The organism is Paraburkholderia sp. BGA-UO-ETr-F21 (assembly GCF_059567925.1).
In genome coordinates this window covers 1-56,422 of the sequence record NZ_JCAQOY010000023.1, presented here as the reverse complement: position 1 = coordinate 56,422, position 56,422 = coordinate 1, and the positions used below count along the sequence as shown (strand labels likewise).

The following is a 56,422-nucleotide window of genomic DNA, read 5'->3' as shown; positions in this document are numbered from 1 at the left end:
AGCCGCTCACCCGTGGTCAGCGTTACGGATTTATCCGCTTCGGTTCGCGCGTCGACGTGTATCTGCCGGTGGGCAGCCGTCCGCGCGTGTCGATTGGCGAAAAGGTTTCCGCGTCGTCCACGATCCTCGCTGAACTATAAAGCGGCACCAAGGAGGTTTTCCGAATGGCCGCATTCAAACCGCGTCGACCCCGTAACAGCGGACCGCTTCCGCGTCCGTTCCGCCGTAACAAGCCGATGGTGACGGAGTCGGCGGTCGACAGCCGGCGCGCGCAGCGCCAGCAGTTCCTGAGAAAGCGCGGCATTTATCTGCTGCCGAACGCCTTTACCACGGCGGCGCTGTTCTGCGGCTTCTTTGCCGTGGTGCAGGCCATGAATGTGCGCTTCGAGGTCGCGGCCATCGCGATCTTCGTGGCCATGGTGCTCGACGGCATGGACGGCCGCGTCGCCCGCATGACGCATACGCAAAGCGCGTTCGGCGAGCAGTTCGACAGCCTCTCCGACATGGTGTCGTTCGGCGTGGCGCCGGCGCTCGTGATGTACGAGTGGATTCTGAAGGACCTCGGCCGCTGGGGCTGGCTTGCGGCGTTCGTCTACTGTTCGGGTGCGGCATTGCGTCTCGCGCGCTTCAACACGAACATCGGCGTGGTCGACAAGCGTTTCTTCCAGGGCATGCCGAGCCCGGCCGCGGCGGCGCTGATCGCCGGTTTCGTGTGGCTCGCCACGGACAACCGCGTACCGCTCAAGCTGGTCTGGCTGCCTTGGGTCGCCTTCGTGCTGACCATCTACGCCGGCGTGACGATGGTGTCGAACGCGCCGTTCTATAGCGGCAAGGCGCTCGACGTGCGGCATCGCGTGCCATTCGGCGTGATTCTGCTGGTGGTGGTCGCGTTCGTGCTGGTGTCCTCCGACCCGCCGCTGATGCTGTTCGGCCTGTTCGTGCTTTACGGCCTGTCCGGCTACGTGTTCTGGGGTTATCAGGCGTTACGCGGCAGGGCCAACCCGGCTCGGTCGGTGGCGCGCGACAGGTAATCGGTCGCTAGCGCAACGGGTTGAAACACACGATCAAACGGCGGCCTTCGGGCTGCCGTTTTTCGTTTGGCGAGCCCGTCTGGCGGCGCCGGCAAGCGGGTCCGGCGCCAATTGCGTGGCGGCGGGAATGCCGCTATAGTCGTTGGATGACTGCGTTCACGTTCCTCGTGGAGTCGCACTACGCGCCTTGACGGGTCATTGAACATGCCAGTGCCAGGGCGTCTGCCGCGCTGTTAGCAGAGAGCAGGGCCTTTTTGCCGCGCTGACCGTTTTTGCCCTCCGTCTGTCTCGTCTGTGATCGAGTATTGCCAGCGCTAGCGCAGACAACCGAATTCCACTATCCCATCCCCACCATTGAACGACTCCGCAGGAGACTCGACATGTCCGACAAACTGATCATATTCGACACCACGTTGCGAGACGGCGAACAATCGCCCGGCGCGTCGATGACGAAAGAAGAAAAAATCCGTATCGCGAAGCAGTTGGAACGGATGAAGGTGGACGTGATCGAAGCAGGCTTCGCGGCAAGCTCGAATGGCGACTTCGACGCGATCCAAACAATCGCGGGCCTGATCAAGGACAGCACGATCTGTTCGCTTGCCCGCGCGAACGACAAAGACATTCAGCGCGCGGCCGACGCGCTCAAACCCGCCGATCACTTCCGCATCCACACGTTCATTGCAACCTCGCCGTTGCACATGGAAAAGAAGCTGCGCATGACGCCGGACCAGGTGTTCGAGCAGGCAAAGCTGGCGGTGCGCTTCGCCCGCAAATTCACCGACGACGTCGAGTTCTCCCCTGAAGATGGCAGCCGCTCGGACATGGACTTTCTGTGCCGCGTGCTGGAAGCGGTGATTGCCGAAGGCGCGACCACCATCAACATCGCGGATACGGTCGGTTACGGCGTGCCGGAGTTGTACGGTCAGCTCGTGAAAACGCTGCGCGAGCGCATTCCGAACTCGCATAGGGCCGTATTCTCGGTGCATTGCCATAACGACCTCGGCATGGCGGTGGCGAATTCGTTGGCCGGCGTGCAGATCGGCGGTGCGCGTCAGGTCGAGTGCACGATCAACGGCCTTGGCGAGCGCGCGGGCAACACGTCGCTCGAAGAAATCGTGATGGCCGTGAAGACCCGCAAGGATTATTTCGGCCTCGATATCGGTCTCGATACCACGCAGATCGTGCCGGCTTCGAAGCTGGTGTCGCAGATCACCGGTTTCGTCGTGCAGCCGAACAAGGCGGTGGTTGGCGCGAATGCGTTCGCGCACGCGTCAGGCATCCACCAGGACGGCGTGCTGAAGGCGCGCGACACCTACGAAATCATGCGCGCCGAAGACGTGGGCTGGAGCGCGAACAAGATCGTGCTCGGCAAGCTGTCGGGTCGTAATGCATTCAAGCAGCGTCTGCAGGAATTGGGCATCGCGCTGGATAGCGAAGCGGAACTGAACACGGCGTTTGCGCGCTTCAAGGAACTGGCCGACCGCAAGTCGGAAATCTTCGACGAAGACATTATCGCGATCGTCACGGAAGAATCCGCCGAGGCGCAGGAGAAGGAGCACTACAAGTTCCTGTCGCTGTCGCAACATTCGGAAACCGGCGAGCAGCCGCACGCGAAGATCGTGTTTTCGGTGGAAGGCAAGGAAGTGACCGGCGAAGCGCGCGGCAACGGCCCGGTCGACGCCACGTTGAACGCGATCGAAACGGAAGTGGGCAGCGGCTCGGAATTGCTGCTGTACTCGGTGAATGCGATCACCACCGGCACGCAGGCGCAAGGCGAAGTGACCGTGCGTTTGTCGAAGAGCGGGCGCATCGTCAACGGCGTGGGCACCGATCCGGATATCGTCGCGGCTTCCGCGAAAGCGTATATCTCGGCGCTCAACAAGCTGTACTCGAACGTGGACAAGTTGAATCCGCAGCGTTCGGAGTGAGTGAACTGAAGGCAGCGCGCTGACGGCGCGACGCCGGTTCGTCGTTTGAATCGCAGAAGCCCCGTGCCTTGAATGGCATGGGGCTTTTGCATTGTGGCGTTACTCCGTCGCCGTGCTCCGCATCGACCAGCCGCGTGACGCGCGCGCCTGGGCCTGCACCTGATGCCGCACTTCGACGGCGATGCCGCGTTCCGGTGCATCGGCCACGAACGTGTCGAGCAGTTCGCGCACGTCGTGGTCGACGAAATCGGCGCGCGTCGCATCGACGATCACCGTGGCGCCGTCGGGAATCTGCTGCAGGTAATGCTTGAGCGGCACTTTGCCGAGAAACGACACGTCCTTGCGAAACGACAGCAGATAGTGATCGCCGTGTTGTGCTAGCACGATCGGGCTGCGCAGATTCGCATACAGCGCGAGCAGCACGCTGCACAGAATGCCGAGCACGATGCCGATCAGCAGATCGGTTGCGAGCACACCGACCAGGGTCACGATAAACGGCGCGAACGGTGCGAAGCCCTGTTTCGCCACGGCAACGAACAGCGACGGCTTGGCGAGCTTCACCCCGGTGAAGATCAGAATCGCCGCGAGGCAGGCGAGCGGAATCAGGTTGATCACGCTAGTGAGCGCAAACACGCTGACGAGCAGCAGCACGCCGTGAATGATCGCCGAGAGCCGGCTTTGCGCGCCCGCATGCACGTTGGCCGAACTGCGCACGATCACCGACGTGATCGGCAATCCGCCGATCGCACCCGCAATCAGGTTGCCGACGCCTTGTGCCTTCAGCTCGCGATCCGGCGGCGCGGGGCGTCGTTCGGGATCGATCTGCTCGACCGCTTCGAGGCTCAGCAACGTTTCCAGACTCGCGACGATCGCCAGCGTGATGGCCACGCGCCAGACATCGGGATTGACGAGTTGTGCGAAGTGCGGCCCAAAGTCGGCCCACTCGAGCGCGAGTCGCAGCGCGGCGAACGACTCCAGCGGCGGCAGTGCGACCCGATGTTCGGCGGGCGGTGCGAGCGACGGCGTCAGCACGCTGAGCAACAATGTCGCGCCGATTCCGAGCAGGACGACCGCGAGCGGTGCCGGTACCCGGCGCACCAGCGCGAAGCGGCGCAGGGCGCGCGTTTCCCAGCCGACCAGAATCGCCAGAGAGAGCAAGGTGATTACGCAGGCCGCGAGAGAAATCGAACCGAACGGCGTGACGATCGCGCCCGCGGCTTGCGCAACGGGTTGCGCGCCGGACGCTGCGTTCACGCCGGACAGCCCGAGCGCGAGCGGGAACTGCTTGACGATCAACAGCACGCCGATAGCCGCGAGCATGCCCTTGATCACCGGCGATGGCACGTAGGCGGCAAAGCGGCCGGCTTTGAGCATGCCGAAGCCGAACTGGATCGTCCCGGACAGCAGCACGGCCAGCAGGAAGGCAGAGAAGCTGCCGAGTTGCGCGATCCCGTCGACGACGATCACGACGAGGCCCGCGGCCGGACCGCTCACGCTCAGACGCGAGCCGCTCAGCACGGCCACCACCAGCCCGCCGACAATGCCGGAAACGAGCCCGGCAAAAGGCTCGACGCCCGATGCATTGGCAATGCCGAGACAGAGCGGCAGCGCCACCAGAAAAACGACCGTGCCCGCAAGCAGGTCGCGCTGAAACGTGGAGAAAAAAGCTCGAAGGTTCATGGTGTCGGTGCGGTGAGGTATAGGGCCTGGTATGCGGCGAAAGCCGAACCGGATCGGATCCGCATGAGGTGTCGCGCTAAGCGGCGGCGCTGTGGGCGGCGGTGGTGCAGGTCATCGCGTCGTCGGCTTCGTAGCCGGACGTGAGGACCTTGATGCGCCCATCTTCGAGCGCGAAGATCCAGCCGTGCACGAGGGGCGCCGGATCGGCGTCCTGCACGATAGGGTGCGCGCGTAAGCCGCGTACCTGTTCGAGCACGTTCAGTTCGGCGAGGCGATCGACGCGCTGCCGCTCGTTTGCGTGGCCATCCAGTTCTTCGTGGTGTGCTCTCGCGAGTGCGCAAAGCGGCGCGATCCGGCGATTCACATGCGGCAGGCTCGGCTCCGGTGGCAGCAGCGCGGCGCGCACGCCACCGCATCCATAGTGGCCGCAGACGATCACATGGCCGACCTTCAACACCTTCACCGCATATTCGAGCACGCTCGCCGAGTTGTCGTCGCCGGCTTGGAAGAGGTTGGCAATATTGCGGTGGACGAACAGGTCTCCCGGCTCGCAATGTGTGATGGTCTCGGCGGGCACGCGGCTGTCCGAGCAGCCGATCCACAACACGTGCGGATTCTGGCCGCGCACGAGGTGGCGAAAAAATGCGGGGTTGCGCACGGCGGTTTCATGCGCCCACGCTACGTTGGCGACCAACAGGCGTTTGGGACGGTTCATCGATAACGGCTCCGTAAGTGGTGCGCATTCATTCGGCGCCGAATTCACGGCTACGCTCGTGCGGCCTCATGGGAGACCAGCGCTGAATCAATGCTTACGAAAGCCTTTCTATCAAAAAATAAATCCGCTGTGCGCGAAATAAAATTCGCCGCCATGCGTAATAAATAAAAAAAAGCCGCCTGCAGAGGCGGCTTTGGTAGATGCGCGGCGCATTGCGCGTCATTTGCGCATCGCTCAGAACAGGCTGCGGCGATCCGGGTCGTGCAACGGATCAGGCGTTTTCTGCGTGAGCCGGACGATGCCCTGGTCGTCGAAATAAAAGCTGTACATCATGTACCAGACGTTGTCTTCCAGATAGCGATAGGTCCAGACTTCACGCTTCATCAACGGGAAGTAGGCCGTTTCGACCGGGCGGCCGAAATTCACCAGCACGTCGCTCTTGGTCCACTTGCCGATTTCCGCGCGGTAGAACTCGTTGGGTTGCAGCACCTGGCGCACGTTGACGATCTTGCCGGCCGCGTCGATGTCGGCCGCGGTGGTGGTTTCGCCCATCGGCTGGGTCGGCCACATCAACCGCTTGCCGCCGTTGGGCAGGTCATAGCTTTCGCGCGGCGGCCCGAGACGCGCGACGATGGTGGATTCATCCGCGCCCTGGGTGTATTGCTGCCAGGGCTGCACGCAGCCGGCAAGCGTCAAGGCGCTCAGGCAGACGAGCGCCGCGCGGCGCAGGCGCTTAGCGGCCGGCGCTCCGATCGAGGCCGCCGTGACGTGGTGGCGGTTGAACATGTATTCCTCCGATGGCGTGTGAGTAGCGGTTTTTATCATCGAGACGCATTATTTTGACACGCGCTGCGGCAAAAGATTTGCGCTTCGTGAGGGGCCGCCCGGATAGTGCGGTAACGCTTGGCCCGGCTTGCTTATTCCGTCCCGAACCCCCTATGATCCGCGCTTTCACCAATCAGGCGGGGCGATGACGATGGCGAAGTGGCAACGAACGGCCGTGGCGCTGACAGCGCTTTTGATGACAGCGGCGCACGCGGCGGGCGAGCCGGCGACAAACCCCACGGCCGGCGCCGCAGCCAGCCCCGCAGTGAGTCCGGCAGCGAAGCCGACGGCTAACGCCGCAGCAATACCGGCAGCTAACGCCGCAGCGAAGCCCGCGAGCAAACCCACCGGTACACCGATCCAGCTGGCGTTGATCGAAGGCATGTCCGGCCCGTTCGCCAACGCGGGCGCGGCGGTGGAGCGCAATCTGCGCTTCGGCGTCGAGCAGGTGAATGCGCATGGCGGCGTGAAGCTCGCCGACGGCGCGCATCCGTTCGAACTGGTCGTGCTGGACAGCAAGGGCGGCACAGAGGAGGCGCTCACGCAACTGCGCGCGGCCGCCGACCGCCATATCGGCTACATCCTGCAAGGCAACAGCTCGGCGGTCGCCGCCGCGCTGATCGGCGCGATCGACAAGCAGAACAGCCGCGAACCGGGCAATCGCGAACTGTTCCTCAACTATTCCGCCGACGACCCTGCCCTGACCAACGCCAACTGCAGTTTCTGGCATTTCCGCTTCGACGCTCACGCGGGCATGCGCATGGATGCGCTGGCCGACGTGATCCAGCGCGACAAGGCGGTGAAGAAGGTCTATCTGCTGAACCAGGATTACAGTTTCGGACACGACGTCAGCAGCCTCGCACGCTCGACGCTGGCGACGAAGCGGCCGGACATTTCGGTCGTCGGCGACGAATTTCATCCGATCGGCCGCGTGAAGGACTTCGCGCCGTACGTGGCGAAGATCCGCGCGAGCGGGGCGGATGCCGTGATCACGGGCAACTGGGGCAACGACCTGACGCTGCTCGTCAAGGCCGCGCGCGAACAGGGGCTGGACACGAAGTTCTACACGTTCTACGGCAACAGCCTCGGCGCGCCGGCCGCGTTGGGCGACGCCGGCGTCGGCCACGTGATCGCGGTGGCGGACTGGCATCCGAACGCCGGCGGCGCGGCGTCCGATGCCTGGTACGCCGCCTTCCGGACCCGTTTCCCGGCCGCGCAGGACGATTACCCGGTGCTGCGCATGCCGCTGATGATCGAAACCCTCGCTGCGGCGATGAACCGCGCCGGCAGCGCCGATCCGACCACCGTGGCGAAAGCGCTGGAAGGCATCAAGTTCGACAACGGCTTTCACGCCTCGTGGATGCGCGTCGACGACCACCAATTGATCCAGCCCCTTTACGTGATGGAAATGGACAAAGCCGGCACACCGGGCGTGCATTTCGACAACGAGGGCTCCGGCTATGGCTTTCGCACGGTGCTCGCGCTGCCAGGCGAGCGCACTGTCTTGCCGAGCGTTTGCAAGATGAAGCGGCCATGACGCGGGAAAGGCGTGCCATCGCCCGTCACAGCGGTGTTCGCGGCCCGATTGGGCTGTGCTACAATACGCGTCCCGTTGTGAGGCAGGCCTGTATCCAAGGCATGTCAGCAATATTGAAAGCACACGGGTAACCCACGGCACGGCCTTTCTTCCGTGACCGCCTGTCTAGTTCTTAAGGAAATCGACATGTCCGCAGTTGAAACAAGCAAGAAGTCCGAAGTCGTCGCGCAATTCGCACGCGCAGCTAACGACACCGGCTCCCCCGAAGTTCAGGTCGCGCTGCTCACGACCCGCATCAACGAACTGACCGTTCACTTCAAGGCTCACACGAAAGATCACCACAGCCGCCGCGGTCTGCTGCGCATGGTGAGCCGCCGTCGTAAGCTGCTCGACTACCTGAAGGGTAAGGACGCGGATCGTTACCGCGCACTGATCGAGAAGCTGGGTCTGCGTAAGTAATCGGCCAGTCGTTCAGCAAGATGCCTGTGTCAGTTCCACTGATACAGGCATTTTGTTTTTGCACGGTGCGCTTCATGTGATGCGCGCCGGCTGTTCTCCGCAGTAGCGTGCAAGTTCACGCGGCGGGCGCAGCGAGGTGGTAATCAAGCAGTAGAGCAAGCAGTAAAGAAGGAAATCATGGCCGGGCTTCAGGGCGGAGCTTTGTGTCATTCCAGCGGTTCGCGCGCGTACTCAACGTCAAGCGTGGCTCTCTGGAATGGCATAACACTACTCTTCCCATGCGGCGCCGGTCCTGGCGTTGCCGCGCCGCTTCTGGTTCGCGCGGCATTACGAAGAGGAAAAGCAATGACTATGTTCAATAAGATCGTCAAAGAATTTCAGTGGGGACAACATAAGGTTCGCCTCGAAACCGGCGAGATCGCTCGTCAGGCGAGCGGTGCCGTGTTCGTCGACGTCGAAGATACCGTGGTGCTGGCTACCGTGGTCGGCGCCAAGACGGCCAAGCCGGGCCAGGACTTTTTCCCGCTGACCGTCGACTACCTCGAAAAGACCTACGCCGCCGGTAAGATCCCGGGCGGCTTCTTCCGCCGCGAAGGCCGTCCGTCGGAAGGCGAAACGCTGATCTCGCGCCTGATCGACCGTCCGCTGCGTCCGCTGTTCCCGGAAGGCTTCTACAACGAAGTCCAGGTCGTGATCCACGTCCTGTCGCTGAACCCGGAAATCCCCGCCGACATTCCCGCGCTGATCGGCGCGTCGGCGGCGCTCGCGGTGTCCGGTCTGCCGTTCAACGGCCCGGTCGGCGCAGCACGCGTGGCCTATATCAACAACGAATACGTGTTGAACCCGACGCGTCCGCAAATGAAGGAATCGGCGCTCGACCTGATCGTCGCCGGTACGGAACGCGCAGTGCTGATGGTGGAATCGGAAGCGCAGCAACTGAGCGAAGAAGTGATGCTCGGCGGCGTGGTGTTCGGTCATGAGCAAATGCAGATCGCGATCGACGCGATTCACGAACTGGTCCGCGAAGGCGGCAAGCCGGAATGGGATTGGCAGCCGGCGGCGAAGAACGAGCCGCTGATCGCACGCGTGACGGAACTGGCGCAAGCCGACCTGCTCGCCGCCTACCAACTGCGCGACAAGCAAGCCCGTTCGACCAAGCTGAAGGAAGTCTACGCAGCCACGTCGAAGAAGCTGGAAGAAGACGCGGCAGCAAGCGGCACGGTGGCGGCCGACAAGGCAACCGTCGGCAACGTGCTGTTCGATATCGAAGCGAAGATCGTCCGTACGCAAATCCTGAACGGCGAACCGCGTATCGACGGCCGCGACACGCGCACTGTGCGCCCGATCGAAATCCGTACCGGCGTGCTGCCGCGTACCCACGGCTCGGCACTGTTCACGCGCGGTGAAACGCAAGCGCTGGTGGTGGCAACGCTGGGCACGAAGGGCGACGAGCAGAACATCGACGCGCTCGAAGGCGAGTACCGCGAACGCTTCATGCTCCACTACAACATGCCTCCGTTCGCGACCGGCGAAACGGGCCGCGTCGGTTCGCCGAAGCGCCGTGAAATCGGTCACGGCCGTCTGGCCAAGCGCGCGCTGGCTGCATGCCTGCCGAGCGCCGACGAATTCGGCTACTCGATTCGCGTCGTGTCGGAAATCACGGAGTCGAATGGTTCGTCGTCGATGGCTTCGGTGTGCGGCGGCTGCCTCGCGCTGATGGACGCTGGCGTGCCGATGAAGGCGCACGTCGCGGGCATCGCGATGGGCCTGATCCTGGAAGGCAACAAGTTTGCCGTGCTGACCGACATCCTCGGCGACGAAGATCACCTCGGCGACATGGACTTCAAGGTGGCGGGCACGGAACAAGGCGTGACCGCGCTGCAAATGGACATCAAGATCCAGGGCATCACCAAGGAAATCATGCAGGTCGCCCTCGCGCAAGCGAAGGAAGGCCGTCTGCATATCCTCGGCAAGATGACCTCGGCGGTGTCGGGCGCGAACACGGTGCTGTCAGACTACGCACCGCGCATGATCACCATCAAGATCAATCCGGAAAAAATCCGCGACGTGATCGGCAAGGGTGGTTCGGTGATCCGCGCGCTGACCGAAGAAACCGGCACGACGATCGATATTTCGGACGACGGCGTCGTCACCATCGCCAGCACGAGCAGCGAAGGCATGGCCGAAGCGAAGAAGCGTATCGAGAACATCACGCTGGAAGTCGAAGTGGGCCAGGTGTACGAAGGCACCGTGCTCAAGCTGCTCGATTTCGGCGCGATCGTGAACATCCTGCCGGGCAAGGACGGTCTGCTGCACATCTCCGAAATCGCCAACGAGCGTATCAAGGACATCAACGACTACCTGAAGGATGGCCAGCAAGTGAAGGTCAAGGTCATCCAGACGGACGAAAAGGGCCGCGTGCGTTTGTCGGCCAAGGCGTTGCTGAACGAAGGCGCGAATGGCGCAAGCGGCGCGCCGCAAGGCGAGCCGACGCCGCAGCAGTAATGCGGTAGCGGGGCAACGGCCGGCAGCGCGAATGCGCGCCGGCCGTTTTTCATGAAGGGCGCAGGGTGGATTGCGTTGCAGGTAATGAGAAACGGGTACTCTAGCCGTTCATCCCGGCATGCAACGCAATCCAATCTTGGAGTTGACGCAGATGAAAGCGATCGAAATCACCGAATTCGGTGCACCGGATGTTCTGAAACTGGCGGAGCGGCCCACGCCGCAACCGGCCGCGGGCGAGGTGCTGATCAAGGTGGCCGCATCCGGCATCAACCGTCCGGACGTGTTCCAGCGCAAGGGCGGCTATGCGCCGCCGCCGGGCGCGTCGGATCTGCCGGGGCTGGAAGTGGCGGGCGAAATCGTCGGCGGTACGATCGACGAGAAGAACAATCCGTTTGGCCTGAAGGTGGGTGATCGCGTGTGTGCGTTGCTGGCTGGTGGCGGCTACGCGGAATACGCGGTCGCGCCGTTGCTGCAGTGCCTGCCGGTGCCGGCCGGTTTGTCTGACGTCGAGGCGGCTTCGCTGCCGGAAACGTTTTTCACGGTGTGGAGCAATGTGTTCGACCGTGCGCAACTCGGTAAGGGCGAAGGCGCGCCGAACGAAACGCTGCTGGTGCAGGGCGGTTCCAGTGGCATCGGCGTGACGGCGATCCAGATTGCGCATGCGCTGGGTTTCCGCGTGTTCGCGACCGCTGGTTCGGACGAAAAGTGCCGTGCGTGTGAAGCGTTGGGCGCCGAACGGGCGATCAACTACAAGACCGAAGATTTCGTCGAAGTGATCAAGTCGTTGACCAACGACCGCGGCGTCGACGTGGTGCTCGACATGGTGGCGGGCAGTTACGTGTCGCGCGAGTTGACGGCCTTGGCCGACGGCGGACGCATCGTGCTGATCGCGTTGCTGGGTGGCGCGAAGGCGGAACTGAATCTGAACGAAGTGCTGCGCCGCCGTTTGACGTTGACCGGTTCGACGCTGCGTCCGCGGTCGATCGAATTCAAGGCGAAGATTGCCGCGCAACTCAAAGAGCGCGTGTGGCCGCATCTCGAAGACGGGCGCATCAAGCCCGTGGTGCATCGCGTGTTTCCGGCCTCGCAGGCCGCCGACGCGCACACGCTGATGGAAAGCAGCACGCACGTCGGCAAGATCGTACTGTCTTGGGGTCAGGACGCTTGACACGGTCGGTTTGACCCGATCCACCCCACGCAGTAAAATTGCGCGTTTTGCGCACGCCGCATGAATCCGAAAGGCGGACTGTAAGCGCAAACGAAGTCCGCCGCCAAGACAAGACGAGACGATGTCGAAACAACGAGCCAAACTGGTAGTCGGTAACTGGAAGATGCACGGGCGCCTCGCTGAGAATGCCACGCTGTTGCAGGCGGTGGCGCAAGGCGCGGGCGAATTGCCGGCCGGCGTGCGCGTCGGCGTCTGCGTGCCGAGTCCGTATCTCGCGCAGTCTCAATCGTTGCTGGAAGGCAGCCGGGTCGTGTGGGGCGTGCAGGACGTGTCAGCGTTCACGCATGGCGCCTATACCGGCGAAGTGGCCGCGCCGATGGTGGTGGAGTTCGGCGCCACGCTCGCGATCGTCGGGCACTCGGAGCGCCGTGCCTATCACCGCGAAAGCGCTGAGCTGGTCGCCGTGAAAACGCAGCGCGCGCTGGAGGCCGGTTTGACGCCGATCGTCTGCGTTGGTGAAACGCTTGAAGAGCGCGAAGCCGGTTCGACCGAGCAGGTGGTCGGCATGCAACTGGACGAAGTGCTGGCGAAATTGTCGCTGCAAGAGGCCGCGCGGATCGTCGTTGCTTATGAGCCGGTCTGGGCGATCGGCACCGGCAAGAGCGCGAGTTCGGAGCAGGCGCAGGCGGTTCATGCGTTCCTGCGTGCGCGTCTGGCGGCAAAGGGTGCGGCGGTGGCGGATGTGCCGCTGCTGTACGGTGGCAGTGTGAAGCCGGAAAACGCGGAAGAATTGTTCCGCCAGCCGGATATCGACGGTGGCCTGATCGGCGGCGCGTCGTTGAAAGACCAGGATTTCCTGGCGATCTGCAAGGCGGCAGCCGCAACGAGCGTCGCCGGTTGAGCAGGGCGCCTTGGCGAGGATGACCCCATCCCGTGTAACACGTAGTGTGTCGCGCGGTTAAATAAAGACTCAGGTGAGTGTGATGCTGTATTTGAAAACATTGATTATCGTCGTTCAGCTGTTGTCGGCACTCGGGGTGATTGGCCTCGTCTTGCTGCAACACGGCAAAGGCGCCGATATGGGCGCGGCTTTTGGTAGCGGAGCATCGGGCAGTCTGTTCGGTGCGACCGGTTCGGCAAACTTTTTGTCACGTACAACGGCGGTTCTCGCCGCGGTGTTTTTTGTCACCACGCTGACGCTCACGTACCTTGGTGCATATCGGGCGAAACCTTCCGCAGGCTTGCTGGGCGCGGCGGTGACTGCGCCGGTCGCTGCTTCGGCTGCTTCGGCACCGGCAGGTGGCTCGGCTGTTTTGCCGGCATCGGCTGCATCCGTTCCCGCGACTGATGTGCCGAAATAAATTTTCGTTCAAAGTGCTTTTGTGCGTTGAACAAACTGTTTAGACCAGTTATAATTCAAGTCTTGAAGCGATTCGCGGGTTTTATAAGTTGTTTTCCCGGATTGCATGCAGTGCCGACGTGGTGAAATTGGTAGACACGCTATCTTGAGGGGGTAGTGGCGAAAGCTGTGCGAGTTCGAGTCTCGCCGTCGGCACCAAAATGTTATCTAAATGCCAGCCGCTTGCTTCGCTTCGGCTGGCATTTTCACTTCTGGCGTGCGGCTTGCGTTGGGCTTGCGGCATGTGCGTTTCGGAAGTGATTTCGCGTCAGGAGTGCTATGCTCCTGACGGCACTCAGAACCCAACCGATTGAGGACTGTCTTGAACCTCGCAGCCTATTTCCCCGTCTTGTTGTTCCTCGTTGTGGGCACTGGTTTAGGCGTAGCGCTGGTCAGTATCGGCAAGATCCTCGGTCCCAATAAGCCTGATACCGAGAAAAACGCACCGTACGAGTGCGGCTTCGAAGCATTCGAAGATGCGCGCATGAAGTTCGATGTGCGCTATTACCTCGTCGCCATTCTGTTCATCATTTTCGATCTTGAAACCGCGTTCTTGTTCCCGTGGGGCGTTGCCTTGCGCGACATCGGCTGGCCGGGCTTCATGGCGATGATGATTTTCCTGCTCGAATTCCTGCTGGGCTTCGCCTACATCTGGAAAAAAGGCGGCCTCGACTGGGAATGATGGATTAATCGCCGGTTTGCGCGGGTGGCCAAGGCTTGCCACCCCGTCTGGAGTGGAAAGCAAATGAGTATCGAAGGGGTCTTGAAGGAAGGGTTTGTCACCACCACAGCTGACAAACTGATCAACTGGACGCGCACCGGCTCGCTGTGGCCGATGACGTTTGGTCTTGCGTGCTGTGCGGTCGAGATGATGCATGCGGGTGCCGCCCGTTATGACCTCGACCGTTTTGGCGTGGTGTTTCGTCCGAGTCCGCGTCAGTCGGACGTGATGATCGTCGCCGGCACGCTGTGCAACAAGATGGCGCCGGCTCTGCGCAAGGTCTACGACCAGATGGCCGAGCCGCGCTGGGTGATTTCGATGGGTTCGTGCGCGAACGGTGGTGGCTATTACCACTACTCGTATTCGGTGGTGCGCGGCTGCGATCGGATCGTGCCGGTCGACGTCTATGTGCCCGGTTGCCCGCCCACGGCGGAAGCGCTGGTTTACGGCGTGATCCAGTTGCAGGCCAAGATTCGCCGCACCAACACAATCGCCCGTCAATAAGGCCAACGCCTCCCCCACAATATGGCAAGCAAACTCGAGACCCTGAAAGCGAACCTCGAGGCGGCCTTTGGCGGCCTCCTGCAGAGCACTACCGAGGCAATCGGTGAATTGACGATCGTCGTGAAGGCTGGCGACTACGTCAATGTGGCAACCCGTCTGCGCGACGACCGCTCGCTCGGTTTCGAGCAATGCGTGGATCTGTGCGGCGTCGACTATCAGACCTACGCCGAAGGCGCTTATGACGGCCCGCGTTTCGCGGCCGTTCTGCATTTGTTGTCGGTGCAGAACAACTGGCGTTTGCGTCTGCGCGTGTTCGCACCGGACGACGAAGTGCCGATCCTGCCGTCCGTCGTCGAAATCTGGAATTCGGTCAACTGGTACGAGCGCGAGGCATTCGACCTGTACGGCATCGTCTTCGAAGGCCACCCGGACCTGCGCCGTATCCTTACCGATTACGGTTTCATCGGTCACCCGTTCCGTAAAGATTTTCCTGTCTCCGGTTACGTCGAAATGCGTTACGACCCGGAAGAAAAGCGAGTCGTCTATCAGCCTGTGACGATCGAGCCGCGGGAAATCACGCCGCGCGTGATCCGCGAAGATCGCTATGGCGGTCTGAAACACTAAGAGAACGCCATGGCAGAGATCAAGAACTACACGCTCAACTTCGGCCCTCAGCACCCGGCAGCGCACGGTGTGCTGCGCCTCGTGCTCGAACTCGACGGCGAAGTCATCCAGCGCGCCGATCCGCACATCGGCCTGCTGCATCGCGCGACTGAAAAGCTCGCCGAAACCAAAACATTCATTCAGTCGGTGCCGTACATGGACCGTCTCGACTACGTGTCGATGATGGTCAACGAGCACGGCTACGTGATGGCGATCGAAAAGCTGCTCGGCATCGAGGTGCCGGTCCGCGCGCAATACATTCGCGTCATGTTCGACGAAGTCACGCGAGTGCTGAACCACCTGATGTGGATCGGCGCGCACGCACTCGACGTTGGCGCCATGGCGGTGTTCCTGTATGCATTCCGCGAACGTGAAGACCTGATGGACGTGTATGAAGCGGTGTCCGGCGCACGGATGCACGCGGCTTACTATCGCCCGGGCGGCGTCTATCGCGATCTGCCTGACGCAATGCCGCAATACAAGGCATCGAAAATTCGCAATGCGAAGGCATTGTCGAAGATGAACGAGAACCGCCAGGGTTCGCTGCTCGACTTCATCGACGATTTCTTCACGCGTTTCCCGAAGTGCGTCGACGAATACGAAACGCTGCTCACCGACAACCGGATCTGGAAGCAACGTCTGGTCGGTATCGGCGTGGTGAGTCCGGAGCGCGCGTTGAACCTCGGTATGACCGGCGCCATGTTGCGCGGCTCGGGTATCGAGTGGGATCTGCGCAAGAAGCAGCCGTACGAAGTCTACGACAAGCTCGATTTCGACATTCCGGTCGGTGTGAATGGCGATTGCTACGACCGCTATCTGGTTCGCGTCGAAGAAATGCGCCAATCCACGCGCATCGTGAAACAGTGCATTGAGTGGCTGCGTAAGAATCCCGGCCCCGTGATGATCGACAATCACAAGGTTGCGCCGCCGTCGCGCGTCGGCATGAAGTCGAACATGGAAGAGCTGATTCACCATTTCAAGCTCTTCACGGAAGGCTTCCACGTACCGGAAGGCGAGGCGTATGCCGCTGTCGAGCATCCGAAGGGCGAGTTCGGCATCTACCTGATCTCGGACGGCGCCAACAAGCCGTATCGCCTGAAGATCCGCGCGCCGGGCTATGCCCACCTGTCCACGCTCGATGAAATGGCGCGCGGTCACATGATCGCCGACGCCGTGACGATCATCGGCACGCAGGACATCGTGTTCGGCGAAGTGGATCGCTAGGACGTATTCATCGGCGCGCGTCTTCAGATTGCACTGAAGCGCGCGTCAAGCAAGGAACGCCGGGTCTGTCGCAGCATGATGTGAGCGACGGGTTTTCGTTCGGTAGGAATTGAAAGAGTCGTGTCTGAAAATGATCTCAGCTGAAGGCCTGAAAGAAATCGATCGTGCGATCGCGAAGTATCCCGCCGATCAGAAACAGTCCGCCGTGATGTCGGCGTTGGCCACTGCTCAGGAAGAGCATGGCTGGCTGTCGCCCGAACTCATGCAGTTCGTCGCGGACTATCTCGGCATGCCGGCAGTCGCCGTGCAGGAGGTGGCTACCTTCTACACGATGTACGAGACCTCGCCAGTCGGCAAGTACAAGATCACGCTCTGCACGAACCTGCCGTGTCAGCTTGGCCCGGACGGCGGCTCGGACAGCGCGGCTGAATATCTGAAGCAGAAGCTCGGCATCGACTTCGGCGAAACCACGCCCGACGGCAAATTCACCCTGAAAGAAGGTGAATGTATGGGCTCGTGCGGCGACGCGCCGGTGATGCTGGTGAACAACCATCGCATGTGCAGCTTCATGAGCCGCGCGAAGATCGACCAGCTGCTCGAGGAACTTTCGAAATGACGTGTTTACACGATCGTCACATCAAACCGCTGATTCTCGCCGGCCTGAACGGCGATAACTGGCATCTCGAAGACTATGTGGCGCGCGGCGGTTACGCCCAGCTGCGCCGTATTCTGGAAGAGAAGATTCCGCCCGAGCAGGTGATTGCCGACGTCAAGGCGTCGGGTCTGCGTGGCCGAGGCGGTGCAGGCTTCCCGACCGGCCTGAAGTGGAGCTTCATGCCGCGTCAGTTCCCCGGCCAGAAGTACCTCGTCTGCAATTCGGATGAAGGCGAACCGGGTACGTTCAAAGACCGCGACATCCTGCGCTTCAATCCGCATGCGCTGATCGAAGGCATGGCCATCGGCGCGTACGCGATGGGCATTACGGTCGGCTACAACTATATCCACGGCGAAATCTGGGAAGTCTACAAACGCTTTGAACAAGCGTTGGACGAAGCGCGCCGCGCCGGGTTCCTCGGCGAAAACATCATGGGTTCGGGTTTCTCGTTCGAACTGCATGCGCACCACGGTTACGGCGCCTATATCTGCGGCGAAGAAACCGCGCTGCTCGAATCGCTGGAAGGCAAGAAAGGCCAGCCGCGCTTCAAGCCGCCGTTCCCGGCGAGCTTCGGCGTGTATGGCAAGCCGACCACGATCAACAACACCGAGACGTTTGCCGCAGTGCCGTTCCTGCTCGCAATCGGTCCGCAGAATTACCTCGAGATCGGCAAGCCGAATAACGGCGGCACGAAGATTTTTTCGATCGCGGGCGACGTCGAGCGTCCGGGCAACTATGAAATTCCGCTCGGCACGCCGTTCTCCACACTGATGGAACTGGCCGGCGGCATGCGCGGCGGCAAGAAGATCAAAGCCGTGATTCCTGGCGGCTCGTCGGCACCGGTCATTCCTGGCGACATCATGATGCAGACCGACATGGACTACGACTCGATCGCCAAGCAGGGATCGATGCTGGGTTCCGGCGCGGTCATCGTCATGGACGAGACGCGTTGCATGGTGCGCTCGCTGTTGCGCCTGTCTTATTTCTACTACGAAGAGTCGTGCGGTCAATGCACGCCTTGCCGCGAAGGAACGGGCTGGCTGTATCGCGTCGTGCATCGTATCGAGCATGGGCTTGGCCGTCCGGAAGATCTGGATCTGCTGAACTCAGTCGCCGAAAACATCATGGGCCGCACGATTTGCGCGCTCGGCGATGCGGCGGCCATGCCGGTTCGCGGCATGCTCAAGCACTACTGGAACGAGTTCGAATATCACGTCGCCCACAAGCATTGCCTCGTCGGCGGTCACGCCGGCGCTGCAGCGGCGTCGGAAACAGTGGCGGCTTGAGCGCAGACAAGCACACGTACGTGCGCTGAACAGGTACGCACCAGAACACGTCAACCGCGGGATTCATCGCCTGAAACGGGCGATGAACAGGCGAACGATTGAGCGGTAACAGGTTAAGGAAGATTGACCATCATGGTTGAACTTGAAATAGACGGCAAGAAAGTAGAGGTGCCTGAAGGCAGCATGGTGATCCAGGCTGCGCATAAGGTGGACACGTACATTCCTCACTTCTGCTATCACAAGAAGCTGTCGATTGCGGCCAACTGCCGGATGTGTCTGGTCGATGTCGAAAAGATGCCAAAGGCGGTGCCTGCATGCGCCACGCCGGTATCGGCCGGCATGATCGTGCGCACCAAGTCGGACAAGGCGGTGAAGGGTCAGCAAGCCGTGATGGAATTCCTGCTGATCAACCACCCGCTGGATTGCCCGATTTGCGACCAGGGTGGCGAGTGTCAGTTGCAGGATCTGGCCGTGGGTTACGGCAAGTCGGCATCGCGCTATAGCGAAGAAAAGCGCGTGGTGTTCCACAAGAACGTCGGCCCGCTGATCTCCATGGAAGAAATGTCGCGTTGCATCCACTGCACGCGTTGCGTCCGTTTCGGCCAGGAAGTGGCCGGCGTGATGGAACTCGGCATGCTGGGCCGCGGCGAGCATTCGGAAATCACGTCGTTTGTCGGCAAGACGGTGGATTCCGAGCTGTCGGGCAACATGATCGATCTGTGCCCGGTCGGCGCGCTCACCAGCAAGCCGTTCCGTTACAGCGCCCGCACGTGGGAACTGTCGCGCCGCAAGTCGGTGAGCCCGCACGATTCCGTCGGCGCGAACCTCGTGGTGCAGGTGAAGAACAATCGCGTGATGCGCGTGCTGCCGTTCGAAAACGAATCCATCAACGAATGCTGGATTTCGGACAAGGACCGCTTCTCCTACGAAGGACTGAACAGCCCCGAGCGTCTGACGCAGCCGATGCTCAAGCAAGGCGGCAAGTGGGTCGAGACCGACTGGCAAACCGCGCTCGAATACGTGGTGAAGGGTTTGAAGGGTATCAAGGGCGACCACGGCGCGAACGCGCTGGCCGCACTCGGCAGCGCCCACAGCACGGTCGAAGAACTCTTTCTGTTGAAGCAACTGGCGCAAGCGGTCGGCACGCCTAACGTCGACTTCCGTCTGCGTCAGTCGGATTTCTCCGCGCCGGTCAATGGCGCGCCGTGGCTCGGCACCGCCATCGCCGATCTGTCGAACGTCGACGCCGCGCTGGTGATCGGCTCGGATCTGCGCCGCGACCATCCGCTGTTCGCCGCGCGTTTACGTCAAGCTGCCAAGGGCGGCGCGAAGCTCACGCTCGTGCAGTCCACGAATGACGACGCGCTGATTCCGCAAGCGGAGCGCGTGGTTGCCGCGCCGTCCGCATGGCTCGACGCGCTGGCTGGCATTGCCGGCGCAGTGTCGGAAGCCAATGGCGTCGCGCTGCCGGAAGCTTTCGCCGGCACGCAGCCTACGGATGCGAACAAGCAGGTTGCCAAGTCGCTCGCTTCGGGCGAACGCCGCCTCGTGTTGCTGGGCAACGGTGCGGTCCGTCATCCGGATTTCACGCTGATCCACGCCGCAGCGCAATGGATCGCGGACGCGACCGGCGCGACGCTGGGCTTCCTCACGGAAGCGGCCAACACGGTTGGTGCGCATCTGGTGAACGCTTTGCCGGGCGAGGGCGGTCTGAACGCTCGCGAAGTGTTCGAGCAGCCGCGCAAGGGTTATGTGTTGCTGAACGTCGAGCCGGAATTCGACACGGCCAATCCGGCGCAGGCTTTGGCCGCGCTGAAGCAGGCTGAAATGGTGGTCGTGCTGTCGCCGTTCCAGACCGGCGCTGAATACGCCGACGTGCTGCTGCCGATCGCGCCGTTCACGGAAACGGCCGGTACGTTCGTCAATGCCGAAGGTACGGTGCAGACGTTCAACGGCGTGGTGCGCCCGCTCGGCGACACGCGTCCGGCATGGAAGGTGTTGCGTGTGCTGGGTAGCCTGCTGGGCGTGCCGGGCTTCGAATTCGACACGTCGGAAGAAGTGCGTACGGCCGCTCTCGGCGACGGCGAACTGAACTCGCGTCTGTCGAACAAGACGGGCGTCGCAGTTGCGCGCGGCAAGGCGGCTAAGGCGGCGGAAGGCAAGTTCGAGCGCATTGCGAACGTGCCGATCTATCACGCCGACGCGCTGGTGCGTCGCGCGGAGTCGCTGCATCTGACCGCGGCGGCACGCGCAGCGAACACGGTCGGCCTGCCGGCTGCGCTGTTCGACAAACTGGGTTTGAAGGAAGGCGACGCAGTGCGCGTGCGCCAGGGCGAGCAATCGGTGCAGTTGCCGGCCGTGCGCGACGCGAATCTTGCGGAGACGGTCGTCCGCGTATCGGCGGCTACGCCGGCCGGTGCAGCGCTGGGCAGCCTGTTCGGTGAACTGGTGGTGGAGAAGGCGTAAATGAGCTTGTTCGATACGATCAACTCGGGCGGCACCCAGCTTCTCGGTGTGGCATGGCCCACGGTGTGGGCACTGGTGCGCATCCTGGTGGTGGCCGTCGTGATCCTGCTGTGCGTGGCTTACCTGATTCTGTGGGAACGGAAGCTGATCGGCTGGATGCACGTGCGTCTCGGCCCGAACCGCGTCGGCCCCGCAGGTCTTCTGCAGCCGATCGCCGACGTGCTGAAGCTGCTGCTGAAAGAAGTGATTCAGCCCGCGCAAGCCAGCCGCTGGATCTACATGATCGCGCCGATCATGGTGGTGGTGCCGGCCTTCGCGGTCTGGGCGGTGATTCCGTTCCAGGCGGGCGCGGTGCTCGGCGACATCAACGCCGGTCTGTTGTACGCGATGGCGGTTTCGTCGATCGGCGTGTACGGCGTGATTCTGGCGGGTTGGGCGTCGAACTCGAAGTACGCGTTTCTCGGCGCCATGCGCGCCGCGGCGCAGATGGTGTCGTACGAAATCTCGATGGGCTTCGCGCTCGTCGTCGTGCTGATGACCGCCGGCACGCTGAATCTGTCGGGCATCGTCGCTTCGCAGGAACATGGCATCTTCGCCTCATACGGCTTGAACTTCCTGTCGTGGAATTGGCTTCCGCTGCTGCCGATGTTCGTCGTGTACTTCATCTCGGGCATCGCCGAAACGAACCGTCACCCGTTCGACGTGGTGGAAGGGGAGTCGGAAATCGTCGCGGGCCACATGATCGATTACTCGGGTATGGCGTTCGCGCTGTTCTTCCTCGCCGAGTACATCAACATGATCGTGATCTCGGCATTGGCTGCAACACTGTTCCTCGGCGGGTGGAGCGCACCGTTCGGCTTCCTGTCGTTCGTCCCGGGCATCGTATGGCTCGTCGCCAAGGTTTTCTTCCTGCTGTCGGTGTTCATCTGGGCGCGTGCCACATTCCCGCGCTACCGCTATGACCAGATCATGCGTCTGGGCTGGAAGATTTTCATTCCGGTTTGCGTGGTGTGGCTCATCGTGGTCGGCTTCTGGATCATGTCGCCGTTGAACATCTGGAAATAAAGGGCGGATGAACCCATGACCGCAATCCAAAATTTTTTCAAGACCTTCTTCCTCACGGAACTGCTCAAAGGCCTCGCGCTGACCGGACGTTATACGTTCCAGCGCAAAGTCACCGTGCAATTCCCGGAAGAGAAGACCCCGATCTCGCCGCGTTTTCGCGGCCTGCATGCGCTGCGCCGTTATGAGAACGGTGAAGAACGCTGCATCGCCTGCAAGCTGTGTGAAGCGGTGTGCCCGGCGCTCGCCATTACGATCGAGTCGGAAACGCGTGCGGACAATACCCGCCGCACCACGCGTTATGACATCGACCTGACCAAGTGCATCTTCTGCGGTTTCTGCGAAGAAAGCTGCCCGGTCGATTCGATCGTCGAAACGCACATTCTCGAATACCACGGAGAAAAGCGTGGCGACCTGTACTTCACGAAAGACATGCTGCTAGCCGTGGGCGATCGCTATGAAACGGAGATCGCTGCGAACAAGGCAGCCGACGCACCGTATCGTTGAAGCGCTTCAGTTGAAGAAGCAGTAATTGCAGCAATCACGGCCTGTTGTCGGGCCGGGCGCCGCGGCCCGAACGCCGCGGCACGGCGCACCTGTGCGGCTGTTCTGGCGCTATGCCAGTCACACGTGCCAAAGAACAATGCCTGACGATGGCCTAACGATGAACCGGTAATCATGGAATTCACGACCGTACTGTTCTACATCTTCGCGCTGCTCCTGGTGGTTTCAGGGCTGAAGGTGATCACCTCGCGCAACCCGGTGTCGTCCGCACTGTTTCTGGTGCTGGCGTTCTTCAACGCAGCCGCGATCTGGATGCTGCTGGAGGCCGAGTTCCTTGCAATCCTGCTGGTGCTGGTCTACGTCGGCGCGGTGATGGTGCTGTTCCTGTTCGTCGTGATGATGCTGGACATCAATATCGACGTGCTGCGCAAAGACTTCAAACGCTTCGTGCCGATGGCCACCCTGGTGGGCGCGATCATCGTGATCGAAACCGCGCTGATCCTGTGGCACGGCTATGGCGCGACCGCCACGGCGCTGCGCGACACCACGGCCGCCGCTAACGGTATGGGCGACTGGTCGAACACCCGCCTGATCGGCAAGGTCATCTACACCGACTACATCTTCGCGTTCGAAGTCGCCGGTCTGGTGCTGCTGGTGGCGATCATCGCGGCGATTGCGCTGACCACGAGCCACAAGAAAGACAGCAAACGTCAGAACGTCAGCGAACAGGTCAAGGTACGTGCTCAAGACCGCGTGCGCGTCGTGAAGATGAAATCGGAAAAGACCGCGGCTACCGTCGCGGCGGAAGAAGCCGCGGCAGCGGCAGCAGCAGCGGCCGACTCGGCACCAGCCAAGAACAGCTGAGCGGACAGGAGATAGAAATCATGTTGACCCTTGCCCATTACCTTGTCCTCGGCGCGATCCTGTTTGCGATCAGCATCGTCGGCATTTTCCTGAACCGTCGCAACGTCATCATCATACTGATGGCGATCGAGCTAATGCTGCTCGCGGTGAACACCAATTTCGTCGCGTTCTCGCATTACCTCGGCGACGTGCATGGCCAGATCTTCGTTTTCTTCGTGCTGACGGTTGCCGCAGCCGAAGCGGCAATCGGCCTCGCAATTCTGGTGACCCTGTTCCGTAGCCTCGACACGATCAATGTCGAGGATCTCGATCAGCTCAAAGGTTAATTTCAGGAAAAGCGGTTATGTCCACGATACTCAATGAAAACCTGCTGCTGGCGATCCCGCTGGCACCGCTGGCCGGCTGTCTGGTTGCCGGGCTGTTCGGAAAAGCGGTAGGGCGAGCCGGTGCGCATTCGGTCACGATCCTCGGCGTCGCGATCTCGTTCATCCTGTCGGCCATCGTCTTCTTCCAGGTGCTGAACGGCGCGAGCTTTAACGCGACCATCTACGAATGGATGTCGATCGGCAAGACGAAGTTCGAGATCGGCTTCCTCGTCGACTCGCTGACGGCCATGATGATGTGCGTGGTGACCTTCGTGTCGCTCATGGTGCACATCTACACGATCGGCTACATGGCCGACGACGACGGCTACCAGCGCTTCTTCTCGTACATCTCGCTGTTCACGTTCTCGATGTTGATGCTCGTGATGAGCAACAACTTCCTGCAACTGTTCTTCGGCTGGGAAGCGGTGGGTCTGGTCTCGTACCTGCTGATCGGTTTCTACTTCACGCGTCCGACGGCGATCTACGCGAACATGAAGGCGTTCATCGTGAACCGCATCGGCGACTTCGGCTTTCTGCTGGGTATCGGCCTGCTGTTCGCGTTCGCCGGTTCGATGAACTACGGCGACGTGTTCGCGAAGCGCACCGAACTCGCGGCATTGACGTTCCCGGGCACGGACTGGGGTCTGCTGACGGTGGCCTGTATTTGCCTTTTCATCGGCGCGATGGGTAAGTCGGCGCAGTTCCCGCTGCACGTGTGGCTGCCGGATTCGATGGAAGGCCCGACGCCGATCTCCGCACTGATTCACGCGGCAACCATGGTGACGGCCGGTATTTTCATGGTCACGCGCATGTCGCCGCTGTTCGAACTGTCGGATACGGCGCTCTCGTTCGTCATGATCATCGGTGCGATTACCGCGCTGTTCATGGGCTTCCTCGGGATCATCCAGAACGACATCAAGCGCGTGGTGGCGTATTCCACGCTGTCGCAGCTGGGTTACATGACGGTCGCGCTGGGCGCCTCGGCCTACTCGGTCGCCGTGTTCCACCTGATGACACACGCGTTCTTCAAGGCGCTGCTGTTCCTCGGCGCGGGTTCGGTGATCATCGGCATGCACCACGATCAGGACATCCGCAACATGGGCGGCCTGCGCAAGTACATGCCGATTACGTGGATCACGTCGCTGGTCGGTTCGCTGGCGCTGATCGGTACGCCGTTCTTCTCGGGCTTCTACTCGAAAGACTCGATCATCGACGCGGTGAAGCTGTCGCATCTGCCGGGCTCGGGCTTCGCGTACTTCGCCGTGGTGGCGAGCGTGTTCGTCACCGCGCTGTATTCGTTCCGTATGTACTTCCTGGTGTTCCACGGTGAGGAGCGGTTCCGTGGTCCGAAGCATCCGGAATCGCCGATGGGCATCGAAGCCGCGGCGCATGCACATGACGCTCACGGTCACGATTCGCACGCTCATGGTCACGACGCGCACGGCCACGGTCATGACGACCACGCTCACGAGCCGCATGAAACGCCGTGGGTGGTATGGCTGCCGCTGGTGCTGCTGGCGATTCCGTCGGTGGTGATCGGCGCGATCGGCATCGGCCCGATGCTGTTCGGCGACTTCTTCCAGCACGGCGTGGCGTTCGACAAGGTGATCTTCATCGGCGAGAACCATCCGGCGCTGCATGAGATGGCTGAAGAATTCCAGGGCTGGGCGTCGATGGGTCTGCACTCGGTCGCGGGCCTGCCGGTCTGGCTGGCGCTGGCCGGTGTGGTGGTCGCGTGGTTCCTGTACCTGGTGCGTCCGGACTTGCCGGCTGTCATCAAGCGCGCATTCGGTCCGATCTACACGTTGCTCGATAACAAGTACTACATGGACAAGATCAACGAAGTCGTGTTTGCGCGGGGCGCCGTGGCAATTGGCCGTGGTCTCTGGAAGGAAGGCGACGTCGTGGTGATCGACGGCATCGTCAACGGCAGCGCACGCTTTATCGGCTGGTTCGCCGGCGTGATCCGCTTCCTCCAATCCGGCTACATCTACCACTACGCGTTCGCCATGATTATCGGCATGTTGGGGCTCCTGACCCTGTTTGTAACGCTCGGCGGCAAATAAGGCGAGGGACACTAATGCACGCTTATCCGATTCTCAGTATCGCGATCTGGTTACCGATCCTCGTCGGCCTTCTGGTTCTGGCTATCGGCTCCGACCGGAACCCGGGTCCCGCTCGCTGGATCGCGCTCATCGGCTCGGTCGTCAGCTTCCTCGTGACGATTCCGCTGATTACCGGTTTTGATTCGAGCACCGCCGATCTGCAGTTCGTCGAAAAGGCGAACTGGATCGAGCGCTTCAACATTACGTACCACCTCGGTGTCGACGGCATTTCGATGTGGTTCGTCGTGTTGACGGCCCTGATTACGGTGATCGTCGTGATCGCCGCGTGGGAAGTGATCACGAAGAACGTGGCCCAGTACCTCGCCGCATTCCTGATCCTGTCGGGCATCATGGTCGGCGTGTTCAGCTCGGCCGACGGCATGCTGTTCTACGTGTTCTTCGAAGCGACGCTGATTCCGATGTACATCATCATCGGCGTGTGGGGTGGGGCGAACCGCGTGTACGCGGCATTCAAGTTCTTCCTGTACACGCTGATGGGCTCGCTGCTGATGCTGGTCGCGTTGCTGTACCTGTACACCCAGACCGGCACGTTCGACCTCGCCACCTGGCAACATGCGCAGATCGCCATGACGCCTCAGGTGTTGCTATTCATAGCGTTCTTCATGGCCTTCGCCGTGAAGGTGCCGATGTGGCCGGTTCACACGTGGTTGCCTGACGCCCACGTGGAAGCGCCGACCGGCGGCTCGGTCGTGCTGGCTGCGATCATGCTGAAGCTGGGCGCATACGGTTTCCTGCGCTTCTCGCTGCCGATCACGCCGGACGCCAGCCACTTTCTGGCACCGGTCGTCATCACGCTGTCGCTGATCGCCGTGATCTACATCGGCCTGGTCGCGATGGTGCAGACGGACATGAAGAAGCTGGTCGCGTATTCGTCGATCGCGCACATGGGTTTCGTGACGCTCGGCTTCTTCATCTTCAATCAACTCGGCGTGGAAGGCGCGATCGTGCAGATGATCTCGCACGGCTTCGTGTCGGGCGCGATGTTCCTGAGCATCGGCGTGTTGTATGACCGTATGCATTCGCGTCAGATCGCCGATTACGGCGGTGTCGTCAACGTGATGCCGAAGTTCGCGGCGTTCGCGATGCTGTTCTCCATGGCGAATTGCGGCTTGCCGGGTACTTCCGGTTTCGTCGGCGAGTTCATGGTGATTCTGGCGGCAGTCCAGTACAACTTCTGGATCGCCGGCGGCGCGGCAGTCACGCTGATTCTCGGCGCGGCCTACACGCTGTGGATGTACAAGCGCGTGTACTTCGGCGCGATCGCCAACGATCACGTGAAGAGCCTGCTCGACATCAACCGTCGCGAATTTTTCATGCTGGCAGTGCTCGCCGCACTGACGCTGTTCATGGGCCTGTATCCGAAGCCCTTTACCGATGTGATGCACGTATCCGTGGAAAACCTCCTCTCCCACGTTGCGCAATCAAAGCTGCCGTTGCCTCAGTAACGCAGAGCGGAGGAATTAAAGACCATGCAAAACGCCCCTATGACTGCTCTGTTGCCTGACGCGCTGGTGATGCTCGCCGTTGTCGTCGCGTGGCTCAACGACACGTTCGTCGGCCAGGCCGGTCGCCGTACCACGTACTTCATCGCGTTCTTCTCGACGCTCGTCGCCGGCATCTGGTTCGCGATGAACGCGTTCGACCCGCAAGTGCGCTATTACTTCGGCCATATGTACGTGGTGGACTCGTTCGCCAACGTGATGAAAGCGGTGGTGACGCTCGGCTATGCCGTGTCGATCGTCTATTCGCGCCGCTACCTCGAGGATCGCGGTCTGTTCCGCGGCGAGTTCTTCCTGCTGGGCATGTTCTCGTTGCTCGGCCAGCTCGTCATGATCTCCGGCAACAACTTCCTGACGCTGTATCTCGGGCTGGAACTGATGTCGCTGTCGCTGTACGGTGCGATCGCGCTGCGTCGCGACGCGGCACCGTCGAACGAGGCGGCCATGAAGTACTACGTGCTCGGCGCGCTGGCTTCCGGCTTCCTGCTGTACGGCATCTCCATGCTGTACGGCGCGACCGGTTCGCTCGACCTGAACGAAGTGTTCAAGGCGATCGGCACGAGCCACTACGATCCGAGCGTGCTGCTGTTCGGCGTGATCTTCATCGTGGCGGGCGTGGCGTTCAAGATGGGCGCGGTGCCGTTCCACATGTGGGTGCCTGACGTGTATCAGGGCGCACCGACGGCGATGACGCTGATGGTTGGCGGCGGTCCGAAGGTTGCCGCGTTCGCATGGGGTTTGCGTTTCCTCGTGATGGGTCTGTTGCCGCTGGCAGTCGAATGGCAGCAAATGCTGGTGATTCTCGCGGCGCTGTCGCTGATCGTCGGCAATATCACCGGTATCGTGCAACGCAACGTGAAGCGGATGCTCGCGTACTCGGCGATCTCGAACATGGGCTTCGTGCTGCTGGGCCTCTTGGCAGGCGTGGTCGACAACAAGACCTCGGGCGCCGCCAACGCGTACGGCTCGGCCATGTACTACAGCATCGTCTACCTGATCACGACGATGGGTACGTTCGGCGTCATCATGCTGCTGGCTCGCCGCGATTTCGAAGCGGACACGCTTGAAGACTTCAAGGGCCTGAATCAGCGTAGCCCGGTGTTCGCGTTCGTGATGATGGTCATGATGTTCTCGCTCGCCGGCATTCCGCCCGCAGTCGGCTTCTATGCGAAGCTTGCGGTGCTGCAGGCGACCATGAACGCCGGCCTGACCTGGCTGACGGTGCTGGCCGTGATCACCTCGCTGTTTGGCGCGTTCTACTACCTGCGTATCGTCAAGCTGATGTATTTCGACGATCCGCAAGACAAGTCGCCGATTCTCGCCGACACCAGCACGCGTGCGTTGCTGGCACTGAATGGCGTGGCCGTACTGGTGCTCGGTATCGTGCCGGATCCGTTGTTGAAGGCCTGCCTGCAGGCTATCCAGCACACTCTGCTGCTCTGATGTCGGCTGCGGGTTGGTTTATCGTGCTGTTGGCGCTGGTCGGCGCCAACCTGCCGTTCCTGAATCAGCGCCTCTTCGCCGCCGTGCCGCTGAAGGCGGCGAAGAAGAGCGGCTGGATCCGGATTGCCGAATTGATCGTGCTGTACTTTGTGGTTGGCGCGCTCGGTTTTCTGCTGGAAGCGCGCGCGGGCAACCGCTTCGAACAGGGATGGCAGTTTTACGCGATCACATTCGCACTATTCGTGGTGTTCGCATTCCCCGGCTTCACCTTCCAGTATCTCGTCAAACGCCGCTGACGGCGTCTCGCCGTCGGCGCACCCAGTTGTCCTGAGGTCCGCATATGGCTGAACTTCCCGATCACGACGCCGCGCTCACCGAGACCTGTCTCGAGAGCAAAACGATGCATCAGGGTCCGTTTCTGACGCTCAAGTGCGACACCGTTCGCCTGCCGGACGGCAAGCACGCCACGCGCGAATACGTTCAGCATCCGGGTGCCGTGATGGTCATTCCATTATTCGACGACGGCCGCGTGCTGCTGGAAAGCCAGTATCGTTATCCGATGGGCAAGGTCATGGTCGAGTATCCGGCGGGTAAGCTCGACCCCAACGAGGGCGCGCTCGCGTGTGCCATTCGTGAGCTGCGCGAAGAGACGGGTTACACCGCGCGTGAATACGTCTATCTGACGCGCATTCACCCGATCATTTCCTATTCGACCGAATTCATCGACATCTACCTCGCGCGTGGTTTGACTGCGGGTGAGCGTAAGCTCGACGAAGGCGAATTTCTCGAACTGTTCACGGCAAGTGTGGCCGAGGTGTCCGAGTGGGTACGCAGCGGCAAGATCACTGACGTCAAGACGGTGATCGGCACGTTCTGGCTGGAGAAGGTCTTGTCGGGCGCGTGGCCGCTGGCGGAACCGCAATAGCGTCGCCGGTTCGGCGTGGGCGCAGATCGTTTCGGTCGCTGCCCACCCGCTTTTGCGCGTGGGCAACTCCGGCGGACCTATATCGCGGACCATTCCATATAGGATATCGCCGCAAGGGGCAGCACGTCAGCCTGCCCACAGATGCCTCGCCGATCCGCACTGGACGTTACGAAGGAGCGGAAGGCGCCACGCTACGGCAGCCCGCCGCGCGCAAATCCACCACAATCCGCTTCCACGCGTTGTCCACGTTAGCCGGCACGGTTGGGGAATTCGACGCCGCCACTGAGTCGACCACGTCGCGAATGAACACGTGATGAACATAATCCGCGCTACAGGTGGTCGGAATGTCGCTTCCATTGTGCCTTGCGGTAACAGGCCAGCCGAGGCGGCTCCCGTTGCCGAGGTCCGCCGGCATCGCAAGCGCGGCGGTGAGCGTAAGCAACGCCACGCCGATCAGCACGACAGTGCGCCGCGACGCGAACCACGGCGCGATCCACTTGAGCGCGGCAACCACGCCCGACACCGACGGATACGCGCCGGTTGCTGATGGCAGCGAGCTGCTTTCGACTTCGCCGATGTCAGCGGGCGTAGGCGGCACAGTCCGGCAGAATCTATATCCGATACAAGGTATGTAGAGCAGTTGCTGGTCGAGTCCGAGTGGCTGCAACGAACGCCGCAAACGCGACACCAGGCGCGTCAGGCGATTGACGTCGACGTCTTCTTCATCACCCCAGATCCGTGAAATCAACTCGTGACGCTTGAGCGTGACATCGGGCTGGTCGACGAACGCCTGTAGCAAGGCGCGTTCGAAACCAGTTAGATGAACGGTCGCGCCAGCATGAGTGACCAGTCCCTCATCGGTGTGAATGGCGGGCAGGCCGATCGATTCGGACGATGCCCGCCGATACGAAACGTTGTCGCGCAACCGCGCAAGCCAGTTGCGAAGGCCGGCGCGGCGCGGTGGCGGTTCATCCGTGGAGAGAGCGTCAAACGATGTCGGCGCGTCATCCGGCGAGGCTTCTTCGGTATGGAACCGAAGTCCTTCCGGGTCGAACCGATAGCCCGCACGCGGCATCGTTACGATATGACCGCCGAGACCGAGCGGCCTCAACGACTTGCGCAACCGGTAGACCAGTTGCGTCAGATAGAGCTCGTCCATATGGATCGCACGCTCGCCCCACACGACGCCCATCAGTGCTTCACGGTCGCATACTTGTCCTGCGCTCTCCACCATCAGGCGGAGCACTTCCTTTTCCTGTCCCGCGACGCGCACGGCGATATGGCCGACGGATACACGGTCATGCCGCCAGTCGAAACGAACGATGCAACTGTTTTTACTCACGAATTACTCCAGCGCCTTTAATACGCATAACGTAGCATCGGTAAATGGTCGCAGCCAATGGAGGAACCCGGACGGGTACGCGGTGTAACGGACATATCCTCGAGCCAGATGGAGTATCGCGCCTTCCATGTGGCAGACAGCAGGACCTGAGCCGTCAAGGCAGGCGAGGCGCGAATGTTCGCCATCTTCTATGGCGGACGCGGACCGGAGGAAAAAGAATCACGTCGCGGCAGCAGTTAGCTTTCCTATCTGCCGCGACTTTTTTCCACCTCACGGATACCGATCATGAACTCATCAATGACTCGCGGCACGAGCGTCGTCTTTTTACAGCGGGCGCTTGCGCAGGAAAATCCACGCCTGGAAGTGGACGGTTTGCCGGGCCCCGATACGCAAAGCGCGCTACGGCGATTTCAGCAGCGACGTGGCTTGCCGGACACAGGCGCCGTATGCGAGCAGACTCGCGCACTGCTCACGCAAACGGCGCGCGATGCGGGATTGCTGTTCGAAGCCGACGTGGCCGAGGCCAGCGACGCGCTAGGTGTCGCACCAGCGCGGCTTCTTGCACTGGTCGAGGTCGAGAGCGCGGGCTTTGGCTTTCTACCGGACGGCCGGGCGAAGATCCTGTTCGAACGCCATGTGATGTATCGGCGGCTGGTTGCCGCGGCGCTGCCCGCGCAACGCTGGCGCAGCGAATTTCCCGAGATCGTTAATACGACACCCGGCGGTTATCTGGGTGGCGTGCAGGAATACGAACGTTTCGATGCGGCCAGTGGGCTCGATCGTGATTGCGCGATCGAAGCCTGCAGCTGGGGGCTATTCCAGATCATGGGCCTTCATTGGCTGTATCTGGATTATGCCAGCGCAGCCGATTTTGCCGCGTCGATGACGATCGATGAGCGAAGCCAGCTGGACGCATTCGTTCGTTTCGTCGGGCGCGACGCCGCCATGCTGCGCGCGCTGCAACAGGGTAGATGGGACGACTTTGCGCGACGCTACAACGGTCCGGCTTATCACACGCATGCGTACGACACGCGACTTGCGTCAGCGGTCGCGCATTTCGACGCCGTGACGTGTGGAGGATCGGCATAGGTGAAATGACTCAGCCAATCGCCTACGTCGCCGGCTGGCGGACCGCGAACTTTCGATGGATTTTCCATGTTGTTCGTCGATGAGGCACCCGAACATGAACAGGTCGATCAGGCAACGCCACGGTGCGTAGCCTTCGACATTCACTTTTCATGAACGAGGTTCTTATGACGCAAACGAACAATCCCACGTCTGCAAACGGCTCCGTCCAGCAAGGACGCCAGAACAGCAAGCTGGTGTACAACGGCGATCCAGGCGACAAGTCCGGCGCCAAGGGTGCGACGGAAAAGAAGTATCAGATGAACGGCTACAAGCCGGCGACCGAAGTCGAGAAGTTCAGCTACACGTCCGGCCGCGTGGCGAAGCGCGTGTACAACGGCTACAAGCCGAATGACTCGAAGGTGTTCGGCTACTACACGGACTGGTCGCAATACGACGGACGCTACGATGGCTCGTTCGCCGACGATCAGTGTGGCCGCGGCATCGACCTGATGCTGCTCGACGCGAATGCGTACGACAAGCTCGTGCTCGGCTTTGCCGGCATTATCGGCGACAACGGCGAGAAGCAGTACACCATCAACCGGGCCGCGCAGGATTTCGGCCGCAAGAAAGACGAGGCGACTTTCGTCGATGCATGGGGCGATGTCGCTTCGTATCGCAACTGTGGCTTCCCGGGCTGGGTGAGCAACGACTATCAGGCGCTGTTCCGTCAGGAAACCGCGCAAGGCGTGTTGGGCGGCCTGCGTAAGCTGAAGGCAAAGAATCCCGATCTGGTGCTGTCGTTCAGTATCGGCGGCTGGACGATGAGCGAGGCGTTTCACTGGGTGGTCGCCGACCCGGCGCGGCGCAAGACACTGATCAACAGCATCCTCGATCTGTTCAAGCGTTTCCCGATGTTCGCGGCGATCGATCTCGACTGGGAGTATCCGGCAGCAGAGGGTAACGACGGCAATACCTATTCCGATAGCGACACGCCGAACTTCCAGGCATTGGTGCGCGAACTCAGGCAGGCGTTCGACGGCGCCGGGCGCAAGGATGTGATGATCAGCATCGCCGCATCCGCCGCCTTGTCGAAGATGAAAAAGGCCGGCCTGAAGGGCATGATCGACGCCGGCGTGCACGGCATCAACCTGATGACCTACGATTTCTTCGGCACGCCGTGGGCGCCGAAGCTTGCGCATCATACGAACCTGCATCCGAGCCATCCGGGTGACCCGAACGAGTTCAGCATTGATGCGGCGATCGACTATCTGGAGCAGATCGGCGTGCCGTTGAGCCGTGTTGCAATCGGCTATGCCGGGTATAGCCGCAGCGCGCGCAATGCGAACATCACGAGCCTGTCGCCGCTCGAAGGCAGCTACAACGCGGGCACGGGTACGACCACCGGCAGCTTCGAATCGGGCACGACCGAATGGTACGACCTGATTTACAACTATCTCGATCTGGAAAATCAGCGCGGCATTAACGGCTATGACGTCTATACCGACGAAGTTGCCGATGCCGACTACCTGTACAGCAAAGATTCGAAACTCTTCATTTCGGTCGATACGCCGCGCACGGTGAAGGCCAAGGGCGAATACGTGCGCAAGCGCGGTCTTGCGGGCCTGTTCACCTGGACCATCGAAATGGATGGCGGCGTGCTCGTCAATGCCGCGCGCGAAGGGCTCGGCAACGAGATCACGAAGCAGACGATCGACATGTCGCCGTTCTACTTCAAAGGCATCAACGTGAAGGGCGGCAACCGGCCGCCGGTGGCCGCGATCGACGGTCCGCTGGAAGCTTTCGCAGGGGACCCGGTTCACTTCAGCGGCAAGCGCTCGAACGATCCGGATGGCGATGCGCTGACCTACCGGTGGTCGGCGCCTGGACTGCCGTTCGACGGCGCGACCACTGTCGAGGTCGACGGCGTCGTGCCGGCGGCAGGCGCCACGAGCTACGCGGTGAAGCTGACGGTCGACGATGGCCATGGCAACACGAACACCGCGCAGGTCACGTTGACCGTGAAATCGAAGTCCGGTCAGCCGCCGGTGGCCCGAATGACGGTGCAACTCGCGTCGGGAACGGCCTTCCAGCTGTCGGGTACCGCGTCGTTCGATCCGGATGGCGATCCGCTCACCTACGCGTGGCAGGCGCCGCAGTTGCCGTTCGACGGCTCGCGCAAGGCGGTCGTGAGTGGGGTCGTGCCGAGCGTGGACAAGACGACCGACTACTTGATCCAGCTGTCCGTGAGCGATGGCACGTCAACGTCGAGCGAGGCGATCTATCTGGAAGCCACGCCGGCGTCCGGTGGCTCCGTGCAGGCAGTGATCACTGGTAAGACAAAGGTGGAGAGCGGCGCGCCGCTGTCGCTTTCGGCTGCGGATTCGACCGGCCCGGCGCCGCTCGTCTACAAGTGGAGCGCTCCGGGGCTCTCGTTCGACGGCTCCAATCAGGCGAGCGTGACCGTGACCGCGCCAACGCTCACCACGACCACCGAGTATCCGGTGCGACTGACGGTGACCGGGCACGGCGGCGATGGCGCGCAATCGATCGCGTCGGTCAACGTGACGGTCGTCGCGGGCCAGAGCGCCGGCACGTGGAAGCCGCAGGATTATCCGGGCGGTTCGGTGGTGACGCACGACTATCACGGTCAGGGGCTGCGCAAATACTGTTCGTCGTGGTGGGCAAACCGCTCCGACGAGCCGGGCGATCCCAATTGCACGAGTTTGAAGCAGTACGACGGCAAGGTCTGGCAGGACCTCGGCAGCGCGTGATCATCGTTTGCGGCTGACCCCGCACTGATCGCGAAGTGCGGCGGCGCTCCAGTGGGCGCCGCCGCACGCAACCCGGTCGACTTCTGGACCTCTGGCGTTGGATACCCTCATGGCTACTTATCCTGTTGCTTGTCTCGCCGCTCCGGTATTGATTGGAAGCTTGAAGGGCGGTGTCGCCTTCGTCGCGTCGCACATGCTCAACGACTTCGAACGGGTATTGGGCGTTGCCTGCGGAGCGCTCCTGTATCTGACGCGTTCGCATGAGACCACGACGTGGCGCAAGGCGATCTATTTCGTCGTGTCGCTCCTGGGCGGCAATTTTCTCGCGCGACGGATCGTCTTCAACTGGCCGCAGGTCGAACCGTGGCTAGCCGGGTTCATTGCGAGCGCGGCGCTCGTGACGTTCACGATTCTCGCGCTCGACTGGAGTGAGCGGCACGTCGAGCCGACTCTGGACCGTCTGTACGCATGGGTCGTCAAACGGCTTCTCAAAGGATGACTCGGCTTGCACGAAGGGCACGAAAAAGGCGGGCAGCGATAGCCCGCCTTCTTATGACTTCCGGCAGTCTCGCTACACGGCATTTATCCCTCTAGTATGGACCTTCGATAAAAGCATCGAGCGTCTCATTTAATTGGGATACCGAAGCTTGTGAGAAATGTTCGATTCAGGGTGGATCATGTTGAGTTGTCACTTGACAACCTGACTCCCGCTCATTAAATTGGAGGGCGTAGATGGTTCGAGGAACCCACTCTAAGAAAGAGGTTGAGGCAGCATTGGCGTATGCCGAAAAAAACGGTTGGCGTGTTCAGGGCGGTGGCAAAGGCCACGCGTGGGGAAAAATGTATTGTCCCGACAACGACGCGGACTGTCGGTGCGGTGAGTTCTGCATATCGAGCATCTGGAGCACACCCAAGTGCCCCGGCAACCATGCCAGACATCTGCGGAGAATCGTCGACAACTGCACGGCTCGCCGGTAGCGAAAGCGCGCTGTTGGCGAAAGCCTTGGACCGAATAAAGGCAGGAGTAAATCATGGAATATGTGTTCACGTTGAAGTACCGCCTCGCAGCGGAAGATTGCGATCTTGACGCGATCGTCGAGCGGCTGGGCGAAGCAGGATGCGATGACGCCACCGTTGGCATCGGGCAACCAGGCCGCCTCGCGCTGTTTTTCACTCGCGAAGGCACGTCTGCATTCGCTGCGCTGGTCAGCGCGCTTCAAGACGTCAAACGGGCGGTGCCGTCCGCACGGCTGGTCGAGGCAGGCCCCGATTTCGTCGGCCTCACCGACGTGGCCGAAGTCGCAGGCGTGTCGAGGCAAAACATGCGCAAGCTGATGCTCAATCACGCAATCGACTTTCCGGCGGCGGTCCACGAGGGCAGCGCGTCGGTGTGGCATCTGTCGGACATTCTTGATTGGCTCATTGCGCGCGGCGGTTATGAAATCAAGGCGGACGTGTTCGACGTCGCAAAATCGGCCAAGCAGATCAACCTCGCCAAAGAAGCACGCGAGATCGAGCCGCGTCTTAACCGTCAACTCGAGTGTCTGGTGGCATAGAAGCAGGCACGGCCAGCGTGCGAATTCGCGCGGCCATGTAGTCGGCATGCACATTGGCCTTTCGGGCCACCTTCGGCAGGCCTTGGCGCAAAGCGTTAAAATCGCCCACCACGTCCGATTTGTCAGCAGCGTCAGACGTCGGCGTGTTGTCCGTAAAAATTTACGAACGACCGTTCACAAATTTACGTTTTGCGCTAAACTGGCACGCAAGCCCTGATTCCACATGAAGGTCCTCGATTTACAGTGTCCGCATGGCCATCGGTTCGAAGGCTGGTTCGCTTCGGCTGATGACTTCGAATCGCAGCAGTCCCGCAAGCTCGTTGAATGTCCGATCTGCGGTGCGAACGAGGTGAGCCGTTTACCGTCGGCGCCGCGCCTGAACCTGTCGGGTGCGACAGAGACGAAAGCGCCAGCGGGTGCAGGCGACATGCAGGGGCGCGTGATGCGCGCCTTACGCGAGGTACTGGAGAAGACCGAGAACGTGGGCGACCGCTTCGCCGAGGAAGCACGGCGCATTCACTACAATGAAGCGCCCGCACGCAATATTCGCGGTGTCACGACACCGGAAGACGCGAAAGCCTTGGTCGAGGAAGGCATCGAAGTGATGCCGCTGCCGGTCCCGGCTGCCTTGAAGGAACCGCTGCAATAGCGCAGTGGCTCGCTGGCGGCGGGTGGTAGCGGCCAGGAGACACTACGCATGAATCTGGACTATTCCCCCGCTGAAAGCGCGTTCCGCGCCGATATCCGCGCCTGGCTCGAGGCGAACCTGCCTCGCGATCTGAGCGACAAAGTACTCAATCACAAGCGGCTCTCCCGCGACGACTTCGCAGACTGGCATAAGCTGCTCGGCACGCGCGGCTGGTCGGCGATCGCATGGCCGCAAGAATACGGTGGCCCGGGCTGGGATGCGACCCAGCGGCACATCTGGGACGAAGAGTGCGCGCGTATCGGCGCGCCGTCCGTGCTGCCTTTCGGCGTCTCCATGGTGGCGCCCGTGTTGATGAAATACGGCAACGAGGCACAGAAGCGTCACTATTTGCCACGCATTCTCGACGGTACGGACTGGTGGTGCCAAGGCTACTCAGAGCCCGGCTCGGGTTCGGATCTGGCCTCGCTGCGCACGCGCGCCGAGCGCGCCGGCGACCATTACGTGGTCAACGGTCAGAAAACGTGGACCACGCTCGGTCAGTACGCCGACATGATGTTCTGCCTTGTACGCACGGACAGCGGCGCCAAAAAGCAGGAGGGCATTACGTTCCTGCTGATTGACATGAAAACGCCGGGCATCACCGTGCGGCCGATCATTACGCTCGACGAAGACCACGAAGTCAACGAAGTGTTTTTCGAAGACGTGAAGGTGCCGGTCGAAAACCTGGTGGGTGAAGAGAATCGCGGCTGGACTTACGCGAAATATCTGCTCGGCCACGAGCGTACCGGTATCGCGCGGGTCGGCCAGTCGAAGCGCGAACTCGTTTTCCTGAAACGCCTTGCACGGAATCAGAAGAAGAACGGCAAACCGCTGCTGCAGGATCCGGTCTTCGGCGCAAAAGTCGCGAGCCTCGAGATCGAGTTGATGGCGCTCGAAGTCACGGTGCAGCGCGTGGTCGCCAATGAAACGGGCGGGCGCGGGCCGGGGCCGGAAGCGTCGATGCTGAAGATCAAGGGCACTGAAGTTCAGCAGGCGCTGACCGAACTGATGTTCGAAGCGATCGGGCCGCTCGCCGCGCCGTTCGACGTGCCATTCCTCGAAGGCGAACGCGCACATAGCGTGGCCGGCGACGACGATGCCGCGCCGCTGGCCGCTTACTACTTCAACTTCCGCAAGACGTCGATTTACGGCGGCTCGAACGAAATTCAAAAGAACATCATCGCGCAGATGATTCTCGGACTTTGAGGAGCGGCGCATGGACTTCACATTCAACGACGAACAACAGCAATTCGCCGACGCGTTGCGCCGCTATCTGGACAAGAGCTACGGGTTCGAAGCGCGCCAGGCGATCGTGCGATCGGAAACCGGCGTGTCGGACGCGCATTGGGCCGCGTTTGCCGAGTTGGGTCTGACGGCACTTCCTGTGCCGGAAGCGCACGGCGGTTTCAATGGCGGCCCGATCGATATGCTGGTGGTCATGCAGGAACTCGGCCGCGCGCTGGTCGTCGAGCCTTATTGGGCGACCGCGGTCGGCGTCGAGGCATTGCGCCTCGCGGGTAGTGAAGAGGGCGAAGACGCGTCGTTACTCGAACGTGCGGCCCAAGGCGAGATCAAACTGGCGGTGGCATTTCACGAACCGCACGCACGCTACGATCTTTTTTCCATCGAGACGATCGCAAGCGGGCAGGGCGGGCAGCAGACCTTGACCGGCACGAAGTCGGTTGTGCTGCACGGCGCGCAAGCAGATCACTGGATCGTGCCGGCCCGTCTGAACGGCGAGATTGCACTCTTCGTCGTGGCGCGCAATGCAGGCTGCGTCAAAGTTACAGACTACCGCACGATCGACGGTCAACGTGCCGCCACACTCGAATTCAACAGCACGCCGGCGCGCCAATTGGCAGGCAACCACGCCGGCGCGGCTGCGCTCGAACATATTGCGGACTACGGCACGGTGCTGTTGTGCGCCGAGGCGATCGGCGCGCTAGACGCCTTGAATCTCGCCACCGTCGACTACACGAAAACGCGCCAGCAGTTCGGCCAGCCGATCGCGCGTTTTCAGGCCTTGCAGCATCGCATGGTCGAGATGCTGATTCACGCCGAGCAGGCGCGTTCGGTCACGTACCTGGCTGCCATGCGCTACACGAGCACGGATGCCGACGAACGTCGCCGCGCGGTTTCCGCTGCGAAGGCACGGGTGGGGCAGGCCGCGCGCTTTGTCGGTCAGCAGGCGGTTCAGTTGCATGGCGGCATGGGCGTGACGAACGAAGTGGCCGCGGCGCATCTGTTCAAACGACTTGCTATTATCGAAACCACATTGGGCGACGTCGATCACCATCTCGCGCGGTTCGCCGCGCTGCCCGGCTTCGTCACGGCAGAAGCCTGATCCGCCGTTCGAATCGAATAAAAGGAGGTGTGACGATGGGATTGAGTTACGAGGACTTGATAGTCGGTACGAGCATCGAAATCGGCAAGCACACGTTCACGCATGACGAGATCGTCGAGTTTGCGCAGAAGTTCGATCCGCAGCCGTTCCACGTGGATGAAGCCGCGGCCGCCGAATCACCGTTCCGCGGATTGGTCGCGAGTGGCTGGCATACCTGCTCCGTCATGATGGGCATGCTGGTGCGCAATGCGTTCGCGGGTTCCACGTCGATGGGCTCGCCGGGTATCGACGAAATCCGCTGGTTGAAGCCGGTGCGGGTCGGCGACACGATCACCATGATGAACGCCGTGCTCGACAAGCGTATCTCGGAGAGCAAGCCGGATCGCGGCATCGTATCGACGCAGTGGGAAGGCATCAATCAGCATGGCGAAACGGTCATCACGGTGCGCTCGAAGGGATTGTTCGGGCTGCGCAATCCTGGTGCCGCTTCATGATGGGCAGCGCGGCACCTGCCGCAACGCTCGGCAGCGCCGCCGCCTTGCGCGCGTTGGTGGGCGCCGAGCCGCTCGCTAGCGAATGGCTGGAGGTGGATCAGGCGAGCGTCGATCGGTTTGCCGAAGCGACCGGCGATCATCAGTGGATTCATGTCGACCCGGAACGGGCGCGGCGCGAGTCACCGTTCGGCGGTCCGGTAGCGCACGGTTTTCTGACACTTTCGTTGATCCCTGCATTGCTCAGTGAGACGGTGGTGCTCGAGCAGCGCATGGGCGTCAATTACGGGTTGAACCGCGTGCGTTTTACATCCCCGGTGCCGGTCGGCTCGCGGTTGCGCGCGAAGTTCGCGGTCGAATCCGTAGCCGAAGTGGATAACAACGGCGTGCAAGTGATATGGAATGTGACGCTTGAGCGGCAGGGCAGTGAACGGCCGGTATGCGTCGCCGAGTTCATCACGCGACATTATTTCTAGCGTTTCGACGCATGCTTGTTAAAAAGCGCGAGCGGCAGTGATGCCGGCTCGCGCTTTTTGCTAATGCATATTCAGGCTCCGCGGCGCAATCAAGGTTTCGCGTAGTGCGCCGCGTCGAATGCCTGACCGACCTCAACCCCGCGTAATCGGCGTCTCCACACGCGCTGCCGCGCCCGCATCCATATAACGTGCGAGTTCGAGTTTGGCGATCGCGTTGCGATGAACTTCGTCGGGACCGTCGGCGAAACGCAGTGTTCGCGCAGACGCATAGGCATACGCGAGCGGGAAGTCGTCGCAAACACCACCGCCACCGTGCGCCTGAATCGCCCAGTCGATCACCTGACACGCCATGTTCGGCGCGACGACCTTGATCATCGCGATCTCGCCGCGTGCGCCCTTGTTGCCGACTGTGTCCATCATGTAGGCCGTTTTCAGCGTGAGCAGACGCGCCTGTTCGATCATGCAGCGGGCTTCCGCAATACGCTCCTGCGTGACGCCTTGCGCGGCAACCGGCTTGCCGAACGCGACACGTTGCAGCGAGCGTTTCGACATTAATTCAAGGGCGCGTTCAGCGAGACCGATCAGACGCATGCAGTGATGAATGCGTCCCGGTCCGAGTCGGCCTTGCGCGATCTCGAAGCCACGGCCTTCACCGAGCAACATGTTGGTGGCGGGTACGCGCACATTCTCGAGCGTGATTTCCATGTGACCGTGCGGCGCGTCGTCGTAGCCGAACACGGTGAGCGGTCGGTGCACGGTGATGCCGGTGGCGTCGGCTGGAACCAGAATCATCGACTGCTGCTGATGGCGCGGCGCATCAGGATCAGTCTTGCCCATCACGATATAGATCTTGCAGCGCGGATCACCCGCGCCCGACGACCACCATTTGTGGCCGTTGATCACGTAGTAGTCGCCGTCTCGCACGATGCTGGTCTGGATGTTGGTCGCATCCGACGACGCCACTTCAGGTTCGGTCATCAGAAACGCCGAGCGGATCTGGCCTTGCAGCAGCGGTTCGAGCCATTCGCGCTTGTTGTCGTCGCTGCCGTAGCGCTCGATCGTTTCCATGTTGCCGGTGTCGGGCGCGTTGCAGTTGAACACTTCGGGCGCCCAAGGCACACGGCCCATGATTTCGCATAGCGGCGCGTATTCGAGGTTCGTCAAGCCGGCGCCGCGCACGGATTCAGGCAGAAACAGATTCCACAAGCCGGCGTCGCGCGCCTTCTGCTTGAGTTGTTCGATCAGTTCGGTGGGTAGCCACGCGTTGCCGTTCTGGCGATTGCGCGCAATCTCAGCGTAGAACGCCTGCTCGTTCGGATAGATATGCTCGTCGAAGAATGCGAGCAGTTTCTCGCGCAATGCCTGAACCTTCGGGGTGTAATCGAAATTCATGTAAGACCTCGCGGATAACGGGTAACGGACGACGTTTGTTCGGAGCGCAACCAGATGCGTGACTCGGTCGCACGACTCAATGCGTTCTGGCGTGCCACCGAGCGTACGACCCAGCGCAAGACCCAGCGCACGACTTCGGTCAGCGCACTTTCTGCGCGTAGCGCCAGGCGAGTTCGGCCATCGGCTTCGCACGGCGGCCGGCGTCGAGCGCCTGAGCGCTGGCCGCGGTGCCGTCGACGACGCGTTTCATGATCCCTTGCAGGATCGCGGCGATGCGAAACATGTTGTACGCCAGGTAGAAATTCCAGTCGCCGTGAATCTCGAAGCCGGTGCGCTGGCAATAGCGCGCGACGTACTGGCTTTCGTCGGGAATGCCCAAGGTGGCCCAATCGAGGCCCGCGATTCCCCGGAACTGCGCCGGGTCGACATGCCACGCCATGCAGTGATAGGCGAAGTCGGCGAGCGGATCGCCGAGCGTCGACAACTCCCAGTCGAGCACGGCGAGCACGCGCGGTTCTGAAGGATGAAAGATCAGATTGTCGAGCCGGTAGTCGCCATGCACGATCGAAGCGCGCTCGCCCGTTTCGGCCGGCATATGTTGCGGCAGCCATTCGATCAGGCGCTGCATGGCGTCGATCGGTTCGGTCTCGGAGGCGATGTACTGTTTGCTCCAGCGACCGATCTGACGCGCGAAATAATTGCCCGGCTTGCCATAATCGGCGAGACCCAGCGCCGCGACGTCGACGCTGTGCAGCGCCGAGATCACGCGGTTCATTTCGTCGTAAATGGCGGCGCGTTCGGCTGGCGTCATACCGGGCAACGACTGGTCCCACAGCACGCGGCCTTGAACGAACTCCATCACATAGAACGCGCGGCCGATCACGCTTTCGTCTTCGCACAAGGCGAGCATTTTCGCGACCGGCACATCGGTATCGGCGAGCGCGTGCATGACGCGATATTCACGTTCGACGGCGTGCGCGGACGGCAGCAGTTTCGCCGCCGGCCCGGGTTTGGCGCGCATCACATACGAGCGTGACGGCGTGAGCAGCTTGAAGGTCGGATTGGACTGCCCGCCGGCGAATTGCTCCAGCGTGAGCGGTCCGGAAAATCCGTCGACATGCCGGGTCAGCCACGCGGCGAGCGCGTCGCTGTCGAAGCGTTGCCGCTCGCTGACCGGGCGCGTGCCCTCGAAGTCCGAATAATCCGGCTGGTGTTCGGGTTCGCCGGTCTGTGTGGCTTGCACCATCTGTCTCCTCCAGTTCGGGTTCAGCTACGCTTGTATTGAATGAATTGCGCGTAGAGCATTTCCATCGTGGTATTGCGGACACCGCGATGAAGCGGCGAGGGCGGTGAAAAGTTGATCGTGCGCAGCACCCAGTCGCGTGGCGCGGCGCCTACGTCGAGCGCGTTGATGCAGCCGGTGGCTTGCGCCAGATGCCCGAAGAACGTGCGCCCACCGGCCGTGATCGCATGCGACAGGATGGCGCGATTCACGCCGCCGTGCAGGACGAGCAGCACGGTGTCCCACGATGTATCCTCGCGCAACGCAGCGAGCGCGGGTAGTACGCGATCGAATAACTCGCCAATGGTCTCGCCGTCGAGAAAGCGCGTGCTTTCCGGCACGATGCCGTCGAACACGCCGAGAAACGCGGCCTCCATATCGTGCAGCGGAATATTGCCGAGCTTGCCGCCGCGAATCTCTTCCCAGGCGGGCTCGATTTCCAGTTCGATCTGCTGGGCGGTTTCGGCAAGGACGCGCTGTGCGGTTTCGATCGTGCGCGGCAAGCCGCTGACGATCACCCGGTCGAAAGTGATCTGCTGCGCGGCGAACTCGCGGCCCGCCGCGCTGGCCTGCTCGCGGCCGTTCTCGTTCAAGGGCACGGTCTCGGGATCGATCGCGCGGCCGGAGTCGTCGAAATAGGTGACGTCGCCGTGACGCATCAAAAAGATGCGGCGGCGTTTGGGCAGTTGATAGTCAGACATGGTCCTGTCGTTCACTCACGTTCACTTATACACCGGAGCGCGTTTTTCGAGGAACGCGGAAATCCCTTCAAGACTGTCCCGATGATGCAGCGACGCGACAAAGTTGTCGCGCTCCGCCACCAGATGATCAGGGAGCGGTTGCGCGCCGGCCGCGCCGATCAGCCCCTTGATGCGCGCGACTGAATTGGGCGAAATCTTGCCGAGTTCGTCGGCCCATGCAACCGCAGCGTCGCGCACGGCGCCGGTCCTGGCCAGTTTGTTGACGACACCGAGTTCATGCAAACGCGTGGCGCCGATCGGTTTGCCTTCGATCAGTACCTCGGTGGCCAGCTGACGCGGCAGCGCTTGTGCGAGGAACCACGAACCGCCGCCGTCGGGCGTCAGGCCGACGCGTGCATACGACATGACGAATTTGGCCGTGTCCGCGGCAACGATCAGGTCGCACGCGAGCGCGAGCGAGAATCCCGCGCCGGCGGCGGCCCCGTCCACGGCGGCGATCACCGGCTTCGACGAAAGGCGCAGCGCCGAGATCCATTCGCCGAGCAGGTCGATGCTCTGAGCTTGCACGGACGGATCTTTCGCGCGGTTTTCCAGCAGGCGGTTCAGATTGCCGCCCGCACAGAAGAAGTTGTCGGCGCCAGTGATCACGACGGCGCGGATCGACGGATCGCGCTCCACCGAGTCGAGCGCTTCGATCCCTGCGGCGTACATGTCCGGGTGCAGCGCGTTGCGCGCGCCGGGGTTCGACAGCGTGAGAACCAGTGTCGATTCGCTTTCGGTCGGGCGCGAGGTCAGCAGTTCGGCGCTCATTGTTGTGTCTCCGTGGTGTGCGTGTCGGTATCGGCTGCGTCGCGTTGGGTCAGCGAAAGGCCAAGCTGGGCTCGCCGCGCGAGCCAGGGTGAAGGACGATAGCGCGGGTCGCCGAGCACACTGAACATATTGCGCAGGATCGCGAGAATGGTGGTCGAACCGAGCGCGTCGCCGAGCGCCAGCGGGCCGCGTGGGTAGCCGAGGCCGAGCGTCACGGCGAGATCGATATCGTCAGGCGTGGCGATCTGTTTTTGCGCGATGTCGCAACCGATATTGACGATAGTCGCCACCACGCGTTGCGCAACGAAGCCGGTCGAGTCGCGGATCACGGTGACGGGCACGCCGTCAGCGGCGAAGAGCGCATGCGCCGTATCCCGCGCGGTGCGAGTCGTGGCGGGCGTTGTCATCAGCGTGCGGCGTTGTGCGCCGACGAGCGGAAAGAGCGCGTCGACGGCGACGACACGGCTCGCGTCGAGCGCTTCGTCGACTGCGGCTGTGGTCGCGTCGTGACCGAACGGCGTGACGACGATCAACGAGTTTGCTTCGGGCGTCGCGCCGTCGTCGAGTTTCACGCCGGCTTTCTCGATGAGTTGCACGACGGCGTCATGCGCCTGCGGATAACGTTTGCTGACCCACACGCCAGCCGGCAGACCGGTCGGCGCGGGCGCTTCGGCAGGCACTTGCTGCTTGCCGTCTTCGTAGCGGTAAAAGCCTTCACCCGTTTTGCGGCCGATCAACCCACCCGCGAGCCGTGTGCCGGTGATGGGCGACGGCGTGAAGCGCGGTTCTTCATAGAACTGGTGGTAGATCGACTCCATCACCGGATGCGAGACGTCCAGCGCCGTCAGGTCGAGCAACTCGAATGGCCCGAGGCGAAAGCCCGCCTGCTCGCGCATGATACGGTCGATGTCGGCGAAGCTGGCCACGCCTTCACCCGCTATGCGCAAGCCCTCGGTATTCATGCCACGGCCCGCGTGATTCACGATGAAGCCGGGCATATCTTTCGCGCGCACCGGCGTGTGTCCCATACGGCGCGCGAGTTCCATCAGCGCGTCGCCTGCGGCGGGGTCGCTGCGCAGACCGTCGATCACTTCGACGACCTTCATCAACGGTACCGGATTGAAGAAGTGATAACCGACCACGCGCGACGGATCGCTACAGCCGGCGGCAATCGCCGTGATGGACAGCGAAGACGTATTGGACGCCAGCACGCAATGGCCGCTCACCACGGTCTCGAGTTCGCGAAACAGCGCCTGCTTCACGTCGAGTTTTTCGACGATCGCCTCGACGACCAGATCGCAACCGGCTAGATCGCCAATGGCCTGCGCCCCGGTGACATTCGCGAGCGCTGCAAGAGAGCGGGCCTGGTCGAGCTTGCCTTTCGCGGTCAACCTGGCGAAAGTCTCGGCGAGATAGTCGCGCGCGGCGCCGATTGCAGCAGGATTGGTGTCGTACAGACGCACGGTGAAACCGGCCAGTGCGGCAATCTGCGCGATGCCGCGGCCCATTGCTCCGGTTCCGACAATGCCGATAGTCTCGGTGCTGAAATTGCGAGAGGTCATTGTGATGCTCGACTCCATGGTTATTTTAGAATAGCACGATCGTGCAATTTACTGGATGATTGATGGACGACCGCTGCTTTGACTTTGATTTCGATGAGCACGAGCGGTCGCATACAACCCGAAGGAAGGAGACACCCGATGATCAAGCTGTGCGGTTTCGCGCTCTCTAACTATTACAACAAAGTGAAGTTCGTGCTGCTCGAACACGGTATTCCGTTCGAGGAGGTGTCGGTGTTGCCGAGTCAGGATGAGACCATGCTGGAGCATTCGCCGCTCGGCAAGGTGCCTTATCTGCAGACCGAAGAGGGCGATCTGTGCGAATCGCAATGCATCGTCGAGTATCTTGCCGCGCGCTTTCCCGACAAGGCGATCTTCTCCGCTGACCCTTGGGAAGCGGCAAAGGAGCGCGAGCTGATCATGTTCGTCGACGTGCATCTCGAACTGACCGCGCGCAATCTCTACAAGGAAGCGTTCTTCGGCGGCACGGTGACCGAGGCGACTAAAGGGCGTGTCGAGAAACTTCTCCAGCATCACATTGCCGGCTTCAGGCGGATCGCGAAGTTCGGGCCGTACCTGAGCGGCGAGCGCTTCAGTGTTGCGGATACGGCGGGGTATGTGAGCTTGCCGCTGGTGGGCATGGCGACGCAGACCATCTACGGTCGCGATTTTTTGCTGGACGCCGGCGTGGACTGGAAGAGCTACGTGAAAGTGATCAACGCCCGGCCGGCCGCGCAACGCGTGACCGAAGATCGCAAGGCGTACATCGCGGCTTCGCGCCCGGTTTGACGGGCGCTGCCCGGCCTTAAGCGAACACGCGCGAGGCGCGCACGCCGGGACCATTGCGCGCGATAGCAGGGAACGGAGGTTCGTTCGCGGCGTCGCGCAGGACATGTCAGAGCCGCGCCAGCCGCTCGAGCGCTGTGGCGAGCGTGCTTTCCTGCTTGGCAAAGCAGAAGCGCACCACGCCGGACTCATGCGCCTCGTGATAGAACGCCGAGACCGGAATGGCCGCCACGCCGATTTCGCCGGTCAGCCATTGCGCGAATTCTGCTTCGGGCAGATCGCTGATCGCCGAATAGTCGACGCACTGAAAGTAAGTGCCCGTGCAAGGCAATAGCTTGAAGCGCGAATTCGCGAGGCCGGCGCGGAAGAAGTCGCGCTTCTTCTGATAGAACGCCGGCAGGTCGAGATACGGTGCAGGATCTTTCATGTAGTCGGCAAGGCCGATCTGCATCGGCGTATTGACCGTGAACACGTTGAACTGGTGCACCTTGCGGAACTCGGCGGTGAGCGCGGCGGGCGCGGCGACATAGCCGACTTTCCAGCCCGTCACATGGTAGGTCTTGCCGAAGCTCGACACCACGAAACTGCGTTGCGCCAGTTCCGGATAGCGGGCCACGCTTTCGTGCGGCGCGCCGTCATAGACCATGTGTTCATACACTTCGTCGGAAAGAATCAGCACGTTGGTGCCGCGCACGATCTCTTCGAGCTTGCGCATGTCCTGCTCGCGCCAGACCGTGCCGGTCGGATTGTGCGGTGTATTGATCAGCAGGAGCCGCGTTTTCGGCGTGATCGCGGCAGCGAGCTTGTCGAACGGAATGGCGTAGTCGGGCGCCTCGAGCGTGACGAATACCGGCTTGCCGCCGGCCAGTTCGATGGACGGTAGATAGCTGTCGTAGGTCGGCTCGACCACGATCACTTCGTCGCCCGGGTGGACGGTGCAGAGAATCGCGGTGAGCAATGCCTGTGTCGCGCCCGCGGTCACGGTGATTTCGGTCGTGGCGTCGTAGCGGCGCCCGTACAGGTTCGCGATCTTGTCCGAAATGGCCTGGCGCAGCGGCGCGGCGCCCGCCATGGGCGGGTACTGGTTGTGGCCGTCGCGCATGGCGTTCGCGACCGCGTCGACAATGCGCGGATCGCAGTTGAAATCGGGAAAGCCCTGCCCCAAATTTACCGCGCCTTTTTCTGCGGCGAGCGCGCTCATCACGGTGAAGATCGTCGTGCCGACATTCGGCAGGCGAGACGGAAACGTGGGACTCGTGGGCGTGTCGTGCGGTGCATTCATGGCGCTGTCCGGAGCGTGAGCAAGTGGGTTAGACAAAGGCGTCGTGTGAAACGGACGAAGCCTGATTGTAGGGAATCGCGGCGCGGTGTGCGTGCCGCGAAGTGCACGTTAGCCGACTGGCCAGGGCTGTGCGCCTGGCGGGTCATGCGGTTGCGGTCTCGCCAGTGACGCTCAGGGACGCGCCAATGGCGGCGACGAAGGGCGCCGGCTGGGCGATCTGAAAGCCGAAGTCGCGTGCAATCCGTTTGGCCAGCTTCAACACCGCGCGATCTTTCGAGACCAGCCAGTCAGCCTGCGCGGCGTGCGCGAGTTCGAGAAACTTCTGGTCGTCGCGGTCTTTGCATTTGGGCAAGGGTCTCGTATCTTCCGTTTGCGCAACGGGATCGACCCGTTGCGCGAGCCGTGCGACGACCGCGAGCGCGGCGGCCTTGTCCACGTTCCGATGCACGAACTGCGGGTAGTCAAGCACGTAGGTGAGTTCGGCGAGGCAGCGCGCGTCGATCAGCGCGGTCAGCGCACCACTTTCGAGCGCGGCCGCGATCGGCCGCGTGTGCGGGTCGTCGAACACGAGAATGTCGATCCACACATTGGAATCGAGGACGACGCGCAAAGCGCCGCGTGAGACATGGGAACCGGGCATTCGATACAATCTGGCTTTCGTCTTTGACCGCCAGGCACGGCGTGCCTGCAAGCCTCTATGATAATCGTTCTGTCGCCGGCGAAATCGCTCGACTACGAAACCCCGCCTCACGTCAAAAAGCACACGATCCCCGATTTTGTCGACGACGCGGCCGAATTGATCGGCGGATTGCGCCGCTTGTCGCCGCAGCAGATCGCCTCCTTGATGGATATTTCGGATCAGCTCGCGCACCTCAATTTCCAGCGCTACGCAGAATGGTCGCCCAAATTCGGCACGCACAACGCCAAGCAGGCGGTGCTCGCGTTCAATGGCGACGTGTACGAGGGTTTCAACGCGAAAACGTTGTCGGCGGCGGATCTCGACTACGCGCAGAATCATGTGCGCGTGTTGTCCGGCCTGTACGGTTTGCTGCGTCCGCTCGATTTGCTGCAACCTTACCGGCTGGAAATGGGTACGCGTTTCGCTAACCCGCGCGGCAAGGATCTGTACGCATTCTGGGGCGAGCGGATCACACAGGCCTTGAATGCACAGCTCAAGAAGAATGCCGTAGCGTCCCGCGTGCTGGTCAATTGCGCGTCGGGCGAATACTTCAAGTCCGTCAAGCCTAAGCTGCTCGAAGCGCCGGTCATTACGCCCGTTTTCGAGGACTGGAAGGGCGGTCGCTACAAGATCATCAGCTTCCATGCAAAACGGGCGCGTGGCCTGATGGCGCGCTATGCCGTGGAGAACCGTCTCGACAAGCCCGAGCAGTTGAAGGAATTCGACGCCGAAGGCTATGCGTTCGACGCCGAAGCGTCGAACGATTCCACTTACGTATTCCGCCGCCGCGTCGCTGAATAAGCGTTTCGCCGCGCGTACAAGCAGGGAAAAACCATCATGACGTTATCCATTACGAGCAACTTCGACGCAGGCGCGATTGAAGTGCTGTCCTGCGAAGAAGCGGGCAATATCCGTTTGCGCGTGCGTCCGGACAGCCATGCCGAGTTCGCGCAGTGGTTCTACTTCCGCTTGTCCGGCGCGGCGGGCGAGCGCTGCGTGATGACCTTCGAGAATGCGGCCGCCTGCGCTTTTGCCGAAGGCTGGCGCGATTATCAGGCGGTGGCGAGCTATGACCGGGTGAACTGGTTCCGCGTACCCACGTCGTACGACGGCCGCGTGCTGACGATCGACCATACGCCGGACTTCGACCGCATTTACTACGCGTATTTCGAGCCGTATAGCGAGGAGCGTCACGCGGAGTTTCTGGGCGCGGTGCAGCAGATGCCGCAGGCGACGCTCACGGAGTTGGGCAAGAGCGTCGAAGGTCGGCCCATTTCGCTGCTCACGCTTGGCACGCCGCAAACCGGCGACATACCCAGGAAGAAAATCTGGCTGATCGCGCGCCAGCATCCTGGCGAGACGATGGCCGAGTGGTTTATCGAGGGTCTCGTGAAGCGGCTCGCGGGTTGGGGCGATTGGGCGGGTGACCCGGTGGCGCGCAAGCTCTACGATCACGCGGTCTTCTACATCGTGCCGAATATGAATCCGGACGGCAGCGTGCACGGCAATCTGCGCACCAATGCGGCCGGTGCGAATCTGAATCGCGAGTGGATGGAGCCGGATGCCGCGCGCAGCCCTGAGGTGCTGGTGGTGCGCGACGCGATTCACGCGACCGGCTGCGACCTGTTCTTCGATATCCACGGTGACGAGGCGCTGCCCTACGTGTTCGTGGCCGGCTCCGAAATGCTGCCAGGCTTCACCGAGCGGCAGCGGGAAGAGCAGCACGCGTTCATCGAAGCGTTCAAGCACGCGAGCCCTGATTTCCAGGACAAGCACGGCTACGCGGCGAGCAAATATCGTGAGGACGCGCTGAAACTGGCGTCGAAGTACATCGGCAACGAATTTGGCTGCCTGTCGCTCACGCTGGAGATGCCGTTCAAGGACAACGCGAATCTGCCTGACGAACGGGTGGGCTGGAACGGCGAGCGTAGCGCGTCGCTCGGTGCCGCGATGCTTCAGGCGATCCTGCGGCACGTGGAGACCTTTGCTTAAAGCGAACTCGGCATAGAAAAACGAGGCACGCACTTCACGGTGTGTGCCTCGTTTTCATTGGGGCGGCTGCTTGACTCTCGGCCGGTAACTCGCGGCCGGCGGACCGATGCCGCAAGCTCGAACCGCTACTGAGTTTTCTTCTTCGCCGGTGTCTTCTTCGCGGTTGCTTTGTTCGAGTTCGTTCTCGACGACTTGCCCGAGTTCGGTTTGGAAGACTTCGTGGTCGCTTTCTTCGTGGTTTTGCCGCTCGCCGAGTGCTTGCCTTTGGCGCTCTTATGCTTGCCCGACGCCGCTCGCGATCCCGAGGGTTCCGAGGCGCGCGCACGGGCCGGTGGCACCGGATCGTTCCAGCTGAACGCCAGCATCTGCGCACCGACATAGCCGCAGCGGAACTTCAGATCGGCGGGGTCGCCTTCGCCGCTTTGGCGCACGCCGAGCCCTTCGACGGTGACGATGTTGTCTACCTTGACGCGCTGCTTGCCCTCGTCGAACGAATCGTTCCACGGCGTGACCGACGCATGCGCGCTATCGAACGAGCTAGGTGGAAATTCGACATGGTCGAAGGCGGTTGACGTGCTGGCGACAAAGTTGCCATGAGCAGCGCAGTCCGCAACGAGCGGGTCTGCATGCATTTCATTGACAAATCTATTGACGAGATCGTTGTGCTGTTCGAGTTGGTCGGCGAGCGCGGAAGTGGAACAGATGAGCGAGAGACTCGCCGCACATGTTGCCAACCGGCCGACCAACCGCAGCAATCGGCGCGGTACGTTGGTGCGATCCATCTAGTTGTTAGACGCTAATGAGACATGAGGCACGTAAGATGCCCCGCGAGAGGGTGGAGTTCAATCCTGGCACAAATATTTTGTCCTGTCGTGGTGCGCGGGCACGAGCGGCTCAATGCAGCAGAGGCTCCCATTGCCGCAGCTTCACGTTCAATGGTCGTGCGAGTGTCAGGTGCGTGGTCCGCCCAATCGATATCTGCGTACGTCATAAGTGGTGACCCACGCAGGACGATAGACCGCGATCAATGCCGTCGACATGCCGGTGAACCAGGCCTCCCCTGTGGCAAGTAGAAGCACGCTTAACGCGTAGCCAGCGGGGATCACGGTCATCGAGCCGTCGGCGAGCGCGATATGCACGCCGAGAGCCGCGGCCGCCGTAAGCGACACGGCGATGGCCGGCGACACAAACCCTTGGCCGAAGATGAACATGAAGAGATTGCGCGGCAACCACGCAATGCTAATGCGTTGGACCAGAGTAGAAATGCCGACTGGCAATGCACCGTAGACGAGGAAGGTTAGCGCGATACCCTGCCAGGGAGCATCGAAGACGACAGCGGCCAGACCGGTGACGACCGCCATGGCGATCAGCGCCAGCGCCCAGTCGAACAAGGTGACGACTAGCGTGGCGCCGAGCAGATGCATGACGGTGCCGTCGTCGAGCCATGCGTTGGTGGCCCACAGCACCGACACTGCGACGATGATCGCAAGCCAGACATGCTGCAGGGTGCCGTCTTGAAGTCGTTTGAAAGGATTTTTCCACAGCGCGAGCGCGACCACTATCGCAGTGACGATCCAGCCACCGACAGCGACCCAAAACGGAAGCGGTGTGTAGAGGAAACCCATGTGTCTCATATTACTCGTTGGACGAGAAAAGGTGTGAGCGGATTCCATGCCAGCAGGCGCAAACGCTGTTAGAAAGTAGCCGCCCGAGTGCTGACGCGTGCCCCGGCGACGCTCACGCAGGGCCTCGTGCAAGTGGGTCCACTGCCGGTCCGGCGGGCGGCGCGTCGCCGTACTGCGCGCCCGGTTCGGCTGCCATCGGCAGCAGGGCGGCCGTGTCGTTAGCAGGCAACGGATAGTGGAAGCGCCGTCGCGTGCGGCGACGCAAAGGCACCACGCCGGCTTGCCCCATGATCGGGCGAATCGGGCCGTCGGCATCATTGCGCAGCACTTGCAGATGGTTCGATAGCCAGCCGTTGTAAAGCGCGACTGCAGCAGCGCGATTCGGCGCCCCGAGTTGCTGGAATATGCTGGTCAGATGGATCTTGACGGTGCCTTCGCTAATGCCCAGGGTGCGCGCGATCATCTTGTTGGTGCTGCCCATGTGAACACAGCGCATGATTTGCTGCTGGCGGGGTGATAGTCCGTTGGCCAGTTTGGCGCGGCGCGGCGGTGGGCTCTTCTCGTCGAACGGCCGGATGGCGGTATCCGGCGGCAGCGGAGGATCGAGCGCCAGCGCGCCGGGCGGCACGTAGTGACCGCCCAGCAGCACCATTTCAAATGCGCGCACGATCAGACAAGGATCGGTGTCGCGCGGCACGACGCCAAGCACACCCTCGTCCATGAGTTCCCGCACGGCGACCGGCGAGATCTGGTCCGTCAGCACTGCAATGCGCAGATCGGGGTAGTGACTGAGCAGATGGCGCGTATCGGCGATCGACATCCAGTCCTGCCAATCGATTACGAGCAGGTCGGGTCGCTGACGTTTGAGCGTGCGTTCGACCTGACGCCAATCCTGGGCTTCGTTGAAACGCGCCAGGCGGTCAATTTGCCGCAGAAGTGCTTTGAGTCCATCACGTCGTTCCGCGGCTGAGTTGAGTATCGAGAATCGCATGCATGTCTCCAGATGAATCGGGCGAAGTGGCGCGATGCAGACGCGCGGCAAGTGAGAGCCGGATGCGTTGCGATGCGTCGCCGTTCCTATGATGACAAATTCCCTTCAATTTGACGGCCTGTCCAAAAGGCATAAGAGGAATGACGTAAGAACGTAGAGGCACAAAAAAGCCCCGCGCTCGGCGGGGCTTTGTCATGTCGTATGCGGCGCGCGAAATGCGCCTGCGACCATGTTCAATGGAAGTGCGGCTGCGCGGGCTCCGCGTCCTCCGGCATTTCGGCGTGGACGATTTCGCCGAGCGGGTCGGCATAGAGCGGCACGCCGCAATCGTCGCAATATTCCGGCTCGAAGCGGCCGGCGTGCCGGCGCACCTCGGTCACACCGGTCTCCTTGAGCAGCGCGACGATTTCCTCGAGTGGGTCGTCCGACGCGGCGGTTTCCTGCGGCTCTTCGTCGATGCCCGGTTCGCCGTTCTCACGGCCGTACAGCGGCCACACGACGCCATAGATCACGTCATTGCTGCCCCTGCGCGTGAAGCCGACGCGGTATTCGTCGATCCGGCGTTCGCCGAATCCCGCGACGACCGCGCGCAATTCCTGAGGCGCAGCACCGATCGTGTCGAACAGATAGCGCACGGCGGTGCGCACGGTGTGAGGGCGCACGCTTTCGTCGGCGTCGCGGCAGGCAGAGTAATAGGCGTCCGGCAACAGGCACTCGAATTCGCAGCCGGGCAACACCAGCGACAGATTGGCGCCGCCTTGCGTAGCCCATTGTTCGAGGCATTGCCCGCGCTCGATCCGGCTGCCGTGCTCCTCTTCCTGCCAGCGGAACGTCGGCTCGCCCACCGGCGCCGCGACCACCGCGAGGAGGAAGCGCGGGTCGGCCAGAATCGGTGAGGTTTCTGGCAACTCGCCGAAATTCAGCTTGACGTTGCCACCGGTCATGGCCGCCTGAGCGAGCTGCTGGGCAATGCGCCAGGTTTCGACATGATGACGCGGCAGCTGATCGATGCTGTACAGGAAAGGCGCCATGGCGACCCGCGTATTCGCTGCGAGCACATGTGCCTGGAGGTGCGCGCGCAGGGCGTCGGCGGCGTCGGCCTTGAGCGGGCCGGACGGAATCATGTAGCGGGTCCAGGCGAGCACGGGCGCGGCGATCAGCAGCGCCTCATGAGGCACGCCTTCGTGTTCGATGATGAACGACTCGCTGTGAGTTTCCGCCATGTCGGCGAGCGCGCCGTAGGCGTCGGGATGATTTTGCTGCAGATGATCGAGCGCGGCGTCCAGCGTAGTCTGGTTGGCGTTGCGAACGATCTTGGCGAGCAGCGCGTCGAGTTTCGCTTCCCAGAAGCGGTCCTCGGTGCGGCTGCCCGACGCGAAAAGCGCGAGCGAAAGACCGACCAGCTTGTCGGCATCGGGTGGGAGACGTTTGGCGATTCGCGAGCGCATAAATCCGGAAATTGGGGTGTACAACCTTATATTCTAGTCTTTTCTATGCCGCCATATTATTTGGTCGGCAATGCCGGATGAATTGGGACGTTTCCGCGCGAAAAATCAGCCTGTTGAGCGCGGCTTCGAGACCGTTGCGCAGCGGCTTGGCCCGATGATATAAGACGCCCCCGGGCGCGTGACTCGCTTCTATACTGAGCGCTTTCAGCGAACGCCTGACAAAAGTATGCCCATTCGTCGCCGGGGATTGGCGCAACAGGAGATTCATCATGAAATCGGACCAACTGATCGAACGGCTTGCCGCGGTGTTCGCGCTGATTATCCTGGTGGGCGGATCGCTGCTGGTGCTGGCGCCTTTCACGACCGCGCTGCTATGGGGCGCCATTCTCAGCTATAGCTCCTGGGGCTTGTACCGGAGGCTGACCGCGGCCGTCGGCGGGCGGCGCAAGTGGGCCGCCACGTTGATCGTGTTGATCATTCTGATTGTGGTGCTTGGACCGTTCGTCTATGCAGGCTTTGCTTTCGGGGCGCACGTACACGATATCGTCGCGCTGGTTCAGCGGCTCTTTGAAGCAGGCTTGCCGGATTTGCCGCCGTGGGTTGCCCGGATTCCGCTGGTGGGTTCCAGCGTTGAGGCATTCTGGGAGCGCGTCACAAGCAATAATTCCGAACTGATCGCGCAATTGCGTACGCTCGCTGCACCCGCGGGCAAGTGGATTCTTGCCGCTGCAATTGCGGTTACGCATGGCCTCGGTCTGTTGGCGTTGAGCATCGTGCTCGCCTTTTTCTTTTACACGGGGGGAGAGGGCGCAGCGGCCTGGCTGAACGCCGGCATGCGGCGTATTGCCGGCGAGCGCGCCGACTATCTGCTGGCACTTGCTGGCAGCACAGTGAAGGGCGTGGTCTATGGGATTCTCGGCACGGCCCTCGTGCAGGGGATTCTGGCGGGATTCGGATGTTGGATCGCCGGTGTGCCTGCGCCGGCGCTACTCGGGTTGGCGACGTTCTTTCTGTCGGTGATACCGGGTGGGCCGGTGGTTGTCTGGTTGCCAGCGGCGATCTGGCTGTACCACGGCGGCGCGACTGGCTGGGCGATCTTTCTGGTGGTGTGGGGGGTGCTGGTCGTCGGCATGTCCGACAACGTCATCAAGCCGATCCTGATCGGGAAGAATAGCGATATGCCTTTGATTCTGGTGATGCTGGGCATCCTGGGCGGTGCATTCGCTTTTGGCTTCCTCGGCGTTTTCATCGGCCCGACTTTGCTGGCGGTCGCGTACACCGTGCTCCACGATTGGACCATTGGCGCGCCGGCTGCGCGCGCTTTGGCGCCCGATATGAAAGTGCCTGTCGTCGATGAGCCGAGCCGCATGAAAAAGGCGCCTTGAATAAATTCCAGATAACGCTTGCAAGGCGCTGACCGGCTCGCTAGAATCTCGCTCTTTCGTGCTTCGGAGAACGGAGCGCGGGGGCGGGAGAGCCAGTAGTGGCAAGGCTTTCAGCGGAGTGGGCGGGTTGAGAAAGTTAGAAAAACCTGTTGACGACGTAGCGAAAGTTCTTCATAATCTCGTTTCTCTGCTGCTGATGC

55 protein-coding genes and 1 tRNA gene (1 of these 56 cut by a window edge) are annotated in these 56,422 nt (G+C 61.7%); 40 read left to right on the top strand and 16 right to left on the bottom strand.

What is annotated here, in order from left to right:
- The 3 genes from AC57B1_RS14850 to AC57B1_RS14840 all read left to right on the top strand — a co-directional run.
- On the top strand, positions 1–140 hold the 3' portion of the coding sequence (locus tag AC57B1_RS14850; protein WP_011487483.1) for a phosphatidylserine decarboxylase. 499 nt of this gene lie to the left of the window's left edge; only the last 140 of its 639 coding nucleotides appear in the window; its start codon lies off the left edge, out of view; it ends in the stop codon at positions 138–140.
- A 24-nt stretch (positions 141–164) separates the two neighbouring features.
- Positions 165–1,031, top strand: coding sequence for a CDP-diacylglycerol--serine O-phosphatidyltransferase (pssA, locus tag AC57B1_RS14845; RefSeq protein ID WP_091795892.1), 867 nt, complete (start codon positions 165–167; stop codon positions 1,029–1,031).
- Between the two features lie 380 nt (positions 1,032–1,411).
- Positions 1,412–2,959 (top strand): 2-isopropylmalate synthase, encoded by a 1,548-nt coding sequence (locus AC57B1_RS14840; protein ID WP_496417864.1) that lies wholly within the window; start codon positions 1,412–1,414, stop codon positions 2,957–2,959.
- A 99-nt stretch (positions 2,960–3,058) separates the two neighbouring features.
- Here AC57B1_RS14840 and AC57B1_RS14835 read toward each other — a convergent pair whose 3' ends face one another.
- The 4 genes from AC57B1_RS14835 to AC57B1_RS14820 form a co-directional block, all read right to left on the bottom strand.
- Positions 3,059–4,639 (bottom strand): SulP family inorganic anion transporter, encoded by a 1,581-nt coding sequence (locus AC57B1_RS14835; protein ID WP_496417863.1) that lies wholly within the window; start codon positions 4,637–4,639, stop codon positions 3,059–3,061.
- A gap of 76 nt (positions 4,640–4,715) precedes the next feature.
- Entirely contained in the window at positions 4,716–5,354 is a 639-nt protein-coding gene (locus tag AC57B1_RS14830) for a carbonic anhydrase (RefSeq protein ID WP_408183467.1), read from the bottom strand.
- Between the two features lie 234 nt (positions 5,355–5,588).
- Positions 5,589–6,140, bottom strand: a complete 552-nt coding sequence (locus AC57B1_RS14825) for a hypothetical protein (RefSeq protein WP_408483411.1) — start codon at positions 6,138–6,140, stop codon at positions 5,589–5,591.
- A 165-nt stretch (positions 6,141–6,305) separates the two neighbouring features.
- On the bottom strand, positions 6,306–6,563 hold the full coding sequence (locus tag AC57B1_RS14820; protein WP_408483416.1) for a hypothetical protein: 258 nt from the start codon (positions 6,561–6,563) through the stop codon (positions 6,306–6,308).
- Between AC57B1_RS14820 and AC57B1_RS14815 the strand changes: the two genes are divergently transcribed.
- The 23 genes from AC57B1_RS14815 to AC57B1_RS14705 all read left to right on the top strand — a co-directional run bounded on the left by AC57B1_RS14815 (position 6,445) and on the right by AC57B1_RS14705 (position 29,554).
- The gene (locus AC57B1_RS14815; RefSeq protein WP_496417873.1) at positions 6,445–7,716 is read left to right on the top strand and encodes a branched-chain amino acid ABC transporter substrate-binding protein; all 1,272 of its coding nucleotides are present in this window, start codon (positions 6,445–6,447) and stop codon (positions 7,714–7,716) included. The two genes, AC57B1_RS14820 and AC57B1_RS14815, sit on opposite strands and share 119 nt — an antisense overlap.
- A 186-nt stretch (positions 7,717–7,902) precedes the next feature.
- Positions 7,903–8,175, top strand: coding sequence for a 30S ribosomal protein S15 (rpsO, locus tag AC57B1_RS14810; RefSeq protein WP_011487489.1), 273 nt, complete (start codon positions 7,903–7,905; stop codon positions 8,173–8,175).
- Between the two features lie 345 nt (positions 8,176–8,520).
- Entirely contained in the window at positions 8,521–10,680 is a 2,160-nt protein-coding gene (gene pnp, locus AC57B1_RS14805) for a polyribonucleotide nucleotidyltransferase (RefSeq protein WP_496417862.1), read from the top strand.
- A 151-nt stretch (positions 10,681–10,831) separates the two neighbouring features.
- The gene (locus AC57B1_RS14800; protein ID WP_496417861.1) at positions 10,832–11,848 is read left to right on the top strand and encodes an NAD(P)H-quinone oxidoreductase; all 1,017 of its coding nucleotides are present in this window, start codon (positions 10,832–10,834) and stop codon (positions 11,846–11,848) included.
- A gap of 121 nt (positions 11,849–11,969) precedes the next feature.
- Positions 11,970–12,749, top strand: a complete 780-nt coding sequence (gene tpiA / locus AC57B1_RS14795; protein ID WP_496417860.1) for a triose-phosphate isomerase — start codon at positions 11,970–11,972, stop codon at positions 12,747–12,749.
- 82 nt (positions 12,750–12,831) lie between these two features.
- A complete protein-coding gene (gene secG / locus AC57B1_RS14790; protein WP_091795823.1) occupies positions 12,832–13,209 on the top strand; it encodes a preprotein translocase subunit SecG in 378 nt (125 codons plus the stop codon).
- A gap of 112 nt (positions 13,210–13,321) precedes the next feature.
- Positions 13,322–13,406: transfer RNA gene (locus tag AC57B1_RS14785), tRNA-Leu, on the top strand.
- Between the two features lie 163 nt (positions 13,407–13,569).
- A complete protein-coding gene (locus AC57B1_RS14780) occupies positions 13,570–13,929 on the top strand; it encodes an NADH-quinone oxidoreductase subunit A (protein WP_013339872.1) in 360 nt (119 codons plus the stop codon).
- Between the two features lie 63 nt (positions 13,930–13,992).
- Positions 13,993–14,472: a NuoB/complex I 20 kDa subunit family protein gene (locus tag AC57B1_RS14775; protein ID WP_006052903.1), complete on the top strand. Its 480-nt coding sequence runs from the start codon at positions 13,993–13,995 to the stop codon at positions 14,470–14,472.
- A 21-nt stretch (positions 14,473–14,493) separates the two neighbouring features.
- Positions 14,494–15,096, top strand: a complete 603-nt coding sequence (locus tag AC57B1_RS14770; RefSeq protein ID WP_408345284.1) for an NADH-quinone oxidoreductase subunit C — start codon at positions 14,494–14,496, stop codon at positions 15,094–15,096.
- A 9-nt stretch (positions 15,097–15,105) separates the two neighbouring features.
- A complete protein-coding gene (locus tag AC57B1_RS14765) occupies positions 15,106–16,359 on the top strand; it encodes an NADH-quinone oxidoreductase subunit D (RefSeq protein WP_012432378.1) in 1,254 nt (417 codons plus the stop codon).
- A 130-nt stretch (positions 16,360–16,489) separates the two neighbouring features.
- On the top strand, positions 16,490–16,975 hold the full coding sequence (nuoE, locus tag AC57B1_RS14760) for an NADH-quinone oxidoreductase subunit NuoE (RefSeq protein ID WP_007175612.1): 486 nt from the start codon (positions 16,490–16,492) through the stop codon (positions 16,973–16,975).
- Positions 16,972–18,300: an NADH-quinone oxidoreductase subunit NuoF gene (gene nuoF, locus AC57B1_RS14755; RefSeq protein ID WP_091795814.1), complete on the top strand. Its 1,329-nt coding sequence runs from the start codon at positions 16,972–16,974 to the stop codon at positions 18,298–18,300. Before nuoE ends, nuoF begins: the two co-directional genes overlap by 4 nt.
- Before the next feature lie 132 nt (positions 18,301–18,432).
- Positions 18,433–20,766, top strand: coding sequence for an NADH-quinone oxidoreductase subunit NuoG (gene nuoG, locus AC57B1_RS14750; protein ID WP_496417859.1), 2,334 nt, complete (start codon positions 18,433–18,435; stop codon positions 20,764–20,766).
- The gene (nuoH, locus tag AC57B1_RS14745; protein WP_408345290.1) at positions 20,767–21,831 is read left to right on the top strand and encodes an NADH-quinone oxidoreductase subunit NuoH; all 1,065 of its coding nucleotides are present in this window, start codon (positions 20,767–20,769) and stop codon (positions 21,829–21,831) included.
- Positions 21,832–21,846: 15 nt separating this feature from the next.
- On the top strand, positions 21,847–22,335 hold the full coding sequence (gene nuoI / locus AC57B1_RS14740) for an NADH-quinone oxidoreductase subunit NuoI (protein ID WP_007175608.1): 489 nt from the start codon (positions 21,847–21,849) through the stop codon (positions 22,333–22,335).
- A 171-nt stretch (positions 22,336–22,506) separates the two neighbouring features.
- Positions 22,507–23,196 carry an NADH-quinone oxidoreductase subunit J gene (locus AC57B1_RS14735; RefSeq protein WP_091795805.1) on the top strand — a complete coding sequence of 230 codons (690 nt, stop codon included), beginning with the start codon at positions 22,507–22,509 and terminating at the stop codon, positions 23,194–23,196.
- A gap of 20 nt (positions 23,197–23,216) precedes the next feature.
- Entirely contained in the window at positions 23,217–23,522 is a 306-nt protein-coding gene (nuoK, locus tag AC57B1_RS14730; protein ID WP_006052894.1) for an NADH-quinone oxidoreductase subunit NuoK, read from the top strand.
- Positions 23,523–23,539: 17 nt separating this feature from the next.
- Positions 23,540–25,627: an NADH-quinone oxidoreductase subunit L gene (nuoL, locus tag AC57B1_RS14725; protein ID WP_408345293.1), complete on the top strand. Its 2,088-nt coding sequence runs from the start codon at positions 23,540–23,542 to the stop codon at positions 25,625–25,627.
- Positions 25,628–25,641: 14 nt separating this feature from the next.
- Positions 25,642–27,132: an NADH-quinone oxidoreductase subunit M gene (locus tag AC57B1_RS14720; protein WP_408483665.1), complete on the top strand. Its 1,491-nt coding sequence runs from the start codon at positions 25,642–25,644 to the stop codon at positions 27,130–27,132.
- A 24-nt stretch (positions 27,133–27,156) separates the two neighbouring features.
- Positions 27,157–28,629 carry an NADH-quinone oxidoreductase subunit NuoN gene (gene nuoN, locus AC57B1_RS14715; protein WP_091795795.1) on the top strand — a complete coding sequence of 491 codons (1,473 nt, stop codon included), beginning with the start codon at positions 27,157–27,159 and terminating at the stop codon, positions 28,627–28,629.
- Positions 28,629–28,925: a DUF2818 family protein gene (locus AC57B1_RS14710; protein WP_091795792.1), complete on the top strand. Its 297-nt coding sequence runs from the start codon at positions 28,629–28,631 to the stop codon at positions 28,923–28,925. The genes nuoN and AC57B1_RS14710 overlap by 1 nt, the downstream gene beginning before the upstream one ends.
- Before the next feature lie 44 nt (positions 28,926–28,969).
- Complete coding sequence (locus AC57B1_RS14705; protein ID WP_408345299.1) at positions 28,970–29,554, top strand: NUDIX domain-containing protein; 585 nt, start codon at positions 28,970–28,972, stop codon at positions 29,552–29,554.
- Between the two features lie 166 nt (positions 29,555–29,720).
- Here AC57B1_RS14705 and AC57B1_RS14700 read toward each other — a convergent pair whose 3' ends face one another.
- Positions 29,721–30,896, bottom strand: a complete 1,176-nt coding sequence (locus tag AC57B1_RS14700) for a winged helix-turn-helix domain-containing protein (RefSeq protein ID WP_496417858.1) — start codon at positions 30,894–30,896, stop codon at positions 29,721–29,723.
- 285 nt (positions 30,897–31,181) lie between these two features.
- On the opposite strand from AC57B1_RS14700, the gene AC57B1_RS14695 reads away from it, so the two are divergent.
- From AC57B1_RS14695 to AC57B1_RS14650, 10 genes are all read left to right on the top strand, one after another.
- Complete coding sequence (locus AC57B1_RS14695; protein ID WP_496417857.1) at positions 31,182–31,985, top strand: N-acetylmuramidase domain-containing protein; 804 nt, start codon at positions 31,182–31,184, stop codon at positions 31,983–31,985.
- Between the two features lie 164 nt (positions 31,986–32,149).
- Positions 32,150–34,735, top strand: a complete 2,586-nt coding sequence (locus AC57B1_RS14690) for a glycoside hydrolase family 18 protein (RefSeq protein WP_496417856.1) — start codon at positions 32,150–32,152, stop codon at positions 34,733–34,735.
- A 109-nt stretch (positions 34,736–34,844) separates the two neighbouring features.
- Entirely contained in the window at positions 34,845–35,234 is a 390-nt protein-coding gene (locus tag AC57B1_RS14685) for a putative holin (RefSeq protein WP_091795775.1), read from the top strand.
- A 233-nt stretch (positions 35,235–35,467) separates the two neighbouring features.
- Positions 35,468–35,713, top strand: coding sequence for a hypothetical protein (locus tag AC57B1_RS14680; RefSeq protein WP_408183501.1), 246 nt, complete (start codon positions 35,468–35,470; stop codon positions 35,711–35,713).
- Positions 35,714–35,766: 53 nt separating this feature from the next.
- Positions 35,767–36,291 carry a helix-turn-helix transcriptional regulator gene (locus AC57B1_RS14675; protein WP_496417855.1) on the top strand — a complete coding sequence of 175 codons (525 nt, stop codon included), beginning with the start codon at positions 35,767–35,769 and terminating at the stop codon, positions 36,289–36,291.
- A gap of 223 nt (positions 36,292–36,514) precedes the next feature.
- Entirely contained in the window at positions 36,515–36,940 is a 426-nt protein-coding gene (locus tag AC57B1_RS14670) for a DUF1178 family protein (protein ID WP_408183506.1), read from the top strand.
- Between the two features lie 48 nt (positions 36,941–36,988).
- Complete coding sequence (locus tag AC57B1_RS14665) at positions 36,989–38,185, top strand: acyl-CoA dehydrogenase family protein (protein ID WP_496417854.1); 1,197 nt, start codon at positions 36,989–36,991, stop codon at positions 38,183–38,185.
- Positions 38,186–38,195: 10 nt separating this feature from the next.
- Complete coding sequence (locus AC57B1_RS14660) at positions 38,196–39,323, top strand: acyl-CoA dehydrogenase family protein (protein WP_496417853.1); 1,128 nt, start codon at positions 38,196–38,198, stop codon at positions 39,321–39,323.
- 35 nt (positions 39,324–39,358) lie between these two features.
- Positions 39,359–39,817 (top strand): MaoC family dehydratase, encoded by a 459-nt coding sequence (locus AC57B1_RS14655; protein ID WP_408183513.1) that lies wholly within the window; start codon positions 39,359–39,361, stop codon positions 39,815–39,817.
- Positions 39,814–40,290: a MaoC family dehydratase gene (locus AC57B1_RS14650; RefSeq protein ID WP_496417852.1), complete on the top strand. Its 477-nt coding sequence runs from the start codon at positions 39,814–39,816 to the stop codon at positions 40,288–40,290. The genes AC57B1_RS14655 and AC57B1_RS14650 overlap by 4 nt, the downstream gene beginning before the upstream one ends.
- A gap of 132 nt (positions 40,291–40,422) precedes the next feature.
- Here AC57B1_RS14650 and AC57B1_RS14645 read toward each other — a convergent pair whose 3' ends face one another.
- The 5 genes from AC57B1_RS14645 to AC57B1_RS14625 form a co-directional block, all read right to left on the bottom strand.
- A complete protein-coding gene (locus tag AC57B1_RS14645) occupies positions 40,423–41,682 on the bottom strand; it encodes an acyl-CoA dehydrogenase family protein (protein ID WP_496417851.1) in 1,260 nt (419 codons plus the stop codon).
- Between the two features lie 139 nt (positions 41,683–41,821).
- Positions 41,822–42,928 carry a phosphotransferase gene (locus AC57B1_RS14640; RefSeq protein ID WP_496417850.1) on the bottom strand — a complete coding sequence of 369 codons (1,107 nt, stop codon included), beginning with the start codon at positions 42,926–42,928 and terminating at the stop codon, positions 41,822–41,824.
- A gap of 20 nt (positions 42,929–42,948) precedes the next feature.
- Positions 42,949–43,665, bottom strand: coding sequence for a histidine phosphatase family protein (locus tag AC57B1_RS14635; protein ID WP_496417849.1), 717 nt, complete (start codon positions 43,663–43,665; stop codon positions 42,949–42,951).
- Positions 43,666–43,686: 21 nt separating this feature from the next.
- Positions 43,687–44,475 (bottom strand): oxepin-CoA hydrolase, alternative type, encoded by a 789-nt coding sequence (locus AC57B1_RS14630; protein WP_408183524.1) that lies wholly within the window; start codon positions 44,473–44,475, stop codon positions 43,687–43,689.
- Positions 44,472–46,037, bottom strand: coding sequence for a 3-hydroxyacyl-CoA dehydrogenase (locus tag AC57B1_RS14625; RefSeq protein ID WP_496417848.1), 1,566 nt, complete (start codon positions 46,035–46,037; stop codon positions 44,472–44,474). Before AC57B1_RS14625 ends, AC57B1_RS14630 begins: the two co-directional genes overlap by 4 nt.
- A gap of 138 nt (positions 46,038–46,175) precedes the next feature.
- Between AC57B1_RS14625 and AC57B1_RS14620 the strand changes: the two genes are divergently transcribed.
- Positions 46,176–46,823, top strand: coding sequence for a glutathione S-transferase family protein (locus AC57B1_RS14620; protein ID WP_408355122.1), 648 nt, complete (start codon positions 46,176–46,178; stop codon positions 46,821–46,823).
- Positions 46,824–46,929: 106 nt separating this feature from the next.
- On the opposite strand, the gene AC57B1_RS14615 is transcribed toward AC57B1_RS14620, so the two are convergent.
- Together AC57B1_RS14615 and AC57B1_RS14610 are read right to left on the bottom strand one after the other, a co-directional pair.
- Positions 46,930–48,102, bottom strand: coding sequence for a pyridoxal phosphate-dependent aminotransferase (locus AC57B1_RS14615; protein WP_091795737.1), 1,173 nt, complete (start codon positions 48,100–48,102; stop codon positions 46,930–46,932).
- Positions 48,103–48,244: 142 nt separating this feature from the next.
- Complete coding sequence (locus AC57B1_RS14610; protein WP_408183532.1) at positions 48,245–48,742, bottom strand: putative toxin-antitoxin system toxin component, PIN family; 498 nt, start codon at positions 48,740–48,742, stop codon at positions 48,245–48,247.
- Between the two features lie 57 nt (positions 48,743–48,799).
- On the opposite strand from AC57B1_RS14610, the gene yaaA reads away from it, so the two are divergent.
- Together yaaA and AC57B1_RS14600 are read left to right on the top strand one after the other, a co-directional pair.
- Entirely contained in the window at positions 48,800–49,582 is a 783-nt protein-coding gene (yaaA, locus tag AC57B1_RS14605) for a peroxide stress protein YaaA (RefSeq protein ID WP_408355115.1), read from the top strand.
- Positions 49,583–49,618: 36 nt separating this feature from the next.
- Positions 49,619–50,773: a M14 family metallopeptidase gene (locus AC57B1_RS14600; RefSeq protein ID WP_496417847.1), complete on the top strand. Its 1,155-nt coding sequence runs from the start codon at positions 49,619–49,621 to the stop codon at positions 50,771–50,773.
- A 125-nt stretch (positions 50,774–50,898) separates the two neighbouring features.
- On the opposite strand, the gene AC57B1_RS14595 is transcribed toward AC57B1_RS14600, so the two are convergent.
- The 4 genes from AC57B1_RS14595 to AC57B1_RS14580 form a co-directional block, all read right to left on the bottom strand.
- Positions 50,899–51,555: a BspC domain-containing protein gene (locus tag AC57B1_RS14595; protein ID WP_408355109.1), complete on the bottom strand. Its 657-nt coding sequence runs from the start codon at positions 51,553–51,555 to the stop codon at positions 50,899–50,901.
- A gap of 168 nt (positions 51,556–51,723) precedes the next feature.
- Positions 51,724–52,398, bottom strand: coding sequence for an energy-coupling factor ABC transporter permease (locus tag AC57B1_RS14590; protein ID WP_091795721.1), 675 nt, complete (start codon positions 52,396–52,398; stop codon positions 51,724–51,726).
- A 112-nt stretch (positions 52,399–52,510) separates the two neighbouring features.
- Positions 52,511–53,389, bottom strand: a complete 879-nt coding sequence (locus tag AC57B1_RS14585; protein WP_496417846.1) for a response regulator transcription factor — start codon at positions 53,387–53,389, stop codon at positions 52,511–52,513.
- 233 nt (positions 53,390–53,622) lie between these two features.
- A complete protein-coding gene (locus AC57B1_RS14580; protein ID WP_091795714.1) occupies positions 53,623–54,837 on the bottom strand; it encodes a DUF2863 family protein in 1,215 nt (404 codons plus the stop codon).
- A gap of 269 nt (positions 54,838–55,106) precedes the next feature.
- Between AC57B1_RS14580 and AC57B1_RS14575 the strand changes: the two genes are divergently transcribed.
- Positions 55,107–56,222, top strand: a complete 1,116-nt coding sequence (locus tag AC57B1_RS14575; protein WP_496417845.1) for an AI-2E family transporter — start codon at positions 55,107–55,109, stop codon at positions 56,220–56,222.
- Positions 56,223–56,422: the final 200 nt, after the last annotated feature.

What these genes read in the sequence shown, in the direction of transcription:
- pssA (WP_091795892.1), top strand. Translation starts at nt 165, where the DNA reads ATGGCCGCATTCAAACCGCGTCGACCCCGTAACAGCGGACCGCTTCCG.
- AC57B1_RS14840 (WP_496417864.1), top strand. Translation starts at nt 1,412, where the DNA reads ATGTCCGACAAACTGATCATATTCGACACCACGTTGCGAGACGGCGAA.
- AC57B1_RS14835 (WP_496417863.1), bottom strand. Translation starts at nt 4,639, where the DNA reads ATGAACCTTCGAGCTTTTTTCTCCACGTTTCAGCGCGACCTGCTTGCG.
- AC57B1_RS14830 (WP_408183467.1), bottom strand. Translation starts at nt 5,354, where the DNA reads ATGAACCGTCCCAAACGCCTGTTGGTCGCCAACGTAGCGTGGGCGCAT.
- AC57B1_RS14825 (WP_408483411.1), bottom strand. Translation starts at nt 6,140, where the DNA reads ATGTTCAACCGCCACCACGTCACGGCGGCCTCGATCGGAGCGCCGGCC.
- AC57B1_RS14820 (WP_408483416.1), bottom strand. Translation starts at nt 6,563, where the DNA reads ATGCCTTCGATCAACGCCAGCTGGATCGGTGTACCGGTGGGTTTGCTC.
- rpsO (WP_011487489.1), top strand. Translation starts at nt 7,903, where the DNA reads ATGTCCGCAGTTGAAACAAGCAAGAAGTCCGAAGTCGTCGCGCAATTC.
- pnp (WP_496417862.1), top strand. Translation starts at nt 8,521, where the DNA reads ATGACTATGTTCAATAAGATCGTCAAAGAATTTCAGTGGGGACAACAT.
- AC57B1_RS14800 (WP_496417861.1), top strand. Translation starts at nt 10,832, where the DNA reads ATGAAAGCGATCGAAATCACCGAATTCGGTGCACCGGATGTTCTGAAA.
- tpiA (WP_496417860.1), top strand. Translation starts at nt 11,970, where the DNA reads ATGTCGAAACAACGAGCCAAACTGGTAGTCGGTAACTGGAAGATGCAC.
- secG (WP_091795823.1), top strand. Translation starts at nt 12,832, where the DNA reads ATGCTGTATTTGAAAACATTGATTATCGTCGTTCAGCTGTTGTCGGCA.
- AC57B1_RS14775 (WP_006052903.1), top strand. Translation starts at nt 13,993, where the DNA reads ATGAGTATCGAAGGGGTCTTGAAGGAAGGGTTTGTCACCACCACAGCT.
- AC57B1_RS14770 (WP_408345284.1), top strand. Translation starts at nt 14,494, where the DNA reads ATGGCAAGCAAACTCGAGACCCTGAAAGCGAACCTCGAGGCGGCCTTT.
- AC57B1_RS14765 (WP_012432378.1), top strand. Translation starts at nt 15,106, where the DNA reads ATGGCAGAGATCAAGAACTACACGCTCAACTTCGGCCCTCAGCACCCG.
- nuoE (WP_007175612.1), top strand. Translation starts at nt 16,490, where the DNA reads ATGATCTCAGCTGAAGGCCTGAAAGAAATCGATCGTGCGATCGCGAAG.
- nuoF (WP_091795814.1), top strand. Translation starts at nt 16,972, where the DNA reads ATGACGTGTTTACACGATCGTCACATCAAACCGCTGATTCTCGCCGGC.
- nuoG (WP_496417859.1), top strand. Translation starts at nt 18,433, where the DNA reads ATGGTTGAACTTGAAATAGACGGCAAGAAAGTAGAGGTGCCTGAAGGC.
- nuoH (WP_408345290.1), top strand. Translation starts at nt 20,767, where the DNA reads ATGAGCTTGTTCGATACGATCAACTCGGGCGGCACCCAGCTTCTCGGT.
- nuoI (WP_007175608.1), top strand. Translation starts at nt 21,847, where the DNA reads ATGACCGCAATCCAAAATTTTTTCAAGACCTTCTTCCTCACGGAACTG.
- AC57B1_RS14735 (WP_091795805.1), top strand. Translation starts at nt 22,507, where the DNA reads ATGGAATTCACGACCGTACTGTTCTACATCTTCGCGCTGCTCCTGGTG.
- nuoK (WP_006052894.1), top strand. Translation starts at nt 23,217, where the DNA reads ATGTTGACCCTTGCCCATTACCTTGTCCTCGGCGCGATCCTGTTTGCG.
- nuoL (WP_408345293.1), top strand. Translation starts at nt 23,540, where the DNA reads ATGTCCACGATACTCAATGAAAACCTGCTGCTGGCGATCCCGCTGGCA.
- AC57B1_RS14720 (WP_408483665.1), top strand. Translation starts at nt 25,642, where the DNA reads ATGCACGCTTATCCGATTCTCAGTATCGCGATCTGGTTACCGATCCTC.
- nuoN (WP_091795795.1), top strand. Translation starts at nt 27,157, where the DNA reads ATGCAAAACGCCCCTATGACTGCTCTGTTGCCTGACGCGCTGGTGATG.
- AC57B1_RS14710 (WP_091795792.1), top strand. Translation starts at nt 28,629, where the DNA reads ATGTCGGCTGCGGGTTGGTTTATCGTGCTGTTGGCGCTGGTCGGCGCC.
- AC57B1_RS14705 (WP_408345299.1), top strand. Translation starts at nt 28,970, where the DNA reads ATGGCTGAACTTCCCGATCACGACGCCGCGCTCACCGAGACCTGTCTC.
- AC57B1_RS14695 (WP_496417857.1), top strand. Translation starts at nt 31,182, where the DNA reads ATGAACTCATCAATGACTCGCGGCACGAGCGTCGTCTTTTTACAGCGG.
- AC57B1_RS14690 (WP_496417856.1), top strand. Translation starts at nt 32,150, where the DNA reads ATGACGCAAACGAACAATCCCACGTCTGCAAACGGCTCCGTCCAGCAA.
- AC57B1_RS14685 (WP_091795775.1), top strand. Translation starts at nt 34,845, where the DNA reads ATGGCTACTTATCCTGTTGCTTGTCTCGCCGCTCCGGTATTGATTGGA.
- AC57B1_RS14680 (WP_408183501.1), top strand. Translation starts at nt 35,468, where the DNA reads ATGGTTCGAGGAACCCACTCTAAGAAAGAGGTTGAGGCAGCATTGGCG.
- AC57B1_RS14675 (WP_496417855.1), top strand. Translation starts at nt 35,767, where the DNA reads ATGGAATATGTGTTCACGTTGAAGTACCGCCTCGCAGCGGAAGATTGC.
- AC57B1_RS14670 (WP_408183506.1), top strand. Translation starts at nt 36,515, where the DNA reads ATGAAGGTCCTCGATTTACAGTGTCCGCATGGCCATCGGTTCGAAGGC.
- AC57B1_RS14665 (WP_496417854.1), top strand. Translation starts at nt 36,989, where the DNA reads ATGAATCTGGACTATTCCCCCGCTGAAAGCGCGTTCCGCGCCGATATC.
- AC57B1_RS14660 (WP_496417853.1), top strand. Translation starts at nt 38,196, where the DNA reads ATGGACTTCACATTCAACGACGAACAACAGCAATTCGCCGACGCGTTG.
- AC57B1_RS14655 (WP_408183513.1), top strand. Translation starts at nt 39,359, where the DNA reads ATGGGATTGAGTTACGAGGACTTGATAGTCGGTACGAGCATCGAAATC.
- AC57B1_RS14650 (WP_496417852.1), top strand. Translation starts at nt 39,814, where the DNA reads ATGATGGGCAGCGCGGCACCTGCCGCAACGCTCGGCAGCGCCGCCGCC.
- AC57B1_RS14645 (WP_496417851.1), bottom strand. Translation starts at nt 41,682, where the DNA reads ATGAATTTCGATTACACCCCGAAGGTTCAGGCATTGCGCGAGAAACTG.
- AC57B1_RS14640 (WP_496417850.1), bottom strand. Translation starts at nt 42,928, where the DNA reads ATGGTGCAAGCCACACAGACCGGCGAACCCGAACACCAGCCGGATTAT.
- AC57B1_RS14635 (WP_496417849.1), bottom strand. Translation starts at nt 43,665, where the DNA reads ATGTCTGACTATCAACTGCCCAAACGCCGCCGCATCTTTTTGATGCGT.
- AC57B1_RS14630 (WP_408183524.1), bottom strand. Translation starts at nt 44,475, where the DNA reads ATGAGCGCCGAACTGCTGACCTCGCGCCCGACCGAAAGCGAATCGACA.
- AC57B1_RS14625 (WP_496417848.1), bottom strand. Translation starts at nt 46,037, where the DNA reads ATGACCTCTCGCAATTTCAGCACCGAGACTATCGGCATTGTCGGAACC.
- AC57B1_RS14620 (WP_408355122.1), top strand. Translation starts at nt 46,176, where the DNA reads ATGATCAAGCTGTGCGGTTTCGCGCTCTCTAACTATTACAACAAAGTG.
- AC57B1_RS14615 (WP_091795737.1), bottom strand. Translation starts at nt 48,102, where the DNA reads ATGAATGCACCGCACGACACGCCCACGAGTCCCACGTTTCCGTCTCGC.
- AC57B1_RS14610 (WP_408183532.1), bottom strand. Translation starts at nt 48,742, where the DNA reads ATGCCCGGTTCCCATGTCTCACGCGGCGCTTTGCGCGTCGTCCTCGAT.
- yaaA (WP_408355115.1), top strand. Translation starts at nt 48,800, where the DNA reads ATGATAATCGTTCTGTCGCCGGCGAAATCGCTCGACTACGAAACCCCG.
- AC57B1_RS14600 (WP_496417847.1), top strand. Translation starts at nt 49,619, where the DNA reads ATGACGTTATCCATTACGAGCAACTTCGACGCAGGCGCGATTGAAGTG.
- AC57B1_RS14595 (WP_408355109.1), bottom strand. Translation starts at nt 51,555, where the DNA reads ATGGATCGCACCAACGTACCGCGCCGATTGCTGCGGTTGGTCGGCCGG.
- AC57B1_RS14590 (WP_091795721.1), bottom strand. Translation starts at nt 52,398, where the DNA reads ATGGGTTTCCTCTACACACCGCTTCCGTTTTGGGTCGCTGTCGGTGGC.
- AC57B1_RS14585 (WP_496417846.1), bottom strand. Translation starts at nt 53,389, where the DNA reads ATGCGATTCTCGATACTCAACTCAGCCGCGGAACGACGTGATGGACTC.
- AC57B1_RS14580 (WP_091795714.1), bottom strand. Translation starts at nt 54,837, where the DNA reads ATGCGCTCGCGAATCGCCAAACGTCTCCCACCCGATGCCGACAAGCTG.
- AC57B1_RS14575 (WP_496417845.1), top strand. Translation starts at nt 55,107, where the DNA reads ATGAAATCGGACCAACTGATCGAACGGCTTGCCGCGGTGTTCGCGCTG.